Source organism: Xenorhabdus ishibashii, from assembly GCF_002632755.1.
GTDB classification, from domain to species: domain Bacteria; phylum Pseudomonadota; class Gammaproteobacteria; order Enterobacterales; family Enterobacteriaceae; genus Xenorhabdus; species Xenorhabdus ishibashii.
In genome coordinates this window covers 807,402-865,072 of record NZ_NJAK01000001.1, presented here as the reverse complement: position 1 = coordinate 865,072, position 57,671 = coordinate 807,402, and the positions used below count along the sequence as shown (strand labels likewise).

At 42.1% G+C, this 57,671-nt stretch carries 52 protein-coding genes and 6 pseudogenes (2 of these 58 cut by a window edge); 24 read left to right on the top strand and 34 right to left on the bottom strand.

What is annotated here, in order from left to right:
* Positions 1-421, top strand: partial view of an SLC13 family permease gene (locus Xish_RS04050; protein ID WP_099116828.1) — the final stretch only. It extends 965 nt beyond the left edge of the window; 421 of the gene's 1,386 nt are visible here — the last part of the coding sequence; its start codon lies off the left edge, out of view; its stop codon occupies positions 419-421.
* 71 nt (positions 422-492) lie between these two features.
* Here Xish_RS04050 and Xish_RS18870 read toward each other — a convergent pair.
* Positions 493-716: pseudogene (locus Xish_RS18870) on the bottom strand (IS4 family transposase); the annotation flags it as partial.
* Positions 717-1,260: 544 nt separating this feature from the next.
* On the opposite strand from Xish_RS18870, the gene Xish_RS19115 reads away from it, so the two are divergent.
* A complete protein-coding gene (locus Xish_RS19115; protein ID WP_258087083.1) occupies positions 1,261-1,392 on the top strand; it encodes a hypothetical protein in 132 nt (43 codons plus the stop codon).
* A gap of 107 nt (positions 1,393-1,499) precedes the next feature.
* Here Xish_RS19115 and Xish_RS18865 read toward each other — a convergent pair.
* The 6 genes and pseudogenes from Xish_RS18865 to Xish_RS04010 all read right to left on the bottom strand — a co-directional run.
* Positions 1,500-1,625, bottom strand: a pseudogene (locus Xish_RS18865) (ISAs1 family transposase); the annotation flags it as partial.
* A gap of 261 nt (positions 1,626-1,886) precedes the next feature.
* A complete protein-coding gene (locus Xish_RS04030) occupies positions 1,887-2,693 on the bottom strand; it encodes an SAM-dependent methyltransferase (protein WP_099116827.1) in 807 nt (268 codons plus the stop codon).
* A gap of 25 nt (positions 2,694-2,718) precedes the next feature.
* Positions 2,719-6,555 carry a non-ribosomal peptide synthetase gene (locus tag Xish_RS04025; protein WP_141553938.1) on the bottom strand — a complete coding sequence of 1,279 codons (3,837 nt, stop codon included), beginning with the start codon at positions 6,553-6,555 and terminating at the stop codon, positions 2,719-2,721.
* A 15-nt stretch (positions 6,556-6,570) separates the two neighbouring features.
* Positions 6,571-6,948 carry a YkgJ family cysteine cluster protein gene (locus tag Xish_RS04020; protein WP_099116825.1) on the bottom strand — a complete coding sequence of 126 codons (378 nt, stop codon included), beginning with the start codon at positions 6,946-6,948 and terminating at the stop codon, positions 6,571-6,573.
* Positions 6,949-6,979: 31 nt separating this feature from the next.
* A complete protein-coding gene (locus tag Xish_RS04015; protein WP_099116824.1) occupies positions 6,980-7,738 on the bottom strand; it encodes an ATP-grasp domain-containing protein in 759 nt (252 codons plus the stop codon).
* Positions 7,735-8,496, bottom strand: a complete 762-nt coding sequence (locus Xish_RS04010; protein ID WP_099116347.1) for an IS5 family transposase — start codon at positions 8,494-8,496, stop codon at positions 7,735-7,737. The genes Xish_RS04015 and Xish_RS04010 overlap by 4 nt, the downstream gene beginning before the upstream one ends.
* A gap of 321 nt (positions 8,497-8,817) precedes the next feature.
* Here Xish_RS04010 and Xish_RS04005 point away from each other — a divergent pair, with 321 nt between their 5' ends.
* Both Xish_RS04005 and Xish_RS04000 read left to right on the top strand, forming a co-directional pair.
* Entirely contained in the window at positions 8,818-9,141 is a 324-nt protein-coding gene (locus Xish_RS04005; RefSeq protein ID WP_099116405.1) for an IS630 transposase-related protein, read from the top strand.
* The gene (locus Xish_RS04000; RefSeq protein ID WP_341865763.1) at positions 9,110-9,655 is read left to right on the top strand and encodes an IS630 family transposase; all 546 of its coding nucleotides are present in this window, start codon (positions 9,110-9,112) and stop codon (positions 9,653-9,655) included. Before Xish_RS04005 ends, Xish_RS04000 begins: the two co-directional genes overlap by 32 nt.
* A gap of 8 nt (positions 9,656-9,663) precedes the next feature.
* Here the strand turns inward: Xish_RS04000 and Xish_RS19110 are convergent, their stop codons facing one another.
* From Xish_RS19110 to Xish_RS19305, 9 genes and pseudogenes are all read right to left on the bottom strand, one after another.
* Complete coding sequence (locus tag Xish_RS19110) at positions 9,664-9,798, bottom strand: hypothetical protein (protein ID WP_279625595.1); 135 nt, start codon at positions 9,796-9,798, stop codon at positions 9,664-9,666.
* Positions 9,799-9,813: 15 nt separating this feature from the next.
* On the bottom strand, positions 9,814-10,488 hold the full coding sequence (locus tag Xish_RS03995) for a hypothetical protein (protein ID WP_099116823.1): 675 nt from the start codon (positions 10,486-10,488) through the stop codon (positions 9,814-9,816).
* Positions 10,489-10,728 carry a hypothetical protein gene (locus Xish_RS03990; RefSeq protein WP_099116822.1) on the bottom strand — a complete coding sequence of 80 codons (240 nt, stop codon included), beginning with the start codon at positions 10,726-10,728 and terminating at the stop codon, positions 10,489-10,491.
* A 57-nt stretch (positions 10,729-10,785) separates the two neighbouring features.
* A complete protein-coding gene (locus Xish_RS03985; protein ID WP_099116821.1) occupies positions 10,786-12,186 on the bottom strand; it encodes an MATE family efflux transporter in 1,401 nt (466 codons plus the stop codon).
* A complete protein-coding gene (locus Xish_RS03980; RefSeq protein WP_099116820.1) occupies positions 12,183-13,049 on the bottom strand; it encodes a class-II aminoacyl-tRNA synthetase family protein in 867 nt (288 codons plus the stop codon). Before Xish_RS03980 ends, Xish_RS03985 begins: the two co-directional genes overlap by 4 nt.
* Positions 13,042-13,299, bottom strand: a complete 258-nt coding sequence (locus Xish_RS03975; protein WP_099116819.1) for a hypothetical protein — start codon at positions 13,297-13,299, stop codon at positions 13,042-13,044. The genes Xish_RS03980 and Xish_RS03975 overlap by 8 nt, the downstream gene beginning before the upstream one ends.
* Positions 13,287-15,038 (bottom strand): carbamoyltransferase family protein, encoded by a 1,752-nt coding sequence (locus Xish_RS03970; protein WP_099116818.1) that lies wholly within the window; start codon positions 15,036-15,038, stop codon positions 13,287-13,289. Before Xish_RS03970 ends, Xish_RS03975 begins: the two co-directional genes overlap by 13 nt.
* 27 nt (positions 15,039-15,065) lie before the next feature.
* Positions 15,066-16,046 (bottom strand): beta-ketoacyl synthase N-terminal-like domain-containing protein, encoded by a 981-nt coding sequence (locus Xish_RS03965; RefSeq protein WP_425275019.1) that lies wholly within the window; start codon positions 16,044-16,046, stop codon positions 15,066-15,068.
* A pseudogene (locus tag Xish_RS19305) lies at positions 16,044-16,505 on the bottom strand (transposase family protein); the annotation flags it as partial. The gene Xish_RS03965 and the pseudogene Xish_RS19305, both read right to left, overlap by 3 nt.
* 63 nt (positions 16,506-16,568) lie before the next feature.
* Here Xish_RS19305 and Xish_RS03960 point away from each other — a divergent pair.
* Positions 16,569-17,075: pseudogene (locus Xish_RS03960) on the top strand (helix-turn-helix domain-containing protein); the annotation flags it as partial.
* Positions 17,076-17,301: 226 nt separating this feature from the next.
* Here Xish_RS03960 and Xish_RS18335 read toward each other — a convergent pair.
* From Xish_RS18335 to Xish_RS03940, 5 genes and pseudogenes are all read right to left on the bottom strand, one after another.
* Positions 17,302-17,559 carry a hypothetical protein gene (locus Xish_RS18335; protein ID WP_141553936.1) on the bottom strand — a complete coding sequence of 86 codons (258 nt, stop codon included), beginning with the start codon at positions 17,557-17,559 and terminating at the stop codon, positions 17,302-17,304.
* A gap of 36 nt (positions 17,560-17,595) precedes the next feature.
* Positions 17,596-17,868, bottom strand: a pseudogene (locus tag Xish_RS03955) (transposase domain-containing protein); the annotation flags it as partial.
* 121 nt (positions 17,869-17,989) lie between these two features.
* Positions 17,990-19,474 (bottom strand): aldehyde dehydrogenase family protein, encoded by a 1,485-nt coding sequence (locus tag Xish_RS03950; protein ID WP_099116815.1) that lies wholly within the window; start codon positions 19,472-19,474, stop codon positions 17,990-17,992.
* 317 nt (positions 19,475-19,791) lie between these two features.
* Complete coding sequence (locus Xish_RS03945; protein ID WP_099116814.1) at positions 19,792-21,093, bottom strand: dicarboxylate/amino acid:cation symporter; 1,302 nt, start codon at positions 21,091-21,093, stop codon at positions 19,792-19,794.
* Positions 21,094-21,429: 336 nt separating this feature from the next.
* The gene (locus tag Xish_RS03940) at positions 21,430-22,566 is read right to left on the bottom strand and encodes an ABC transporter substrate-binding protein (RefSeq protein WP_099116813.1); all 1,137 of its coding nucleotides are present in this window, start codon (positions 22,564-22,566) and stop codon (positions 21,430-21,432) included.
* Positions 22,567-22,908: 342 nt separating this feature from the next.
* Between Xish_RS03940 and Xish_RS03935 the strand changes: the two genes are divergently transcribed.
* Positions 22,909-23,256, top strand: coding sequence for a DUF6694 family lipoprotein (locus Xish_RS03935; protein ID WP_099116812.1), 348 nt, complete (start codon positions 22,909-22,911; stop codon positions 23,254-23,256).
* A 169-nt stretch (positions 23,257-23,425) separates the two neighbouring features.
* Here Xish_RS03935 and metK read toward each other — a convergent pair whose 3' ends face one another.
* Complete coding sequence (gene metK, locus Xish_RS03930) at positions 23,426-24,580, bottom strand: methionine adenosyltransferase (protein WP_099116811.1); 1,155 nt, start codon at positions 24,578-24,580, stop codon at positions 23,426-23,428.
* A 676-nt stretch (positions 24,581-25,256) separates the two neighbouring features.
* Here metK and speA point away from each other — a divergent pair.
* Positions 25,257-27,161: a biosynthetic arginine decarboxylase gene (gene speA / locus Xish_RS03925; protein ID WP_099116810.1), complete on the top strand. Its 1,905-nt coding sequence runs from the start codon at positions 25,257-25,259 to the stop codon at positions 27,159-27,161.
* 228 nt (positions 27,162-27,389) lie between these two features.
* Complete coding sequence (gene speB / locus Xish_RS03920) at positions 27,390-28,316, top strand: agmatinase (protein ID WP_099116809.1); 927 nt, start codon at positions 27,390-27,392, stop codon at positions 28,314-28,316.
* A 102-nt stretch (positions 28,317-28,418) separates the two neighbouring features.
* Here speB and Xish_RS03915 read toward each other — a convergent pair whose 3' ends face one another.
* A complete protein-coding gene (locus Xish_RS03915; protein WP_244185911.1) occupies positions 28,419-29,174 on the bottom strand; it encodes a 4'-phosphopantetheinyl transferase family protein in 756 nt (251 codons plus the stop codon).
* A gap of 300 nt (positions 29,175-29,474) precedes the next feature.
* On the opposite strand from Xish_RS03915, the gene Xish_RS03910 reads away from it, so the two are divergent.
* The 3 genes from Xish_RS03910 (at position 29,475) to Xish_RS03900 (ending at position 35,044) form a co-directional block, all read left to right on the top strand.
* Entirely contained in the window at positions 29,475-30,509 is a 1,035-nt protein-coding gene (locus Xish_RS03910; RefSeq protein ID WP_099116808.1) for an IS110 family RNA-guided transposase, read from the top strand.
* Positions 30,510-31,136: 627 nt separating this feature from the next.
* The gene (locus Xish_RS03905; protein WP_099116807.1) at positions 31,137-32,546 is read left to right on the top strand and encodes an aminotransferase class I/II-fold pyridoxal phosphate-dependent enzyme; all 1,410 of its coding nucleotides are present in this window, start codon (positions 31,137-31,139) and stop codon (positions 32,544-32,546) included.
* Positions 32,546-35,044 (top strand): AMP-binding protein, encoded by a 2,499-nt coding sequence (locus Xish_RS03900; RefSeq protein WP_099116806.1) that lies wholly within the window; start codon positions 32,546-32,548, stop codon positions 35,042-35,044. The genes Xish_RS03905 and Xish_RS03900 overlap by 1 nt, the downstream gene beginning before the upstream one ends.
* 526 nt (positions 35,045-35,570) lie before the next feature.
* Here Xish_RS03900 and Xish_RS03890 read toward each other — a convergent pair.
* On the bottom strand, positions 35,571-36,425 hold the full coding sequence (locus Xish_RS03890) for a LysR family transcriptional regulator (protein WP_099116805.1): 855 nt from the start codon (positions 36,423-36,425) through the stop codon (positions 35,571-35,573).
* 191 nt (positions 36,426-36,616) lie between these two features.
* Between Xish_RS03890 and Xish_RS03885 the strand changes: the two genes are divergently transcribed.
* Positions 36,617-37,219 (top strand): cysteine hydrolase family protein, encoded by a 603-nt coding sequence (locus Xish_RS03885; RefSeq protein WP_099116804.1) that lies wholly within the window; start codon positions 36,617-36,619, stop codon positions 37,217-37,219.
* A 256-nt stretch (positions 37,220-37,475) separates the two neighbouring features.
* Here the strand turns inward: Xish_RS03885 and tssD are convergent, their stop codons facing one another.
* A complete protein-coding gene (gene tssD, locus Xish_RS03880) occupies positions 37,476-37,682 on the bottom strand; it encodes a type VI secretion system tube protein TssD (RefSeq protein WP_099116803.1) in 207 nt (68 codons plus the stop codon).
* A gap of 238 nt (positions 37,683-37,920) precedes the next feature.
* On the opposite strand from tssD, the gene galE reads away from it, so the two are divergent.
* The 4 genes from galE (at position 37,921) to Xish_RS03860 (ending at position 42,058) form a co-directional block, all read left to right on the top strand.
* Entirely contained in the window at positions 37,921-38,940 is a 1,020-nt protein-coding gene (gene galE, locus Xish_RS03875; protein WP_099116802.1) for a UDP-glucose 4-epimerase GalE, read from the top strand.
* A 64-nt stretch (positions 38,941-39,004) separates the two neighbouring features.
* Positions 39,005-40,084 carry a UDP-glucose--hexose-1-phosphate uridylyltransferase gene (locus tag Xish_RS03870; RefSeq protein ID WP_099116801.1) on the top strand — a complete coding sequence of 360 codons (1,080 nt, stop codon included), beginning with the start codon at positions 39,005-39,007 and terminating at the stop codon, positions 40,082-40,084.
* A 34-nt stretch (positions 40,085-40,118) separates the two neighbouring features.
* Positions 40,119-41,273, top strand: a complete 1,155-nt coding sequence (galK, locus tag Xish_RS03865) for a galactokinase (RefSeq protein WP_099116800.1) — start codon at positions 40,119-40,121, stop codon at positions 41,271-41,273.
* 83 nt (positions 41,274-41,356) lie between these two features.
* Positions 41,357-42,058, top strand: coding sequence for an O-methyltransferase (locus Xish_RS03860; RefSeq protein ID WP_244185909.1), 702 nt, complete (start codon positions 41,357-41,359; stop codon positions 42,056-42,058).
* Between the two features lie 83 nt (positions 42,059-42,141).
* On the opposite strand, the gene Xish_RS03855 is transcribed toward Xish_RS03860, so the two are convergent.
* Entirely contained in the window at positions 42,142-42,588 is a 447-nt protein-coding gene (locus tag Xish_RS03855) for a membrane-associated Zn-dependent protease 1 (RefSeq protein WP_099116798.1), read from the bottom strand.
* Positions 42,589-42,623: 35 nt separating this feature from the next.
* Positions 42,624-43,496, bottom strand: coding sequence for a lipase family protein (locus tag Xish_RS03850; protein ID WP_099118653.1), 873 nt, complete (start codon positions 43,494-43,496; stop codon positions 42,624-42,626).
* A gap of 381 nt (positions 43,497-43,877) precedes the next feature.
* On the opposite strand from Xish_RS03850, the gene Xish_RS03845 reads away from it, so the two are divergent.
* The 6 genes and pseudogenes from Xish_RS03845 to Xish_RS03825 all read left to right on the top strand — a co-directional run bounded on the left by Xish_RS03845 (position 43,878) and on the right by Xish_RS03825 (position 49,271).
* Entirely contained in the window at positions 43,878-45,248 is a 1,371-nt protein-coding gene (locus Xish_RS03845) for a pyridoxal-phosphate dependent enzyme (protein WP_099118652.1), read from the top strand.
* A 20-nt stretch (positions 45,249-45,268) separates the two neighbouring features.
* Positions 45,269-46,450 (top strand): trans-sulfuration enzyme family protein, encoded by a 1,182-nt coding sequence (locus tag Xish_RS03840; RefSeq protein WP_099116797.1) that lies wholly within the window; start codon positions 45,269-45,271, stop codon positions 46,448-46,450.
* 112 nt (positions 46,451-46,562) lie between these two features.
* Positions 46,563-47,324 (top strand): IS5 family transposase, encoded by a 762-nt coding sequence (locus Xish_RS03835; protein ID WP_099116796.1) that lies wholly within the window; start codon positions 46,563-46,565, stop codon positions 47,322-47,324.
* Between the two features lie 389 nt (positions 47,325-47,713).
* Positions 47,714-47,907, top strand: a pseudogene (locus Xish_RS18860) (IS3 family transposase); the annotation flags it as partial.
* Positions 47,897-48,289, top strand: a complete 393-nt coding sequence (locus Xish_RS03830) for an aldo/keto reductase (RefSeq protein ID WP_099116795.1) — start codon at positions 47,897-47,899, stop codon at positions 48,287-48,289. The pseudogene Xish_RS18860 and the gene Xish_RS03830, both read left to right, overlap by 11 nt.
* Positions 48,290-48,308: 19 nt before the next feature.
* Positions 48,309-49,271: an SDR family NAD(P)-dependent oxidoreductase gene (locus Xish_RS03825; protein ID WP_099116794.1), complete on the top strand. Its 963-nt coding sequence runs from the start codon at positions 48,309-48,311 to the stop codon at positions 49,269-49,271.
* Positions 49,272-49,638: 367 nt separating this feature from the next.
* On the opposite strand, the gene lysS is transcribed toward Xish_RS03825, so the two are convergent.
* From lysS to xerD, 5 genes are all read right to left on the bottom strand, one after another.
* On the bottom strand, positions 49,639-51,159 hold the full coding sequence (gene lysS, locus Xish_RS03820; RefSeq protein WP_099116793.1) for a lysine--tRNA ligase: 1,521 nt from the start codon (positions 51,157-51,159) through the stop codon (positions 49,639-49,641).
* A gap of 9 nt (positions 51,160-51,168) precedes the next feature.
* A protein-coding gene (prfB, locus tag Xish_RS03815) for a peptide chain release factor 2 (RefSeq protein WP_099116792.1) occupies positions 51,169-52,267 on the bottom strand; the annotation gives its coding sequence in 2 pieces (ribosomal slippage) (positions 51,169-52,191 and positions 52,193-52,267; 1,098 coding nt in all).
* A 135-nt stretch (positions 52,268-52,402) separates the two neighbouring features.
* Positions 52,403-54,136 carry a single-stranded-DNA-specific exonuclease RecJ gene (recJ, locus tag Xish_RS03810; RefSeq protein ID WP_099116791.1) on the bottom strand — a complete coding sequence of 578 codons (1,734 nt, stop codon included), beginning with the start codon at positions 54,134-54,136 and terminating at the stop codon, positions 52,403-52,405.
* Between the two features lie 6 nt (positions 54,137-54,142).
* Positions 54,143-54,844: a bifunctional protein-disulfide isomerase/oxidoreductase DsbC gene (gene dsbC, locus Xish_RS03805; protein WP_099116790.1), complete on the bottom strand. Its 702-nt coding sequence runs from the start codon at positions 54,842-54,844 to the stop codon at positions 54,143-54,145.
* Between the two features lie 32 nt (positions 54,845-54,876).
* Entirely contained in the window at positions 54,877-55,797 is a 921-nt protein-coding gene (gene xerD, locus Xish_RS03800) for a site-specific tyrosine recombinase XerD (RefSeq protein ID WP_244186095.1), read from the bottom strand.
* Positions 55,798-55,962: 165 nt separating this feature from the next.
* On the opposite strand from xerD, the gene fldB reads away from it, so the two are divergent.
* Entirely contained in the window at positions 55,963-56,481 is a 519-nt protein-coding gene (fldB, locus tag Xish_RS03795) for a flavodoxin FldB (RefSeq protein ID WP_099116788.1), read from the top strand.
* A gap of 6 nt (positions 56,482-56,487) precedes the next feature.
* On the opposite strand, the gene Xish_RS03790 is transcribed toward fldB, so the two are convergent.
* Together Xish_RS03790 and sdhE are read right to left on the bottom strand one after the other, a co-directional pair.
* Positions 56,488-56,928 (bottom strand): protein YgfX, encoded by a 441-nt coding sequence (locus tag Xish_RS03790; protein WP_099116787.1) that lies wholly within the window; start codon positions 56,926-56,928, stop codon positions 56,488-56,490.
* Positions 56,909-57,175 carry an FAD assembly factor SdhE gene (gene sdhE / locus Xish_RS03785; RefSeq protein WP_099116786.1) on the bottom strand — a complete coding sequence of 89 codons (267 nt, stop codon included), beginning with the start codon at positions 57,173-57,175 and terminating at the stop codon, positions 56,909-56,911. The genes Xish_RS03790 and sdhE overlap by 20 nt, the downstream gene beginning before the upstream one ends.
* A 249-nt stretch (positions 57,176-57,424) precedes the next feature.
* On the opposite strand from sdhE, the gene ygfZ reads away from it, so the two are divergent.
* On the top strand, positions 57,425-57,671 hold the beginning of the coding sequence (gene ygfZ, locus Xish_RS03780; protein ID WP_099116785.1) for a tRNA-modifying protein YgfZ. The gene runs 755 nt beyond the window's last position; only the first 247 of its 1,002 coding nucleotides appear in the window; it begins with the start codon at positions 57,425-57,427; its stop codon lies beyond the right edge, outside the window.

Sequence of the window (57,671 nt, the reverse complement as noted above, 5' to 3'; positions counted from 1 at the left end):
GATGCTGTTCGGTGGTGGCCTGACATTGAGTGCTGTTTTAAAAAATTCTGGTGCCAGTGAAGTTATGGCGAATGGCATGGCGGCGACTTTTGGCACTAGCCCTTGGTTTGTGATCATTATTGCGATTGCTGCGTTTATTATTTTCCTGACCGAATTCACAAGTAATACTGCTAGCGCAGCGCTACTTGTACCTATTTTTGCTACGGTTGCAGAAGCGCTGGGAATGCCGGTCGTGGTTTTGACCCTGATAATTGGTATTGGGGCATCCTGTGCATTTATGCTACCTGTAGCAACGCCACCTAATGCAATTGTTTATGGCTCTGGTTATATCAAACAAATTGAAATGGTTAGGGTAGGCATAGTGCTGAATTTGGTATGTATTGCTATTATTTCTGGGATTGCCTGGTTCTTCTGGCTGTAATTCCTTTCGGCTCTTCATACTTAAATAAGCCATGATCAAAATCGCCACCTGTAAAGGTTAACACCATTCAGTTAAGAATATTTTGATTGCATGGGATAGCGGGTTTTCGACAGACGAACGGTCCGACTTTTGGGCCGTTTTCTTCAGGCAAAATATATCGCTTAACTCTTTCCCTCAGTCTCAGTGCTCTGAGTTTTTTGGGAATAGTGCTGGGAGCTGCTATCGTACACCATAAAGCTTCATCTTGAATATCCCGCAACGCCATAATAAAACTGATACGGAGTGGCGAGACGTAGCCTCGGCGGCTACTCGTCGCCAGACTATCTTATTTTTACAGAAGAAGTGGTAAAGGGGACTGATTGAAATGTTTACATTAACCTGAATTCTGGATAAGGAATTGATGAAGTGCCTGTTCCAAGAGCAAAGTTTTGGTGCACACCAAAACTTTGCTCTTGGAACAGGTTATGGACAAGTTAGTTGAAATTTTCTGTGATGTCGTGGTGCACTGGGAAAAGCTGCACTGTTTCTTGCGGGTGAAAGCCCCGTCGTAGAAGATTAGCCAGATCACTACGTAGCGAGTCTTGCATCTCCGGCGGTAACAAAGAAGATGAAGCGTAGACAGCGAAACATTCGAGCCGAAACCAATAGGTGAACGTGATAACTCCGAAATTCGCTGATTGTGTTGTGCCGATGGTATCCGTCGAACCAGCAGGCAATAGTTTCTGAATGGACACACTGGTGATTTTTTTCCAGTCAGAAGCACACACCGGAGTCTCAGGCACCGGCGAGTTTGTAGAGAACAGTGCGGAACCCAGAAGATCCTGACACCTCTCAAGGGAATGAGTATATCGGGCACAAGTGCCAAAACACAAGGCCTGAGAGATGGGTATCAGGAAGTCGGAGTCAGCCATAGTAGTGATGAAACGAGTAATGATCGCGGAGCGAAGGGCTGGCAGACAGATCGAACGTGAGAGGGAAACAATGACCGTACACAGCAACGACGGACAACCATGGTTAACAAAACTTGAGCGTATAGGCAAGAAATCAGCCTGTAACAAACAGGGCAAACGGGTCTAAATTATACTGATGGAAAACCCACCGTAAGGACTTTCAACATATAACTATTATCCCAGCCGGCTTTATGCCGCTTGGTTTTGATGCTCACCTTAACCGTTTTCTCATTTTTCAGCAGGTTTAACGCGATTTTATTCATTAAAAGGCGGAGCTTGTACATCAATTTGTGTAATTGCCTGTATCGATTATGTTTAACTAATCAACTTGTAGTGGTAGGATAGGCATGACTCAGCCCTTCTTTTTGCTTTTTTGTTTGTGGGAAATCATCAAAATTCGCAAAATTGGACTGAGTTTCTCTGATACTCCTACCATTTTGAAAAGTCATATAGAATAGCAAGCTTGTGAGATGTCCGAATTACTTTTACCACTTCAGCGTTCATATATATCATGTTTATGAATGAGGCGAAACTTTTAAAGCCAGTAAATAATAAAACGCATTTTTATTCCATCCAAGATTAGCAAAGCGCAAATAAGTATATAGTTCCTTTTTTTCGTGAAAAGGTAAATCTGCAGCTAATAATCGTTTACTCCATTCCTTTCCAGTTATGAAATAACTTTCAGTTAAATCATAGCAGTATGTCAATTTCATGCCGACTTTCTCTATCATCTCAATAAACATTCCCAAATTAATAATTTCGCCCCAACCAAACATAGCATTTTGGATAGAATCCTTAAAACGACTTTTTTGTACTTCTATCATAATTTCTTGTGAAATGAAAAAAGTATCTTCAATGATTAGTACTCCGGTTGGGGATAGTAACTTTAAAAGGCGCTTTAGTTGTTCAGGTTTATTTTTTAAATGGCAAAATGTTCCACAAAGAAAGATAGTGTCATAAACTTCATTAAGATTGACTGTTTCAAAACTGGTAATGTGAATAACAGCTTTATCATCAACATGACGAAATACATAGTCGCTTTGTTCTTTGGAGGTACTTATTCCAGTATAATCTACATATTCAAAACGTTCTCTGATACGTTTCAATAGACATCCCCATCCAGTACCGACTTCAAGAATTTTAGTACCATCGGTGACATTTCCTTTCTCAATCAACTTATCAAGCATGTTCTTAACACTCTGTTCCAAAGTCACCGTATTATGTAAAAATAGTCCAGTAGAGAACTTCATATAAGGTTCTAAAAACGATTGAAATATGTGTAGATCTTTATCATATTGAGTTTGAATAATTACATTTTTCATCTGAAATATCTCCTTCTAAAAATATTTAGATGGCTGGAATAACAAATGTCTTTATATGGGACGAAAGACGGTTGGCGTGTTCGGCACTAACCAAACTCATATGTTCTCCTGAAGATACAAGCACATTCAATTCAGGGAAAAAATCCTTATAGTACAGCTCATGTTTCGGCTGAAGTTGACGGTAGATCTCTCCCTCTGCTCCGAGAATAACTAGAGTGTCACTATCAAAGCAGCCTTCTGGCTGATACAGACAAAATAGTGATACATGATGTTGATAGAGTGCATCAGACTCACTTGTCATATGCCTGAGTGCTTCGTGGAAACTTTCACTGCTAAAGAAATCGCTCATCACTACGCCATTTTGCTCTGACGAAGATTGAGGCGACTTACTGCTTCCGAAAAACTGCTCAGGAGATGTCAATGTCCCATCGATGACAATGAGCCTAACGGACAGTCCCGCATTCTCAAAATAACGTCCCACTTCAAAAGCGATTGTTGCGCCAAAAGAGTGCCCGGCCAGAATAATTTCCCGGCTGCCTGAAAATGTCTCAATCTGATGGCAAAAATATGCCTGTAACGCTTCTATACTAGCGGATTCAACAGCATCATGTTCCGGATATTCCAGAATCCTCAGCTCGCATTCTGGTGCGAATGACTCGGCCAGATGTCGGTAAGCTGTGCTTCTTAATCCCGCTGCCGGGAAAAACCAGATCACTGGGCCAGATGAAGGAAACCAGATTTTATAAGGTGGAGACTCATCCAACCGATTTTCAGTAATGAAAGATGCCAGTTCATCAATAGTTTGATAATGTGCAATTGCGGTCCCAGGAAGCGTAAGCCCCAGCTTTTGGTTAATCCTTGCCAGGCAAACAATAGCCAGCAAGGAATGCCCTCCACACTGGAAAAAATTGTCATTAACACTCAACCGATTCAGGCCCAGTTCTTGCTGCCAGATGTCTGCAATTAGTTTTGTAAGCGTCCCGGAAGGTAAAACCTCTAGTTCATTGTTGTCTCTGTTCTCCTCCGGTACGGTCAGTCTGAGCCTGTCTGTTTTTCCGTTAGGAGAGACAGGCATCGCATCAAGCCTTACCCAAGTATCGGGGATCATATGCGCCGGAAGTATCTGTTTGAGGCAACCCGCAATTTCTGCACGGGTCGTATTTTTGCCCTTTGCTGAAACAAACCAAGCTACCAGTTTTTGTCCATTTCCATGAGCACTACATGCCTGGACACAAACCTGATCCACCAGTTCTGTAGACTGAATGGCCGACTCAATTTCACTAGGCTCAATACGGAATCCGCGCAATTTGATCTGCCCGTCGCGGCGACCCGTGAATTCTATGACACCATCAGACCGGTAGCGACCCCTGTCCCCGGTCCGGTACATACGGCCACCACCATCAAATGGATTCCGAATAAATTTTTCCTGTGTCATATCATCACGGTTCAGATAACCTAATCCGACCCCCACACCACCGATATAGATTTCCCCATCTATACCCTGAGGTACTGGGTTAAGGAAATCATCCAAGATATAAATTCGACAACCGGGTATGGGGCATCCCAGAGGGATCGTCCCTATCGGTAATGGCGAATCTGGTAAATATTCTGACCAAATAGCGATATCTGCACACTCGGTAGGACCATAAGAATTAATCAGCACTTTACCACTGTTGAGGATAGTTTCCGCGAGCGCTGGTTCGATAACCTCTCCACCCAAAACGATCTTTTTCAGTGACTGACATCGTGACGATCCGGCAAATGCTCTGTAAGCCGAAGGTGCACAGCAAAGATAATCAGGCTGGAAAGCACTTAGAGCGCGTAAAAACCCTATAGCGTCCGCAGGGCTGCTGTCAGGGATAATCACCGAGCCACCACAGCTCAATGGTCCGAAGATGTTTTTCTGCGTCAGGTCAAAACTGAATGAACTTGCTATGATAACTTTCTCACCCGGTGACATTTTGAGAGCTTCGTGAACATACCAGTAGACCAAATTTGCTATGCTTCGGTGGGTATTCAAGGCTCCTTTTGGTTCTCCGGTTGAACCAGACGTATAAATGCAATAGATAACATCATCTAGGCTTGGTTGTCCGACTGGATTGGTCTTCGGTTGATCACGGAGAATATCAATCAAATTGCACAATTCAAAGACAGGTACACCAGCATCAATTCTATTCTCGCCATAAATCCCTGATGCGATGAGTGCAACGGCTCCAGAATTCTCCAGCAAAAACTGTTTACGATCCTCTGGATAATCCGGGTCGATAGGAACATAAGTAGCTCCTGTCTTCAGTATTCCGTATATCGCAACGATAAAATCTGGGTTTCGTGGAAGACTAACAGCCACGCGCTGCCCTGCTGTTATATTTTGACTTTTCAGGTAATGAGCAAGTTGATTAGCTTTGCGATTTAATTCCTCATATCTCATCTCCCCACCTCGATAACAGAGTGCAACTGACAGTGGTTGCTCTGCTGCCTGACGTTCAAACAGGCTAAGTACACTAGTCTCTGCTCGACCGTCTTTCACGGATGGGTTCCAACAATTAAGTATCACCTCACGTTCTGCTTGGCTCATCATGTTCACAGAAGCAAGTGTGCATGAAAGGTTTCTCGTTATCTCATCCAGCAATGTGCAGTAATGTCGAAGCATGCTACTGATCGTTTCTTCGTCAAAACAACCTTTCCTGTATTCCAGAATGATTTTCAGGCTGTCATCATGCTCAGCCAAAATAAAATCAAGCTCAAAAGCCGCAACCGCGTTAGGGATGGGAACTGCTCGTACGCTTTCAGAAGTAAGTTCTCTTTCACTGACACGAGCATAGTTCACACATACCTGAAAAAATGGGTTTCTGAAGCTGGTACGTTCGGGGTGTAATTCTCTGACCAATTGATGAAAAGTGACGTTTCGGTGCATCATAGTTCTGACAAGCCTGTTACGAATCTGTCCGAGCATTGTGCTTGCTGTTGTGTCTGCTTGTGCAATAAGCCGCAACGGGAGCACATTGACAAATAGCCCCGCCACAAGAGTTGAAGCCTTATCGTTTCTGATGGAAATTGGTACCCCCAGTACAATGTCCTGGCTCTGACTGTAGCGCATCAATAAGAAGGTGCAAGCTACAGTATGAAGCATAAAAGGTGTGACAGAATAAGCTTGGCACAGCGAAGTAATACGCTCGCTGATGTCGTGAGCAATATGTTTAATAACCGTTCCAGCTTGCCGAGTATCCGTTTCGCCTCTACCAGAAAAAGGCAATAACATTTCAGAGGGGGCATCAGCTAGCATTTTTCGCCAGTATTCCATCGAGCGTTCTGAAGGAGACTCGGAAAATAGCATCTCGAGATATGTCTGTGCTGCTATATCATGTGCCTGGACCAAAGAACTTTGCTCCTTAGACCAGAGTCTGATGAAATCCTGTGAAAACACAGCGGCAGACTGACCATCAAAAATAATATGATGAATAACAAAAAGCAGAGTGGCAGCCCCCTTGGTGTGTTCGAAAAGCGTGATGCGATACAATGCGTCGTCTCTGAGGGCGAAAGGTATTGCGGTCTCCTCCTCCAAACGCAGTACAAGATACTCCTCATTGCTCTCTTTTAGCGCAACAATCCTGAGCTTGACCGGTGATGGTGTCTGCATGTACTGCCGCGGTAAACCTGATCCATCTTCAGTAATACGAGTATGAAAACAATAATGCGCATTGATGAGCGTATTTATTACAGTCTGAAGGTGTGCATGGTCTGGCCTTGTCGTAAAATCAAAACGTATGGGAACATTATGAGAGCGGCGTGAACCATACAGTTTCTCCTGATACCATATTCCTTCCTGTAGTTCAGACAATCGGTACATTTGTTTTTCTGTCACAGAGAACCTCCCAATTCAGAGACTGACAACGGGAATATCGCTACCATCTCCTGTGTAATTCACCATTCTTGCCTTACGCAGAAAATCAGCAATATCTTCATCAAGCATTAATAATTCCCCCATCCACTGCGCCTGCGACTTATATTTCACCAACGGCAAATTATGTCTGATGGCGGGGCACGATTTCCCCTCAATGATTTCAAGCTTTTCTCCGTTCAATTGAAACCAGAAAGGAAAGACACGGCAGTCGATCGGCTTGTAAGCATTCTTACTCTGCCGAGGTGACACGCAGCATCCCATATCCGCAGGCACGACTTTCATCCCCTGGTGGTAATCGTTATCGATAATATGGTAATGGCTGAAGCTGTAACCGAGCGCATTGGCACTCTCCATTTCCCCCGGCAGAAGCAAAATGTAAGAGTTGCTATAGGTGCAGCAATCCCAATTGCATCCCCCTTGTGACACTAGTAAGTATTCCATTGCGCGAGGAGCAAAAATCATACTCTAGCCCGATGCCTCTAGGTTTATATGAAAGGACTTTTCCATCATTTAAATGATGCAGGGTTTCATAGCCATCGATATGACAACAAATATCCAGCATTATCTGCCCCGTCACGCCTATACCTGAAAGCCTTGGGCCTATTTCCAGTAGATAAATTTTGCCTCTCGGAGTGATACGAAACTCAGCATGGAAAGGAGACATATCCAGTCCAGATAACGTTATGACGTCTTCGAGTATTCGCGAAAAAACGCTACCTTTTGCAGAACAAAACGGTGAGGTTATATAGGCTGTTTCATGAAAATATGGCCCAGTTAAATCAGGGTATTTCATGTGAAAAAGAAGAGAATAAATTTTACCATCTTTCACAAAACCATCAATGGCACATTCCTTTCCTTCAATATATTCCTCAATAATAATCTCTGAATGGCCGTGAAGCTTTTTGAAGAGCCTACAGGCCCGTTTAGTCTGCGCCCAGGCATGAGCAAATGATGCTGCACCACATATTTTAGTGACACCCGTGCTGTAAAATCCGTTGGAGGGTTTGATAACTACAGGGTACCCTAGCATCTCCTCAGTGCGAAGCTGGGCTGCATAGCTGTCTTTACAGTTTTCACCTGAATACCAGCGAGCAATAAATTCCGTATGACTAGGGTCTGTTGATGTTTTAAGGTCATAATTCATTCAACCCACATGGGCAACCAGACAATGATAAACGCCAGAGCCAACATACTGGCGTAATTCCGTTCAAGCTTATCGTATCTTGTTGCTATTGCACGAAAATGTTTAACCCTAGCGAACGCATTCTCCACCAAATGACGATAACGATATAAACATTTATCAATCTGTTTATCCGATTTTCGGCTATTTTTCCGGTAGGGAATAATCGGTGTTGCTCCTTGCTGTTCAATATGATTTCTGAAAGCCTGACTGTCGTACCCTTTGTCAGCTATCACAAAGTCCGAAGGGGGCGATTGTTCGACTAAACTTTCAGCATGAACAATGTCATGCACTTGTCCCCCGGACAATTCAAAATGAACAGGCAAGCCATAACTATCGACGGCCAAATGAATTTTGGTTGAACGTCCACCACAACTTTTGCCAATCGCCTCATCATCATCTGAAGCCGCTCCGGCACTGTGCTGATGAGCACGGACGATACTCCCATCAATAAACAACCATTCCCTATCAGCAAACCCAGATAACCACTTGAAAATGAGCTGTAAAACCCCTTTCTTTGACCACGCATTGAAACGTTGAAAGACACTATTCCATTTGCCGAATTCTGGCGGTAAATCGCGCCAGGGAACGCTCGTTCTCATTCGGTAAAGAATGCCTTCAACGGTCAAACGGTGTTCAGGTTTGTGATAAATCCAACCCGCATGTTGCATTAACGCAGATAGCTTATTCCATTGGAGATCTGTTAACATAGTTCGCGGCATGATGGTGAGGTCTGGTTGTTTTTTGGCGAAAGTAATTATACCAAATCATCATGCTATCTAATAATCCCTCACAAAACATCAACACGCCCTAAGAAGACGTTTAAATTTAATTTTATCTGTCAGTATCGCGATAGATTCGGGGTTACGATGAGTAAGACCAGCCGACATCTTGAGTATATCAATGGCTATCTGGCTGGCATCACTGAATGAAACAATATCATCATACCCATGAATATCATGATTGCTCATAACGGAACGTATAGCTAAATCATATCAATATGACATAATATCTAAACCTAAGATGACAAGGCATAAAATGAGATGGGTTACAGCTTAGATTTTCGAAAGAGAGTATTGGCATACAAAGACAAGCATTCGTTGACTTTTGAACAAACGAGTGCCCATTTTGAAGTCTCCATGCGCACCTTGTTCCGGTGGTGCAATCAGATAGAACCTTGCATGACCCGCAATAAACCTGCCACGAAAATCCCTGATGCAGTGCTCATGGCGGATGTCCAACACTTTCCCGATGACTATCAATGGGAAAGAGCAAAACGTTTAGGTGTCTCACAATCGGCTATTCATTATGCCTTGAAACGGCTTCGGATCACCCATAAAAAAAACGTTAAAACACCCTCGCGCTGATCTTCAGGCTCGTCAGGTATTTATCGAGCGCATCAGCGACTATGAGCGGGCTGGCAGGCCGATTGTGTATTTGGATGAAAGTGGTTTTGCTCAGTCGATGCCACGTCAACATGGCTATTCGGAAAAAGGGTTACGCTGTTTTGGTTCGCATGACTGGCACGCAAAAGGCCGTATCAACGTCATTGGTGCCATTCTCGAAAATACCTTCGTCACCTTAAGCTTGTTTACCGAGAATATTAATGCCGATGTTTTTTATGCGTGGATGACACAAGATTTGCTGCCAAAGCTTCCACACGGCACCGTGATAGTGATGGACAATGCGCCTTTCCATAAACGGAATGACACGGCACAAGCGATAGCAGACAGCAGATGTCAACTGGAATGGCTTCCCGCTTATAGTTCGGATTTGAACCCAATAGAACACAAATGGGGCGGAGCAAAAGCGATCAGGAGGCAAAAAAGATGTTCGGTTGATGAGTTGTTTACGGAGCATATTGAATATGTCAGGTTATGATGATTCCGCTATATCCATTCATTCCACACATCTGAATGAAAAGGTGGATGCTCGACAAAGTCAATAATGAACCCTTTGCTCTGGGCATAGGTGAGGTAGTGACGGGCATGTTCGCTCCGTCCGATATATAATATCTTTTTCATATTATTAACTCTTAATCAATGTGCTGCTATTTTTCCCCACAGTAATTTTGTCTGATTATTGATTTCATCAAATCGGACCAACATTCTCTCCAATATCGACACAGAAAAAGTGGCTTCATATTTTAGCGCCATTATAGAAAGTGCATGCCACGCTCGTCTGAGTGACTGTACGCTGTCGCGGGTATCCACATCAAAGTTCTCCAGTTCAAGTGAATTCTCGAGCAATTTCAGGCCAGGTAAAATGTAGAGCACTGAAATATGATCGAATATTCTCCTTGCTGCCTTTGCAGCCATTGCGTCTTTTCTGATAAGCAAGACAATATTATCTTCCTTGTATTGTTTTACCGCTTCATAATAACGAGTGTGCGATAAAAACTGCTTTGCCTGCCTGATAAGCGCGTCTTTCGTGCCCGGTTCGGGAAGGTCACCGGTGAGCCGCAGTATCCAGAAAACCCCCATGTGATCGTGTGTTTCACTACGTACTCGCTCTGATATGGCTTTCTCGAATGCATGGGCCTGCAACCAGGCGTTACAAGCCCACGGAGTGCGATCAACAATCAGTGAGTCAACCACATGAACAGCAGAGCCATCATTACGAATACCTGTAATCAGTAAAGCGTGAAGGTACCCGGTGCGCTGATTATAGACTTGTGCGTAATCAAGCCAGCGGGAGTTTACCCATACAATCACTCAGCCTTCCTGACTGAGAAGCGATGCAAGCTGTCCGCGCCAGTGACTCGTATCAATGCTCATTTTTAGTGGAGTGCCTCCATACTTGCTGGCGCCTTTCAGACCAACCTGCTCAACAGAAAACGTTATCTCTGGCATTCCCCATTCATCCACTCCAGCCTCAAACAGATATCCACCACTCTGCGCTAAAAGCTCACTTTCAGTGACCTTCTGTCCCTTTAAATCGAATAATTTTTCCATACTCCCGTAAAGCAATTAATCGATGGAGAGGGTTGGTTTCCGAGCCTATACATGTAATTACTCCTTGATGCTGTAGTTTTTCTGTGCCAACTGGTTTTCCTGGTGGCGAATAGCGTGAAATATTCTTAAGAAATACAGCGTGCCGATCAGCAATTCAAAAACAGAACCGATAATCCAGATAGTGACCAATGCATCAGGATTTTCACGATGATTGTTCGCCGTGTAATAAATAAGAGGTACACTGATAAACCACATAATGATGACACGACCCCAGAACATAAATCGGGTCATTCCAAGGCACTCCAGTACAGCAGCACCAGTCATGGAGAAAACAAATGTGAGAGAATAGGTCCACAGGACTCTTTCCGTACTGATGGCAAGATCGTAGACCTGGGTGTTGCCGTCAAACTGACCAAAGAGGCTGAGCAGTAATTCAGGAAAGCCCACCTGAACAATTGATACCGTAGCAACGTAGCACATTTCAATGCATATCGTCACCAGCAGGATCCGCTGAATATGGTGATAACGACCAGCACCAACAGCATTTCCACACAAAATACTGCACCCAATCCCCAGACCAATTATGGGAATAATAGCCATATAGTTGATGGTCAAGTTGACATTATTTGCCGCAAGAGCAACTGGCCCCATGACACCCGCAATCCAGACAAAAGCTGTATTGCCCATTTCATCAATACCGTTAGTCAACCCGGACACAGAACCCCGGCGCAAGCGGAACAGTAACAACGAAGTCAAATGCGTGACACGGCCTGACAGTATCTTACCTGTCTCCGCGTAAACTTCTCGCGGTAAAAGGCTTAGATAAATGCCTGACATGGTTATACTTGCAATCAGGGTGCCCAGAGCAGCCCCTTTCATACCCATTTCAGGCAAGCCGAAATAGCCAAAGGTCAAACCGACAGTGAAAATGACATCACAAATCTGTCCCACCAGCCCCACTACAAATGTTATACGGGTTCGGCCCGTACCATTAAACCAGGAGGCTAGAGACACATTGAATACCATGAAGGCACCAAAATAGGTGGCGATAAACAGGTACTGCGACTCAAGGGCAATACTGCCTAGCGTACGGTTACTGAGTTCTGGAATGGCTGAGATTAGCGGTGAAAGCAAAGCGAGCACCAGCCCAGCCAACACACCTGTTACCATGCCAGCGGCTCCCTCGAAGCGAGCCGCTTTCTCCCCCTCTCGCCCCCATGCTTGTGCGACAAATGCACGATATATGGCAACGGTAGAACTAAAAAAGGCAATGATTGTCATTGCCGTGAAAATAGCCGGCCCTGACGCTTCCAGTGTCTCCTCTGAATAACGGGCAAGACACATACGGTCAATGACCATCATCAGCAAATTTCCCGTCATACTACCCATCAATGGAAGCGAGACGCTGATTATTTTGCTGCAAATGCGTGCATATGAGTCTTCATTATGTTCTTTCATGCCCGCTCCTCTTCAACGCACAGAGAGGCTTCATTGATCCGTTCATAAAGTAATGTGTTATTAAATTCCGGAATTTTGCTGATGAGACTGAGTAACAGTCTTTCCATACCAAATGCCACACAGGAGGAATGCAGTTCTTCGTTAGGCGAATGGGTATGGATATTAAATTTTTCCGTAAACAAGTTACGGTGATAATTACGCGATCCGACGCTAAGTGCATTCCCAATATGGCAGGAAGTGATCACTTCCTTTTTTACACCTAATGCCCGCTGAATTTTTTGGGTCACAACGCTATTTTCACCGTAAAACACATCGTTTGCAGTCTCTTGCCTGAAATTGTCATCAATGTAGTTAAGAAAACGTAAAATACGTTCGAATATTCTGTCGCAAAAGTGAATGACATCAGTCGGCGGGCCGATGAGGATGAATTCTCGCATTGTAAAATTCACAAGCCGCCCAAGAGCATTAACATCAGGTTCAAAGCGATGACACTCACCTTTAGCGGTGTAAAGGGTAGGAGCATTTTGATGAATCTTGTTTTCCAGTGCAGCAAACGTGTGGTAGCACGTAGAGGGGCTTAGCACTAATTTGCTTCCGGGTTGTGTAGGTGGAATGTGGGGCAATGCAAACATAGGGTTGGCAGGAAGTTTGTCAAAAAAGCCGATACGATCCAATACCTCGGTTGGTAGCAGTGTGTTGCAGCTGTGCGGAATTAATACCCCTTCCATGCCCGCAAGGGATATCAACATCTTGTCCAGAAGTTGGTATGTCTCATACAGCTCACCATGAAAACGATAGCCAATCAGCCTTTCCGAACTCCCATTTAATGACAACCAATTGCGGTCGATAAGTGTATTAATCATTATTTATCACCACAGAAGCAGGAAGTACCTTCTTAATAGCCTCTGTCAGTGCATCCAGAGAATCAAACTGCAGAAGTTCATCACCCAGATCATCAAGGAAAACGCCCATTCTTTCTTCCAGCGTAACTATAAACCGCATATACGCCAGTGAGTCATGAATAATATCTCCAACTGATAACGCCAGATCAGTTTTATCTTCAGGTATCATTTCTTTCAGAATACTGGCGATTGTCTGTTTCAGCGTTTGCATACTATAAATCCTTGCAGATAAAGTTTATCTAATGAGGTATTCATGAACGTCTCAAGTGCAGTACGAGGATCAAGAATCAGAGGCTGCCCTTTCACATTGAAAGAGGTATTTACGACGCATCCATAACCGGTCTTTTTACTCACTTCTTGAAGGAGGCGGTAGAAAACTGGGTTGAAACGCCCACTAACAACTTGCGTACGCGCTGTCCCGTCTGTATGTATAACTCCGCTGACTGCACCAACCATGCCTTCTCTGACGTTTGTGGTGCTGAGCATGTAATAATATGGGGTAAGATGTTTGACATCGAAAATCTGCTCTAAGCATTCATCGGTGACTGCTGGTGCAAAGGGTCTGAATCCTTCCCGAAATTTCACTGTCCGGTTAATACGTTCTTTGATGTTTTTTCCTGATGGCAGCGCGAGAATTGATCGGTTGCCCAGGGCACGAGGGCCAAACTCCATTCGTCCATTAAACCATGCGATGATTAGGTCATCCTTTATGGCTTGAGCTGCCGACTCGAAATACTGGTTGCTCAACCCTGTATGGGAAACACTGAGGTCTTTATACTTTAGTTCTTTCAGAATGGCGGTAATATCTTCATCGGTATATGACGGGCCAAGATAGGGTGAAAATAGCCGTTCTCCCTTATAGTCATATTTCAGGCAGGCAAGTGCAGCTCCTAGTGCGCTACCATCATCACCGGATGCAGGCTGAATAAACATATCGCTAACCGCTGGCAGCGTCGAAATCTGCTGGTTCACCCGGCAATTGAGAAAAACCCCACCGGCAAGACAAAGATGCGTATGACCGGTTTTACTGAGCCACCAGCTTGTAAGATGACAAAATATTTCAGCAAAGCGCTTTTGCAATGCAGCTGCAAAATCAGTGTGGCTGTTGCTGAGTTCATCAGATGACGTGCATGGTGTCAGCCCTGTCGATGTCTGCAGCCAGGCCATTGCATGAGGATACCCTTCTGCCGCTGATTTCAGTGCTCCCTGCGGCCAGCGGATAACAATCTGCCCGTTGTTATCATCGAAACAGATAAATTTTTCAAAAAACGCACTATACTTTTCAGGATTACCATAGGCAGCAAGGCCCATGACTTTATATTCATCACTGTTAAACATGAACCCCAGAAAGCGCGTACAAATTGAATAACAGATCCCCGGAGAAGACGATATAGATTGCGAACTCAGACGCTCAAGCTTATCATCATGGCAGTTGAAAATACTGACGGACTCAGTTTCCCCCATACCATCAGCAACGATGCACAATGCTGAGTTAAAACCCGATGGGAAAAAGGCAGATGCAGCATGAGCCAGATGGTGGTCAACCGGCCGAAAGCGCTTTTTGACAGATGTCCATCCATCTTGTTCCAACATACTGATAACTGTTTCTGAGCGATATACCGCATCAAACATGGTTTTGTCTGCGGGGGAGATAAAAAAACGACGGTAGGCATTATAATTAAATCCATGAGCGATAATATCGACCTCATCCTTTGTTACCCCAGCGCTTTGCAAACAATAGGCAATCGCTTCTTGGGGGAATTGGCCTGTGCCTTTAATTCCAGTAAATCGCTCCTCCGCTGCAGCAGCAATAATCTTGCCATCTACAACGATGCAAGCTGCACTATCTAGCCCCTGACAAATACGGGTATCAAGAGGATTGATGTTCGGATAGCTATCGGTAAGCCATTTCTGAGCTTGTGGTAATCCACTTAATCCAAGAACAATCATATTTTTTCCTTAATTCACATTAACCCTTCAGGGTAACCGAAAGAGTGAAATGGCATTATTCCCGCCAAAGCCAAACGAATTATTCTGTACATACCTGATCCGTTTGAACGGGGGGGAAACTTCCGTGACCAGATTGAAATCAAATTCGGGTGTGATGGTTTGGGTAGGTGGTACCTGTTGTGTTTTTAGGGTTAGGCAACTCGCAACGGCACCTATGGCACCTGCGGTGCCCATCATGTGCCCAACAGTACCCTTGATTGCAGTCACCTGAGCGCGAGGATAATCTTGTGCAAATATAGCTGCCTCCACTACATCATTCGCTCGCGTCCCTGTGCCATGTGCGTATATTACATCTACATCATCTGCGCTGATGCCTGCGGTAATAAGCAGTTGTTTGTGACATACGTGAACACTCTCGCTGTCCGGATTAGTGGGATGTTTCGCATCATTATTACTGAAGACAGCCACCAGCTCTGCAATAGGTATTTGATGCGGCAGCAAACTATCCTCACGCTGCAGAATAAGAAACGCAGCACCTTCCGAAATAGTAATAAAACGACGATGAGATGAAAAAGGAAGGCATCGTTGTTCACCTAGGGCATTAAGCATATAAAACCCAGACCAAACCTTAAGGGAAAAGGCATCTGCAGCACCGACAACAGCTGTATTTATCACGCCAGATTGTAATGCCTGTAGTGCAGTTTCCATGGCCACATTAGCTGACGCACAGGTGTTATGGACGGTCATTATAGGCCCTTTTGCGCGAAGGCTTTTACGGACATCTGCAGCAACTTGGTAACCGCTGTAACCATACTGGATCCAGCGCGAATCATTACCTTCAACACGTTCATCCAAAATGTCAGCCTGAGCCTCATTGTTGCCAGCAAATACCGCAGCCTCCCTCAGTACCTCATCCCCCGATTCAAGGCCCGCGTCCAAAACGGCTTCATGAGCTGCGGTAAGTGCATATAAAGATGAATCGGGTAAATCACCATAACGATTTCTCAGTTGTCCTTTAAAGCCGTAGTACGTTTCACTCTTGGCGGCGCAGAAGCCATAATCGGCTTGTCCTTTAAAACGTGCACAACCTTTCGCGCGTTTAAAGAGGCAAACGGGCAGAGGAAATCCATCAATAATATGCACCGGCCGGTCGAACGCACCCAATAATATCGCCAGTTCCTCTTGCAGTGGTTGTTTAACAAACCAAAGATTCGAAATCTGTTTAGCAAAATTGGCGCGTGAACCCAGCCTCGGAAACCACTCGCGCCAGTGGCTATTAAAGTATGTCCAAATGCCTTTATCTGTTGAAAATCCTAAAAATTCACCCACGACTTCCATCGTGATGGCTTCGGCATCGCTGAGTTTAGGCGGAAAGCCTCGGCTTCTGAATCGTGTACCTTGCTGTAATTCTGCTAAATTTTCATCTACCCAACAAAATACCCAAATGATAAAATCTTGCTGTGACATAGCCTTTTGTTCCTTTATTTCTTTTGGTTTGGTCACTTAAAGTTATAAAGGACGGGCTATGTCATTTCAACTCTCCTCGAAAGTCGAGCATCGCGTAACAACCCTATTATTAAACACAAAGTCGGTTTACTTAATTTAGCGGAAGAACTCGGCAACGTTTCTAAAGCTTGCAAAGTGATGGGTGTATCACGCGATACGTTTTATCGTTATCAAGAACTTGCCCAAGAAGGCGGTATTGATAATCTTATCAACCAAAGCCGTCGTGTTCCTAATTTTAAAAATAGAGCGGATGAGGCGACTGAGCGTGCCGTTGTTGAACATGCGGTAGAGTTCCCTGCTCACGGGCAACATCGAACCAGTAATGAGTTACGACAAAAAGGCATTTTCATCTCAGGGAGTGGTGTACGCTCTATCTGGCTCAGGAACCACCTTGAGAACTTTGCAAAACGGCTCAAAGCCCTTGAAGCTAAAGTTGCTGAAGAAGGTATTACGCTCAATGACGCTCAAATCGCCGCCCTTGAGAAGAAAGCCCATGATGACGAAGCTTGTGGTGATGTTGTGGTCGAACACCAATGGAAACATTACTAGATGGAAAACGACTCTGGGCAGAAAAAAATCTGAACCAGATTTAACCTGACAGACACCTGTATAAATAACCGGTAACTGTCAGGTCAAGTCTGAGCTAGTACGGCTTATTCGACCTGTACCAAACTGTAAGCTAGGAGAATCCCCTATTTCCTGAATAACGCCTTCAACTGACTACGCAGCAAAATGCTGTCTTCTAACATCTAGTGCTTTATTTCGCCGTAGCTGTTTTCGATTTCCCATCGCTCAAAATAAACATCCAAAATAGCTTGGGCTGGATACGTTTCCGCTTCGGTGAGTGAACACAGTACACCGAGGAGATGATCCTTACCTGTCGGTGTTGGTGTCGGTAGAGCAAGAGTCTGGCTGTCCAACGTTCCGGCAGGCTGGCATCAAGCTTACGGGCATGCGAAGAGACGGCCATTTCGACCAAAAAATCATTCTCACCGAGGGCCCTTAAGACGTGCATTTCGTGTTGTGCTTAATCGGGGTCATCCTGCGGCTGTATTGCGCTGGGGGCGACGGTTCCACCCGCGCTATTTTGCACACTTAAGTCCAACTTAGTGACCACTTCGGAGATTGAACGATCGCGAAAAAATCCCATAGTGACCACTAACCAAACCACGAGTTCAGCCGGTAATTTGCGTCGACGAATGCTGAATTTTTGTGTTGATTCAAGGGATTGCTCAACCCACTCAAGCGGTATGGATTGCTGAAACGTCGATAATGACTCAGGCGCAGCAAATGTCTCTGTATCAAGTAACCCATGATTAAGCAAAAAATACCCTCATGACCTAATAGTGATGAGGGTATTTTGAACCAACCTTAGGCTCGGTCAACCGAACTGGAGAAAATAATTTCTTAACTGAATGGTGTTACCTGTAAAGGTGGCGATTGGGTTAATCCTCTTTGGTACTAATATAGATATTTTTTACTTCGGTGTAAGCATCTAACATCATTTTGTGGGTTTCACGTCCAAGCCCTGATTTTTTATAGCCACCGAAAGGCGCATGGGCGGGCAATTCGTGATAGGTATTAATCCACATGCGGCCTGTTTTTATTGCCTTGGCGATGCGTAGGGCACGGTTAATATCCTGCGTCCATACGGCACCTGCCAGGCCATATTCGGAATCATTGGCCATTTCGATGACTTCTTCTTCATTGCTGAATGGAATAACGCATAGCACAGGCCCGAAAATTTCTTCCTGTGCCACTCGCATCTTATTAGTGACATTAGTAAGGATTGTCGGTTGGATAAAGAATCCATCATCATATCCTGTTCCGGTTATGCGTTTTCCACCAGTCAAAATGGTTGCACCTTCCTGTTTTGCCAGAACGATGTAACCTAAAATAGTGTTCATCTGTTCTTCGCTGACTTGGCAACCCATTTCTGTTTCTGCCAACATAGGATCGCCCACTTTGATGGATTCAAACACGGTTTTCAGTGAATTCAGGAATTCATCATGAATATCTTTATGCAGGAACAGGCGGGCACCGGATTCACAGGCTTGCCCTTGGTTCAGCAAAATTGCATTGGCTGCATATTTGATTGCCTTTTTCATATTGGCATCAGGGAAAACAATGTTGGCCGATTTACCTCCTAATTCCAAAGTTGCTGGAATGAGCCTTTTCGCCGCTGCTGCGGCAACGTTGTAACCGACTTCTGTCGAGCCGGTAAAGGCTACCTTGTCAATACCGTTATGGTCGAGGATCGCTTGGCCTACAACTGAACCACGTCCTGTAACAATATTGACAACGCCGGCAGGCAGAACCTGATTCATAATACGCCCCAGCTCAAGCAGAGTGATTGGGGTCAGACTTGCAGGATTGATAACAATAGTATTACCGGCAGCAAGGGCGGGCGCGAGTTTCCAGGCAGCCATCAATAACGGGAAATTCCACGGAATAATCTGTCCGATTACACCAATTGGTTCTCTGATGACTAAGCTCAGTGTGTCATTATCGAGGACATCAGTAGTATCAGAATGAGCTCGGATAACGCCGGCAAAGTAGCGGAAATGATCAACAGAAAAAGGAATATCGAAATGACGACATAGAGCCTGAGTTTTACCACCATCCAATGTTTCAAGGACAATAAAGCGTTCAGCTTCAGTTTCCAGTAGGTCGGCGATTTTCAGTAATAAAGATTGTCTTTCAGCCGCAGATGTTTTGCTCCAGGCTGGCAGCGCTTTTTTGGCAGCCTTGACGGCAAGCTCAACATCTTCGGCATTTCCTGCTGCATATTCTGTCAGCAATTCACCTGTTGCAGGGCTGTAGCTTTGCATTGTATTTTTTGAAACGCTATCAACCCACTTACCATTAATCAGCATCTTATAAGATTTACAAGGTAAAAATTCTTTTTCGATATCATGTAATTTTTTCATTATATTCTCCGGGTACTTTGGTTTTTGGTATGTTAGGACATATATTCCTAATTTATTATTAGACTAATTCTTAATTTTTATCAAAATTGCATTGAAATATAAAGGATCTCTATCAATAAACATGAGCATTAATGGTTAATAAATAACGCGAAAAATTGCTTTGTTGCATATGATTTCTTTTTCTGATGGAATATCTGCCCTGAAATTAATAACGTTATGTTATGTGTTGCTATTTTTTTATTTTTGGATGATGGTATATCCCCCCATTTATAGCAGGGGGGGTATAAAATTTTATTATTTACTGTAGGTGATGTAACTTATTTATTTGATATTTTTTCTACTGAATTTTGCATATCACTATTTAATATTTGATTCATTCTTTCTTTATCCAAAGCATTTTCCCAGCGGGCTACAACAATGCTGGCACAAGCATTGCCAACTAAATTTGTCAATGCACGGCATTCAGACATAAATCTGTCAATGCCCAAAATAAGAGCCATGCCTGCTACTGGTACGCTAGGAACAACAGATAAGGTCGCGGCCAGCGTAATAAAACCTGCTCCCGTCACACCTGCCGCACCTTTTGAACTTATCATAGCAACTAATAATAAAGAGATTTGCTCATATAGACTTAATTCAATGTTAGTTGCTTGAGCAATAAATAATGCAGCCATCGTCATGTAAATATTAGTACCATCAAGGTTAAATGAATAACCTGTTGGAATAACTAAACCAACAACCGATTTTTCACAACCCAGATTTTCCATTTTTTTCATTAGTCCAGGTAATGCTGCCTCTGAGGATGAGGTTCCTAAAACTAACAATAGTTCGTCTTTTATATATTTTATTAATTTAATGATAGAGAATCCATTATATTTGGCAACCGATCCTAGTATAATAAGAACAAAAAGCAATGATGTAATGTAAAAAGTTACAATTAACATCATCAAATTCCCGATCGATGAAATACCATATTTACCTATGGTAAAGGCCATTGCTCCAAATGCACCAATTGGTGCTAGTTTCATTAAAATCCCTACCATTTTAAAGATAGGTTCTGAGAGGTGTTGTAAAAACTCTAAAACAGGTTCCCCTTTTTTCCCTATAGCGGCTAAAGAGATACCAAAAATAACTGAAATAAATAAAACCTGGAGAATATTGCCATTCACAAGCGGGCTGACAACAGTATCAGGGATGATATTCATGAAAAAGTCAACAATGGATGATTCATGGGCTTTTTCCACATAACCAATAACCTTGCTGCTGTCTAACGAATTAGGAGATATATTTAGACCATCGCCGGGACGGACAATATTGGCGATAATTAATCCAATAACTAATGCAATCGTTGAAAATGTTAAAAAATATAACATTGATTTTGCTGCAACATTTCCAACCTTTTTTATATTATTCATTCCAGCTATCCCTGTGACTACCGTCAAAAAGATAACAGGTGCAATAATCATTTTCACAATTTTAATGAATGCATCACCTAATGGTTTTAACGATGCTCCAATATCAGGATAAAAATGACCAAGGGCGATACCCAGAAAAATGGCAAATATGACTTGAATATAGAGTATCTGGTATAAAGGTTTCTTTTTTAAAGTTGTAGACATAGGATTCCTGTTTCTTATCCATAATGTTAATATTGATATTGATGGTTTGTTTTTTATTAATTAATTTAACGTTTCCTTTTGTTTAGAAATTAGTAATACCTTCCATAATAATGAGAATCCATATCATTATTATGGAAGGTATTATTGGTGCGATAAGATTAATGTTAAAATTACTCTGGATTTTTGTTGCGGGAAAGTAGTAAAAACATAAAATCAATCATTGTTTATTAAATAGATAAACATTATATAAGAAACCAGTATAAAACTATATTGTTTTATAATTTTACGGTAAGAGATCCCCACTCGAAGGCGAGTGGGGTTGATCCAGAAGAGGAGTTATTTTGCGGTTATCCAGAAGACACCATTACCATCTAATGCTGTAAAGGTTTGGTGAACATAAATATTGTCTGCGTGAGGATCAATATCTTTGAAAAGATTGGGATGTAACCATTTTGCAATGGCTTCTACAGCAATAATATTGAATGGAGTATCATAGTATTGATGATAAATCGCCATCACACGTTTTTCACGATACGATTTTAGAATCTTTAGTTTGGGGCGAGAGAGCAGCTTTTGAAAACGTTTCTGCGATGTAGTCAGTTCTCCGGTATAACCTAAAGGGACAGATTGACTGTTTGAGTGAACTGTGTCCCAATCTGCCGTTGTCATCAGATAATAATCGGGATTGGTAGCCAATAATTGTTCTTCATTAATTTTGCCTCCCATACCAGAAAACCATTTGCTCCCCATATTCTCGCCACCTGCGGCAGTAACAAACTCTCCGAAGCTATTGGTGGCAAAGGTATTGCAACAATCTTCAGCACCTAACATGCCTGCATGACGCTCAATAAAAACGTTGGGAATTTGCTTGGCAGATAATACCGCGATACGTTTATTAATTATGGACAGACGATTTTCATAAAATTGAATGAATTTATTAGCGTTTTCTTCTTGTTTGAAAACCTTCCCTAATAATCTCATGCTGGGAACTGTATTAGATAGAGGATGTTGGCGGAAATCGATGAAAATGACAGGAACTCCTATTTTTTCCAACAAGTTAATCGTATTACTGCTATCCAATTTGGATTTCAGACCAATATCTAAAATAACCAGATCAGCCTTATACATTATAGCTTTTTCAACATTGAAATCACTGGTATAGGGATTAGGGAAAACCGGTATTTTTCTTAGTTGAGGGTATTTCTTTTCATAGGCTACCGCAAGATCAGGAGATTTTTTCTCCAATGCATGATCCCACGCAACAATATCTTTTAATGGTTCAGAGGGATGCAGGATATTCAGGGCAATAACTATTCGGCTATCTGCCAGCATAGCGCGTTTAACAGGTACGTTGATTGTTACTTCACGTCCCATAATATCTTTGACGGTAATTTTTTCTGCTTGAGCATATATGGGAAGTAATATGAATAATGCGGACAGAAAACATTTTATGGGATAATTCATATTAAACATTATTTCTCCTTATTATTTTGAGTTATATAAGAGATGTCAATATATAGGCATGGTTAAATTACTTATTATCTTGACTAAAAATAGATAATAATAGTTATTATTTAAATCAATCAACCGTTTTTACACTTTTACTGAGATAAAAACGTTTTTTTATAATTTTTTACTTGAATAACAATCCATTAAGACAAAACCACCGTTGAATCTTTTCAGTTGCTGGCATAAACTTCTGGTGAAGTGGTTTTTATAAACATTTCTGATTTAATAATAAAAATTTTCCTTAAAATAATTTATATGTTCCCATTCTTGCTATTATTACTTTATTGGTAATAAGCGGAGTTGATCATGAAAAAATTGTTAATTATTTGTTTGTTGGGATTTGCATTGGCTGGATGTGATAATCAACTCAAAATTGATGGAAAAAATGAAATCGCTGTAAAAACATCCATTGAGAAGATCAGAGATACTTTACCAGAAGATAAAAGATTACAATTTGATGACTCATTAAATATTGTCATGAGCAATAGTATCGACTTTGATGATCTGTTTAAGGATAACAAGAATGGAAATATCAAACATGCAGATATACAAAAGTTGGAACAGAAATTTTTTCAATCCCTTCATGGAAAAACTGCTGATCAACTTATTGAAGAAGCAGAAAAAATTAAAGCGGCCAGCATGAACAAAAAATGAGGATATATCTCATTTCCATGATAAAGCGCCACTTTTTTCCATGCGGGAGATTTCCCAATCTTGTTGTCGGAAAAAAGGAACTCTAACGGATTTCATTACGGCTTAATAGGGTATTTTTGATCATAAAAAAACCCGCAGTATTTGCGGGCTTCGTAGGCTAACAAAGAATTTATTTCAATCCTGCCGCAGAGCGCAGAATTTCCGCTTTATCTGTTGCTTCCCACGGGAATTGTTCACGACCGAAATGACCGTAAGCCGCGGTATCGCGATAAATGGGTTGTAACAGATTCAGCATTTTAATCAGGCCATAAGGGCGCAGATCAAAAAATTCACGTACTAGTTGGATCAATGTGGAAGTTGGAACTTTCTCTGTACCGAACGTTTCCACCATGATAGATGTTGGCTCTGCAACACCGATGGCGTAAGAAACTTGGATTTCACAACGATCAGCCAGGCCTGCCGCGACGATGTTTTTGGCAACGTAACGTGCTGCATAGGCTGCCGAACGGTCAACTTTGGATGGATCTTTACCAGAAAATGCTCCACCACCGTGACGGGCCATACCACCATAGGTATCAACAATGATTTTACGGCCAGTCAGCCCACAGTCACCCATTGGTCCACCGATCACAAAGCGACCTGTTGGGTTGATGAAATATTTGGTCATCGGAGTAAGCCATTCGGTAGGCAATACAGGTTTGATGATCTCATCCATCACGGCTTCATGCAGGGCTTTTTGATCGATATCTTCGCTGTGCTGAGTTGAAAGGACAACGGCATCAATACCAACAATCTTGCTGTTCTCATACTGGAAAGTGACCTGACTTTTTGCATCAGGGCGCAACCACGGCAGGGTGCCATTTTTACGAACTTCAGCCTGACGCTCAACCAAACGGTGTGCATAAGTGATAGGTGCTGGCATGAGGACATCAGTTTCGTTAGTCGCATAACCAAACATCAGACCCTGATCTCCTGCGCCTTGTTCCAGAGGATCTGTACGATCAACACCTTGGTTGATATCAGGGGATTGTTTACCAATGGCACTGATAACTGCACATGAATTGGCATCAAACCCCATATCTGAGCTGGTATAGCCGATTTCACGTACGGTACTGCGAGTAATTTCTTCTATATCAACCCAAGCGCTGGTAGTGATTTCACCACCAACCATGACCATGCCTGTTTTAACATAAGTTTCGCAGGCTACGCGAGCTTTAGGATCCTGTTTTAAAATTGCATCAAGGACGGCATCGGAAATCTGATCAGCAATTTTGTCTGGATGTCCTTCTGAAACGGATTCAGAAGTAAAAAGATGTGTAGTCATTATATTTTATTACCTTAAATATAATCTTGGTTTAAGGGCGGATTGGGATGTATTACCGTCTAGACGGCTATTTTAAGTCACTCTTGCTAAGGTTACCAGTTTTTTTAATTTTAATTACCTTTCAGTGTGTAACATTTTAGTTTTCATACCTAAAAAGTATATGGAGGTGTTCATCTCCGTGGTTTCATCCTCGTTTAGATAAATTTCGTTTTGCAATTTTTCTGGATTACAGGTATAAACTGCGCGCGTAACACAAGTCATTTTTTGCACTTGGAGCTACAGGCGTTTGCAGGAGATGTACATGTTCCTGCTTCTCAACTGAGAAACGGCTTGCAGTAAGTAAGCCATGTGGGGGTGAATGGGGTTATGAACCATTATCTGCTGAGTGTTAACGGCCAACAGCTACATTATGCCATTAATGTATCCACATCTTATTCCTTCCTTTTATGTATGCAGTTATTTCGATGTTACCCGCGCAACTAAGCCGCAGATAAATTGGGTTCTTATATAGCCACACCGTAAATATGTTGTTTAGTACTCTCTAAACATTCCTATAATCTAAGAGCATGCTGTTCCCTGACATTTTTTAATGCGCAAGATACGCACGATAAAATAGTGTCTTGGGTTATTGACTTTACAGGCGAAGGCAAACCTCGACTCCATGAAGGAGACTGCCATGAATGATAATATCGCTCGCAAAATGCGACAGACCTATAACATCGCATACTGGGGTGGCGGCTATTACTATGTCAATGATCTGGGTAATGTCAGTGCTTGCCCAAACCCTGACTTACCGGGAGCTCAAATTGAACTCGCCGCTCTGGTGAAGAAAGTTCAGGATGAAAAAGAACAATTGCGTTTGCCGGCATTGTTTTGTTTTCCCCAGATTTTGCAACATCGATTGCGTTCGATTAATGCAGCATTTAAACGTGCACGTGAATCTTATGGGTATAAAGGAGATTACTTCCTTGTTTACCCGATTAAGGTTAATCAGCATCGCCGCGTTATTGAGACATTGGCAAATGCTGATGAACCGATTGGATTGGAGGCCGGTTCCAAAGCGGAATTGATGGCAGTGCTGGCCCATGCAGGCATGACGGGTACTGTGATTGTTTGTAATGGTTATAAGGATCGCGAATACGTCCGTCTGGCATTGATCGGTGAAAAGCTGGGACACAAGGTGTATCTGGTTATCGAGAAAATGTCTGAAATTGAGATGGTACTGGAAGAAGCCAGACGCCTGAATGTTATCCCGCGTTTGGGAGTTCGAGCCCGTTTGGCATCTCAAGGTTCTGGCAAATGGCAGGCTAGTGGCGGTGAAAAATCTAAGTTCGGTTTAGCTGCTGCGCAGGTATTGCAATTAGTTGAAAGGTTGCGTTCAGCAGGGCAGCTAGATAGCTTGCAATTGCTGCATTTCCATTTGGGTTCCCAATTGGCAAATATCCGTGATGTGGCTACGGGAGTGCGTGAATCTGCCCGTTTTTATGTCGAGTTGTCCAAACTCGGTGTCAAGATCCAGTGCTTTGATGTTGGTGGCGGTTTAGGTGTCGATTATGAAGGGACTCGCTCTCAGTCGGAATGCTCGGTTAACTACGGTTTAAATGAATACGCGAATAACGTTATTTGGGGCATTGGTGATGCGTGTGAAGAACACGGTCTGCCTCACCCAACCGTGATTACGGAATCTGGTCGTGCATTGACCGCCCATCATACGGTTTTGGTCTCCAATGTGATTGGGGTAGAGCGCAATGAATTTACTGAAACAACACCACCGGCAGAAGGTGCAACGCGTCCCTTGACTAGTTTGTGGGAAACCTGGCAGGAGATGCAATCCGACAGTAGCCGCCGCTCTCTGCGTGAATGGCTGCATGATAGCCAGTTTGATCTGCATGACGTCCATACCCAGTATGCTCATGGTATGTTGGATCTGTCAGAACGTGCATGGGCGGAAGAACTGTATTTAAATATCTGTCGCCACATTCAGCAAGATCTTGATCCAAGCAACCGTGCTCATCGTCCGATTATTGATGAGTTACAGGAACGTATGGCAGATAAATTCTATGTCAATTTCTCATTGTTCCAGTCAATGCCGGATGCGTGGGGGATTGATCAACTTTTCCCTGTTTTGCCGATTGAAGGTTTGGATAAGCCGTTGGATCGTCGTGCTGTTTTGTTAGATATCACCTGTGATTCTGACGGTACAATTGATCACTATATTGATGGCGATGGTGTGGCGACAACGATGCCAATGCCAGCTTATGATCCAGAAAACCCGCCATTGATTGGTTTCTTTATGGTCGGAGCTTATCAGGAAATTTTGGGTAACATGCATAACTTGTTTGGTGATACGGCTGCCATTGATGTTTATGTCTCAGAAAATGGCGCAGTAACTTACAAACAGAGCGAGGAAGGTGATTCGGTCGCCAATATGCTTCAATATGTCAAACTGGAGCCGCAGGTATTATTGACCCGTTTCCGTGATCAAGTGAAATCGACCGATCTGGATGAAAATTTGCAGGAACAATTCTTGCAAGAGTTTGAGAGTGGCCTGTATGGCTACACTTATTTGGAAGATGAATAATTCTGACTTCTCAAAGTAGTGGTAAGCAGAAAACATGTCTAATACCATATGCTCATTTTATGAGTAGTTGTTGGGTATTTTTCTTGTGCGTATACAAATGTGTACGCATTTGTTTTGATAGCGTATTTGGAAAATTAATCTTCTAGTGTAAATAAGCCCCTGTGTTACTTGTTACTGCCAATATTGGAGACGGGTGATAAGCCTGCATGGGATCTTTGAGGATATATCATGAGTATTAGCTCCTTAGGAAACCAAATTGATAACTCTTTGGTTTCAAATGCCTTCGGTTTCCTGCGTTTTCCATTGAATTTTCAGCCTTATTCCAGTGATGCGGAATGGGTAATTACCGGTGTTCCTTTTGATATGGCAACATCGGGACGTGCGGGCAGTCGCCACGGGCCAGCCGCTATTCGTCAGGTATCGACGAATCTGGCATGGGAAAGCTGCCGTTGGCCGTGGAACTTTAGCTTACGCAAGCACCTAAATGTGGTGGATTGCGGGGATCTGGTATTTAATTTCGGTGATGCTCAGGATATGAGTGATAAGTTGCAGGCACATGCTGAAAAGGTGCTGGCATCGGGTAAACGTATGCTGTCTTTTGGTGGTGATCACTTTGTTACTTTGCCACTGTTACGTGCCCACGCAAAACACTTTGGCAAAATGGCGCTGATCCATTTTGATGCCCATACGGATACTTATGCAAATGGCAGTCAATTTGATCATGGTACGATGTTTTACCATGCGCCAAATGAAGGGCTGATAGATCCTCACCATTCAGTACAGATAGGTATCCGCACAGAACACGATACGAATAATGGTTTTACTGTGCTGGATGCTGCCCAAGTTAACGATCGCGGTGTTGATGATATTGTTGAGCAGATTAAAACCGTGGTTGGTGATTTGCCGATTTATCTGACATTCGATATTGATTGCCTTGATCCGGCATTTGCACCAGGCACAGGAACGCCAGTGATTGGTGGATTGACGTCAGATCGTGCCTTGAAAATAGTGCGCGCCTTACAACCATTGAATATCGTTGGCATGGATGTGGTGGAAGTGGCACCGGCTTATGACCAATCTGAAATTACGGCATTGGCCGCCGCAACAATTGGACTGGAGTTGCTGTATTTGCAGGCATCAAAGAAAGATCTGTAATGCATTAATCTTGTAAGTTGTTTTTAAAGGCTCATCTAAAGGTGAGCCTGTAATTCAATCTGTTTTTATGCTCTTTCTTTCATAAAATAGCTCAATGTTCCATCACTGCACAATGTACGTCAATACTTGCTGCTGCGGCATTAAGGCAAAATTTCCGTGGAATTGCGAGCCAGCTCGATACTCATCAGATAATGTTTGCAGTAGTTTTATGCTTATAGCGTAATCTCTGCAATCAATTGACGTAATTTCAGCCGCATGGAAATCAAAGAAGCGTTTTACATGGGGATAAAGCGCCTTAAACAGACTCTCCTTGATAGAGAACGCAAGAGTAAATACCTGTGCAAAAGGTAATGGGCATTCTGTCAGTAATTTCACTTCATTGTCATTGATGATGCTAGATGAAACACTTTTGATGGTATCTGGTTTAATCTCTTGCTCAATATCTGCGCCTATCATGCGGTATTTACTGCCAGAAGCCGCAAAGGCAATGGCACAGTTGGTTGAATGAGAAATCGAGCCACAAATATTGTCAGGCCAGATTGGGGAGCGATCTTGGGCATTGATTACCTGAAAACCAGGGTAACCTAAACGATTTAAAGCTTGTTGAGTGCAATAACGGGCGGCCAGATATTCCGCACGCCGTTTATTAACCGCATTTTGTAACTGGTTTGGGTAGGTAATGCCACATTCGTTAAATAGTGCATCCCGATAGCAAGACGGATCAAAATACGTTTTTATAATTTGCAGATCGGAATGTTCTGACAGTGTACCTGTTTGTATATCTGTAAAAAAAGGATCATTTATGGTAGCGGTTTGAGCAGAGGTAAGGATAGAAGTAAAAGTCATTTGTTTCATCATGGTTTTTTATTATCGGCTGCGATTATTAGAGAGCGGATGGATTAATAACAAAAATATAACTAATTTTTATTAAATAAATAAACCTCATTTTTGACGAGGTTGTTGCTGAATTAACATATTAAGTGCAATCGACGGGATATTAAAAGGAGTGAGTCAACTGTGATACATTTCATAGCTCTCACACCCGCAATCATGGCCTGTTATGCATTGTAGTTGTAGTGATGTGATGGACTCCCCCTTTTTCAGCAGCAAATAGTGCCATCTTTTTTTCCGATGCACTGAATTTCGGGAGAACATCTCATGAATGCGATTAAAGTCATTGGCATTGACCTCGCCAAAAACGTTTTTCAAGTCTGTGTCTGGATGGCGGACGGTTCTGTCGCCTCGAACCGAAAAATTTCACGGCAAAAATTGCTTGATACTGTGCGCACTTTTTCGCCAGGAACCCTCATTGCTATGGAGGCCTGTGCAACTTCTCACTATTGGGGCAGAACCCTTCAGGCGATGGGATTTATCATCAGGCTTGTGCCGACCCAGCATGTTAACGCTTTCAGCCATCATCAAAAAAATGATGCCAATGATGCACTGGCTATCTGCGAAACGGCCTGCCGACCCGGTCTCCATTTTGTTCCGGTCAAGACGGTGGAACAGCAAGATATCAAGGCACTGCGCAGTGCCCGACAACTCATGGTGGAACAACGTACCGCACTCGCCAACCAGATTCGGGCTTTCCTCGCAGAGGAGGGGGTGATCGTTCCTGCTGGTCTTCAGAAACTGCAACAGTACCTGCCTGAGATTCTAGAAGAGGAGAGCCATGAGCTGTCCTCTGTACGACGACGTTTGCTTCATACTTTGGGGGAAGACCTACGGGATCTGAACATTCGCATTCATGAAATGGATAATGAAATAGCGGCACTTTCTCGTCAGCAAAGTGGTTATCACCATCTGCTCACGATCCCCGGCGTCGGTCCTCTTATTGCAGCCGCCTTCGTGAGTGAAGTCAGTGCGCCCCAATTTGCCAATGGCCGGCAACTTTCTGCCTGGTGTGGCCTGGTTCCCCGACAACACAGTTCAGGTGGAAAAAACCGGCTGTCTTCCCTGAGCAAAAATGGAAACCGTCATCTCCGAACGTTAATTATCCACGGTGCTCGTGCCGTGATGCGCTGTGTCCAAAATCGTGATGATTGTCTGGGAGAATGGTTGAGAAAACTGATTGCCCGATGCGGGTTTATGAAAGCCACGATCGCTTTAGCCAACAAACTGACCCGGATTATCTGGCGTGTTCTGCGGGATGAAGTGGATTTTAATATGCAAAAAGCTTTTACTATTAATTAATTGAGCAACAAAAATAGACGCATTATCGAGTTTGCAAACACTGATGAGAAAACGGCTACCGTCCCTGTCATAGCCTGAGTTATACCAAGGTAGTGATATACCGGTGTAGTGATAAGGAAACAGGGTGCGGATGACATCATGGCGCGGATATTATAATTACACTCGCCCCCATAGTTTTAATGGGGGCATTTCTCCCGTTGAATACGAAAAGCAATGGGAGCAGGCTAAAATGGTGTCCGGAAGTTCTTGACCGCTACACTAACGTTATAGGGTGTTAAAGTCGAGCATCGCGTTAAATTTAGCTTAAATACTGATCCACCTAATATTTAATAATATAATTATTATTCAAATAACTATAGATTTCTACATGAGCATCTCTTCATCCATTATTGTTATTCAAGTTAAACATTTCATTATCAATAACTAACTAATTTTTAGTACACTGCATAAAAAATGCATGTTTGATAAGCAAAAATTAATATTTTAATTTTTTTTAAAATAAAATAATGTACCTGTCAACTCAAAAGCATTAGCATATTGTATTGAGTTTATGTGTTAATAGAAATCCAATTAAAAACTGGGAAGGTTTTTCTCTTAACTTATTTTTATGTTATAAATGGTAACGTTATGGATAGTTTTGACCAGCTATACTTCTTTAATGATCTAAGAAAAATCTCTAATTTAAATAAATCCTCTTTCCATGTTCTTCCTATACAGAACATAGAGTCTTTAGATAAATCGAAATTCAAATGGCACTATCATTATTTACTGAATAACTTCGTTAAATTTGAAAAAACAATTACACAGCCATTTTTTGATTCTCTTGTTTGCCCAACAAAACAACTAAAAATGTCGATGGAAATGGCTAAAAACGTATTTGGTACGGATGCAACTTTATATGTAACGTGTGGCTCTAGTCTTTCTAATCAAATTGCTGTAAGTTCATTATGCAATAAAAAATCTAAAGTTTTAGCACAAAAAGGCATACATCAGTCTTTACATTTTTATCTCCCTCTAATTACAAAGGATATAACATACATAGAAGATGTTGAAATATGCAGAGAACGACAGGTTACAAAATTAGATTTAAATAATTTTATTACAACACTAAAAGATGCAGAGAATGTAGGAAAACCTTATGATACAGTCATCATTAACAGTCAAACCTATGAAGGTTTAATAACCAAAATAGATGAGGTTTTGAAACAAATAATCACTTCATCTAAATCAATAAAAAATATTTTGATAGATGAAGCATGGGGTGCCTGGACCTCTTTTGATGAAGAATTAAAAAAACATACTGCAATTTATAATGCCAGAAATTTTTCAAGAAAATACAATGTTAATATTCTTGTAACTCACTCCGCCCATAAATCTCTATTTTCTCTCAGGCAAAGTAGTTTACTTCATGCATTTGGGAATGAAGAATGTATTAAGCGTTTGTATGACACACACTTTAAATTACATACAACTTCACCAAGTTACCCAATAATTAGCAGTACAGAATTATCTATTCTACATGCTGATAAAGAAGGTAATAGTTATTCATCTAACGCTGCAATTTACGCCTGCGAATTAAAAAACTTTGTTAATAAAAAATTAAAGCTATTTAGCCTTTACAATGACAAAAAAAATGACCCAACTACTATTTGGGACCCAACCAAGGTTTGGATAAGAATAAATGATAATGTATTTAATGGAAGTAATGTCAGAAATATCTTATTCGATGAATATGGCATCTATTTAAGTAGATTCAGTAAAACCTCCATATTATTTAATTTCCATTATGGTATAACAGAAAAATGCACCAAAGAATTAATGAGTGCCCTAGAATCGATTGAACGGAAATATTTAACCTCAACTTTTCAAATAAGTTCAGATGGAAAAAATAAATATAACGGATTCGTAATACCTTATCCACCGGGAATTCCATTATTAATACCTGGGCAAGAAATATCTGAATCTATTCTGGATAAAATTAATCTTGCCAAGATTAATTCAACATCATTGATTTTTATAAAAGAGGAGGAGCTATAATGATCCCATTAAGTAAAATCAAGGAGATTTCCTCTGCTCGTGGCGATAGACAAGCCATAGTTTTCAAAGAAAAAACTACAACATGGAATGAATATGAATCTATTGTGGAAAATTTATCAAAAAATCTAGCTAACTCTATCGACATTTCTAATATTTTATCTGTTTGCTATATTTCACCAAACCGACCAGAATTAATTTACTTAGCTTCGGCAGCAGCAACTTTAAAGCTATCATGCATTGGAATTGACTACACTCAAGATCCTAATAAAATTGTAGAAATGATAAAAATTGCGGGGTGCGGTATAATAATCGTATCTTCATCCTATTGCATTGCAAATAATATTGATTTAAAGATGTTAGCATCAGTAGCAACAATATTAGATATCGATAGCTCTTTAAATCATGGATTGCGATACGATAATCTACAAAAACTTTGTTTAGAGTCAATAAAAAATGACCTTTCCAATAGGCCATTTAGAGGAGTTTCATTTACATCAGGTACATCAGGAATACCAAAAGCAGTTATTCGAACCAAATCATTTGACGCTAGACGTTTTTCCTATTTTACTGCCCGATATGGGTTTAATTCCGAAGATAGACATCTCATGGCTATGCCCATGTATCATGCTGCTGGTAATGGTTGGGCCAGACTTTTCTTGCAACTTGGTGCAACAATAGTTATTGCCACTCCACATGATACAAAAGAAATGAGCCGTCTTTTAAGAACCGAGTGGATAAGTACCAGCGCTATGACACCACCATTGCTTAGTGACATTTTACAAAAATATCAAGGATTAAGAGTTGAATCAAAGGAAAATAATCTAAAATTTATCATAGTTGGAGGAAAGCATTTCCCTCCACAAACCAAACTATCAGCTATTAATACATTTGGCCCCATAATTTATGAATATTATGGGACTACAGAAACTGGTGTAAATGCACTTGCAGAACCTAGTGATATTATTTCAAATCCTTCTAGTGTTGGTAAAGCTTATCACGGTAATAATATCATTGTCGTTGACTCAAAAGGCATTCCATTGCCTTTTGGGCAGCAAGGACGCATTGCAATATCTAGTTATATGAACATGGATTATTATGAAAATGCACAGGCGGAACCTATATTAGTTGATGGAAAAGAATATTTAGTAACTGCTGAAACTGGTCATATTGATGAAAATGGATCTCTTTATCTTATGAATCGTTCACAAGGAGAAAATGAAGTAAATGTATATGAATTAGAAAATGAAATTGGATATCTTAACGAAATTCAAGATGTGGCTGTTATCGTAAATGATACATCATCAAACCAAGTTGAATGCGGTATCGTCATAGCTCCTGGTTATGAAGATGAATTTGATATCATTCAATCTAAGGTTAAATCCATAATGAAAAATCAGAAGGTGAAAGGGAAGAAAATATGTATGTTACCTTACATCCCTTATTCACCATCAGGAAAGGTACTTGCACCTAAATTAATTGAAATGATTTCAACTGCTAATAGCAAAACACAAAATCATAATGAAAATAAAAAATCTCAAAAAAGTTCTATTAATAACAAAAGCATAATGTCATTTTTGATAGGAATCTTATGCTTAATTAGTACAGCAATTGCTTGGGGAGGAATGTTTCCTATCGCCAAGAACGCACTGGATACCATGGATGCTGTGCATATAAGTTTAATTCGTTATGGAATTGCTTCACTGATATTCCTCGTAATTCTTGCATTAAAAGAGGGTAGTGGAGCTTTAAATCCAGGGAAGCATGTTCTTAAGCTATGGTTCTTTGGTACTTTAGGTTTTGCTGGATTCAGTATATTAGCTTTTGCAGGACTTGCATATACAAAAGCACAGCATGGTGCAATTATTATGTCATTAATGCCTCTCATCTCAGTCGTAATGATGTGGTTGATGAAAGGTATTAAACCGGAAAAATTTACACTTGTATCTATTATTTTTGCATTATTGGGTGTTATTTTAGTCGTGACTAAAGGCGATATTACAGCCTTAACAGGAGGGAATTTACTGCCATCCTTAGTCATTTTATCTGGAGCATTTTGCTGGGTAGCTTATACTATAGGAGCCAGCTACGTACCTGAATTTTCGACCTTGCGTTATACCGCTCACTCTGCGTTTTTAGGTGCATTAAGTATTGTAGCAATAGCTTGGTTAACTAATAGTATTAGCCTTACAGCCATTCCTTCAATAAATCAAATTCTTTCAATAGGATGGGAGTTGTTTTATTTGATTACTATTGCAGGTGTAATAGCTGTCTTCTCTTGGAACACAGGGATACAAAGATTAGGGCCTGTAAACGGCATATTATTCATTAATTTAGTACCAGTTACTGCTTTTACAATTGGTATTATGACGGATAAACCATTTACTAATGCAGAAGTGGTAGGTGCATTAATAACAATATTATCTCTAATTATAAATAATATTTACAGCCGAGGTTGGTTTAGAAGATCTAGTAAAAAAATAGTAACTAATCATCGCTAATAAAAATCCCCCTTCGTAGGAGGGTGTCGTAAAAGGGTGGGGTCATTTTTTCAATGCGTTAAGTTGAGACCCTCTCCCATTTTTCAGTGCCTGTTATTTGGACAAATAACAGGCTGAAAATCCCCCATAATATCAGAGTCACTGCTCTTGATAAGTTATAGGCCATCGCATGCAGGGTAAATTCCAGCTTGACCGCTACACCCCAAGGGAAAGAGAGCCATCCAATACAGGTAAATGCTGCGCTTTGACAAATTGACGTTGGGTGTGAACAGACGGTTCCAGTTTTCGGGTGAATAAGGTCATAAAAGATCGATGCCTAAAGGAAGAGCGCCAATCTTAATGGATAACATGAGCTTTTACGACACCCTCGTAGAAGGGGGGATTGATTTATCCCTATGAGAAAGCATAAAATTTGCAAATTATTCCATATTCGATCTCTAAACCTATTAACAAACAGAACAATAAAAAAATTGACATTTTTACAAAAACTTTTTTGATTTAATACAAAAAAGAGAATGAAAAAAACTCATTTCATCCCATCAAAAATTCTTTTCAATTCATCAGAAACTAATCTACCCGCTGTCATTTGCATTGTATGCTTAGATGTCAACATCCATATTGAGCGTATTATAGGCTCATCTAATTCTACAGAAATTAATGGACTATCTTTAATGGCCAATGATGGAAGCAAGGCTACTCCATATCCATTTTCAGCAGCAATACGTTGAGTAGTAACTGAATTTGATTGGAAACGAATGGATTTATTTCCAAACCGTCTAATTAAATATTGAGATTCGGGTAAATGGCTAAAGTCACTGTTAAAAGTGATAATACTAACACTTTCTTCATTTTTTATTTTTTTTATAATTTCTGGAATAGCACAAAGTTTATAAGTAATCTCACCTACTTTTTTGCTTAAATACTCTCCTTTTTCCGGAAGTTCTAAACGAAATGCTATATCAGCTTCTTTTCTAGGGATACTGACGTTACGATTTGACACGTCTATTTCCAGCCGAATTTCTGGATATTTTTTGATAAAATTACTTAGTTTGGGGATTAAGCAATATTCTGCCATTGATGAAACCATTGAAATAACTACACTTTTCTTGAACTTTCCCCCAAGACTAAAATACTCTTCTAAACTTTCAACATTTTCTCTCACCAGAGATGTTTTTTTATATAAGATTAATCCTTCCACTGTTGGAACATAACCTTCCTGAGTCCTATCAAAAAGACGTTGTCTCAAAGTATGTTCCAAGCGTTCTATTCGTCTTGATACTGTTGCATAGTTCACATTTAATCTTTTTGAGGCAGCAGAAACAGTGCGGCATTCTACCAACGCTGTAAAAAACCTTAAATCATCCCAGTTTACACTATCCATATATACATTCTGTAATCAATAAAACATAAATTGTAACAGTTATAAATTAAATTTAACAGTTGTTGTGTGTTGGTGACGAACTGATTAATAAAAACTTTTTTGCACATACTATATGCAATATTTCACAATTACTTTTGGTATGGCATTTCGTAACCTAGGATACGCTTAATTAACAAATAAAGGATAAGATAATGAATTCACCAAAAACGTTACTAGAAATTTCTGGAGCACCAAAAAAGAATCTTGATTGGAATAAAGCAGCGCTCGTATTAATTGATTTTCAGAGAGAATATTCCGATGGTGTTTTGCAATTGGGCGAACAAGGCCAAGAAGCTATTACAAACGCAGCTAAACTATTAGCGTATGCCAGAAAAAACAATGTTCCTATTTTTCATGTTGTACATCATGCCAAACCTGGCTCTGTGGTGTTTGATCCCAACACCAATAATACAAATTTGATTAAGGATGTCGAAGCAAATAACGAGGAAGAGGTTATCACAAAATCATTACCTAGCTCATTTTACAACACAGAATTGTGTGACCTATTGTCACTAACAAGCCGTAAGCAGCTAGTGTTAGCTGGTTTTATGAGTCATATGTGTGTCACCGCTACCGCCATAAAAGCGTTAGAGTTAGGATACGAAAACTTTGTCTGCGCTGATGCTTGTGCTAGCCGTGACTTGAAATATATTGATGGCTCTCTGGTTAAAGCAGAATCAGTGCATAAAGCTGCAATGGCTGCTTTGAACGATAGATATGCAACCTTGATCAATTGTTCTGATGTGATCGACTAACTATTCTTATAGATCATCAGAGCCAAAAGGATTATTCCTTCCCTCAAATAATCTGATGAGGCGATATATAGAATAGCTCAATCACACTCCTTCAACCACAACACATAGACAATAGTGTGCCTGTTATGCTACGTGATTTAAAAAGAGTGACAGCTAAATAGCTTTTCAAAATAGCAGGCGAATCAAAGAAACTCAGTCCTATTTTTGTGAACTTTTTAATCGCAAAACCAAAAAAATACAAAAAGGAAGGACTGAGTTATAGCCATCGTACCTCGTTTCCGTCAATCGCCATTGCTAATAATGGCGAGGATTTATGAATAGGCTTGGTAAAGCTGACAGGGTGATGATGTGCATTCTGGTCATGACTTACTGAATGGCTGACACTCAATACCTGTATTTCATCTTCCCAGTCTGCTTGATATCGGTTTCCAATTGATTCGGGCGTTGAATATCCGGCTGAAATTAAATCAGAATATTACATTTTTTAATTTCTTGTAATACCAAATCAGATTGATATCTTATTTTACTGCCTCTGATTTATCGGGTTTTTGTTTACCTACCTGGGATAACTTCTTGATTAGTAAAGAACAGATCAATTAAAAATGTTTATGGTCTGATTTTGCCATACCTTAATTTTAATTCACTAATGTACTAACTCTTTTTATACTCGTCGTTGTTATCATTTTTGAAAAGAGGTTATTGTGGAAATATTAGTGACGGGTGGGATGGGATATATCGGTAGCCATACTTGTGTTCAAATGATTGAAGCTGGAATGACGCCGATCATCATCGATAACTTGTGTAATGCCAATCGTGAAGTGCTGGCTCGCATTGAGGCATTAACGGGGATACAGCCACTGTTTTATGAAGGAGATATTCGTGATGAATCCTTCCTTGATGCTATTTTTTCCCGTCATCAAATTCAGGCAGTGATTCATTTTGCAGGTTTGAAAGCGGTTGGTGAATCTGTCGCTAAACCTATCGAATATTATGACAATAATGTCAATGGAACGCTGGTGCTGGTGCGTAGCATGCGTAAAGCGGGTGTAAAAAGCATTATTTTCAGCTCATCTGCGACGGTATATGGTGATCCGGACGTTGTGCCTATTACTGAACAGTCTGCGGTAGGTAATACCACTAACCCTTATGGCACCAGTAAGTATATGGTTGAACGCTGTCTGTCGGATCTCCAGCATGCAGAAAATGATTGGTCTGTGGTGCTATTGCGCTATTTTAATCCAGTTGGTGCTCACCCTTCTGGCACGATGGGGGAAGATCCTCAGGGAGTTCCCAACAATTTGATGCCTTATATTGCCCAGGTTGCGGTAGGTCGTCGGGAAAAATTGTCTGTGTATGGAAATGATTATCCAACAACCGACGGTACTGGCGTACGTGATTATATCCATGTTATGGATTTGGCTGACGGGCATGTCGCTGCCTTAAATGCCGTTGGTAAGAAAGCGGGACTGCATATTTACAATTTGGGTACAGGTAAGGGCACCAGCGTACTGGAAATGGTAGAAGCTTTCAGTCATGCTTGCGGCAAACCAGTGCCTTATGAAATTTGTCCACGTCGTCCGGGAGATATTGCAGAATGTTGGTCAAGCCCGGCGAAAGCCGAGCGAGAACTAGGCTGGAAAGCAAACCGAACTATCGTAGAAATGACCGCTGATGCCTGGCGTTGGCAGTCTCAAAATCCCAATGGCTACAAAGCGAAGTAAGAAACAGCAAAAAATGTTTGGCTTTCTGTAAGGGGGGTGTGGTGAAAGTAAGGGGGTATCCAAGATGTCAAAGATGCGATTCAATTCTGCTGATTGTCCACATAGACGATATAACCCTTTGACGGGTAAGTGGATTATTGTTTCACCACACCGAACTGAACGACCGTGGAGTGGCATTGATGAAAAACCACTTCACGTTGCCTTGCCAAGTTACGATGAACACTGTTTTTTATGCCCGAATAATACCCGTGCTTCAGGTAATAGTAATCCAGATTATCAGGACGTTTATATATTCCAGAATGATTATTCTGCCTTGCTACCGGAGCGCTTTGATATTAGTCCTACCGATAACCCATTATTTAAAATTGAGCCAGTGAGTGGCGTTTGTCGGGTTCTCTGTTTTTCTCCTGATCACAGCAAGACATTGCCGGAGCTGCCATTGGAGCAAATCCGTCATGTGATTGATGCATGGAATGCGCAGATTGAGGAGTTGAGCCAGCGTTATATTTGGATTCAGGTTTTTGAGAATAAAGGAGAAATGATGGGATGTTCTCAACCCCATCCTCATGGACAGATTTGGGCCAGTGATTTCCTGCCTGATGAGCTGGCACGTAAAGATGAACTATTGCGGCAATATTATTGTCAGCAAGGAACTAGTTTATTGGTGGATTATCTTGAAGCTGAGTGCAAAGATGGCGCACGTACGGTAGTGGAAACCGAATATTGGCTTGCGGTTGTACCTTATTGGGCGGTATGGCCGTTTGAAACGATGCTATTGCCGAAAAATCCTATCCGCCGCATGAGTGAACTGACGGAAGCACAACGTGATGACCTGGCAGTGGCGATGAAAAAATTGACCAGTCGCTATGATAATCTGTTTCAGTGTGCTTTTCCCTATTCAATGGGCTGGCATTTTGCTCCTTTCTTCGAGCATCAATGCGATGACAATGCCATATCACACAAACACAATATTGATCACTGGCAATTACATGCACTGTTTTACCCGCCGTTATTACGTTCATCCAGCGTCCGTAAGTTTATGGTGGGTTATGAGATGTTGGCGGCAGCTCAGCGTGATTTAACGCCAGAACAGGCCGCCCAACGGTTACGGGATGTCAGCGACATTCATTTTAAGCTACGCTGATTTTCGCGAGGAAACGTTTCTGGAGGAAAAAGAGATGAAAACTTTAATCCAAAACGTCACTGAATCTTTTGAGGCGTGCTTTAATTATTCTCCAACGCATTTTTTTCAGGCGCCGGGGCGGGTGAATCTTATCGGTGAGCATACGGATTACAACAGTGGTTTTGTCTTGCCTTGTGCGATTAATTTCCAGACAGTAGTTGCCGCCGCTAAGCGTGGGGATATGCGTGTCAGAGTGATAGCTGTTGATTATCATAATCAGTGTGATGAATTTGATCTTTGCCAACCCATTCTCTTTCAGCCAGAAAAAATATGGGCGAATTACATCCGTGGTGTGGTGAACTCTTTGGTGGAGAGTGGTTATGCATTTGGTGGTATGGATCTCGTCATTAGTGGCAATATTCCACAAGGTGCGGGTTTGAGTTCATCTGCGTCATTGGAAGTCGTGGTTGGGCAAACCATTAAGTCGCTTTATCAACTCGATATTAGCCCCAAAATGATTGCATTGAGCGGGCAGCAAGCAGAAAACCAATTTGTCGGTTGCAATTCTGGCATTATGGATCAGTTAATCTCTGCTTGTGGCGAAGAGGATCACGCTTTGTTGATCGATTGCCTCACGTTGACAACACGATCTATACGTATGCCTGATCAAGTGGTTGTGATGATAATCAATTCTAATAAACAGCGTGGCCTGGTGGATAGCGAATACAACCTACGCAGACAGCAATGTGAAGAAGCCGCTCATTTGTTGGGAGTGAAAACATTGCGTGATATCACTCTTGAGGATTTCAATGCTAATCAAACGTTACTCGATACATTGCTCGCCAAACGGGCTCGCCATGTGATCAGTGAAAATTTGCGGACTAAATTGGCGGCTGATGCTTTAAATGCTGGTGATTTATTTCTCCTTGGTCAGCTTATGGCTGCATCTCATATTTCCATGCGTGATGATTTTGACATTACTGTCCGTGAAATAGATGTGCTGGTGGCGATTGTTAAAGATGTGATTGGCGATCACGGCGGTGTCCGTATGACAGGGGGTGGTTTTGGTGGTTGTGTGGTGGCGTTGGTTCTTCCTGATTTGGTGAAAAGTGTCGAAAGGGCGATTGAGCAACAATACAAGGCTAAAACAGGTTTAAAAGCGGATATCTATCTTTGTCAGGCCACAAAAGGTGCAAGCCAACTGGAATAAGCAAAAGATAGCGCGTCGAAAAAGTTTTTCCTAAATGGTATGTTCTCTCAATACCTAACGTTAACAATGAAGGGAGTATGATCGTGAGTTACAACGCACAGCTAACAACGCTCCAGCCACAGTGGACAGAAGTTGACGATTACCTTAAACAAGCCTTGTTACCTAAATCTCTGCACCTTGAACAAACTCTTGAATATATGGTCACTCAAGGCTTACCAGCCATTAATGTCTCTGCGCTGCAAGGGCAGTTTTTGATGATGATGGTACAAATTAGTGGCGCAAAGCGTATTCTCGAAATTGGCACATTGGGAGGATATAGCGCCCAATACATGGCAAAGGGATTGCCTGATGATGGGATCCTATTCACATTGGAAAAAGATCCCCGCGTAGCCGAAGTAGCCCAGTACAATATTGAAAGAGCGCAGCTTGCCCACAAAATCAAAATTATCGTGGGAGAAGCCAGCGAAACCTTGCAGACGCTAAGTTCTGAGGTTCCCTTTGATTTGATTTTTATTGATGCTGATAAACAAAACAGTCCATTGTATCTGGATTGGGCTGTCAAGTTGGGTCGTCCGGGAAGCATTATCATCATGGATAATATGATCCGCGAAGGCGAAATTGTACATGAGCAGCGGAGTGAGTCGGTCGAAGGTGTGCGTCAGGCATTGGATAAAATGTCCAATTACCCTGAACTGACTGTTACGGCTTTACAGACTGTGGGGGAAAAAGGTTGGGATGGGTTTGCATTATTACGGATCAATACGGATGGAAAAATCACGCAATAAATTTTTATGAGAAATAATGGGTTATAAAAAGGATGGTTTATCAAAAATAAACCATCCTAATATTACAATCTTTGGGTTGTAGGCTAATTGGCTGATGTTAGTGTTCGGGCTGATTGACATGCTTTGCGCTCACTGGGTTCACGCTCTTGAATGATTTTTGCTGTTTCATCTATGGCGGGAAGAGGAAAGCCCATATCATCATAGGCACCAAAACCAATCAAATGATAACTACTTAGTGGGATATTTATCGGGATACGAAATTCTTTCTTTTCCCCTGACGCCAATGGTTCAAATGAGTACACTGTCAGTGTATCTGGCTCACATTTAGCATTAAGAGGTAAAATGGCCAGATACCCCCCCGCCACAGGCTGGTCGCCTTTATTTTGCAGTGTACCACCCACAAAGAATTTACCGCTGGCTCCCAATCCCATGTGGAATAACAAATGCGCTTCCCCTTTTGCCCATAATGCAGGGGAAAATAGGCTGCTTGCCATTAATATTACACTGTATGTGTAACCACGCCATTTCATCTTTATGCTCCCGTTTGTTGATGATGAGTTCATGACTATAAATTAATACAGGAATCAACATCACCGTATTTTGTGACTCTTTTGAACACATCTAAATCTAATCTGGCAATGTAGTCGATTAAATAGTGGCTACATAACGGCCCATCTGAAATATCTACATTGGTTTGAGGTTTAAACTCGTTGATATAGTCCAATGAGGCATATCCCAAGATTTTAGGGGGCAGATGAGGTATGACATCATCGAGATAGTTGAACACCGCAAAATTGCTAAAGTTTTGGGTAACGTGTTTGGAGAATTCTCTGTTTCCTGGTCTTGGGCAGGCAAATAAGCAGGCTGAGTGATTGAGGGTTATAGGGCCAATTTCATACATCAAATAGGATGCAATTGCTGCGCCAACACTGTGACCGACGATAGTGAATTGATTATTTATCCCTATAAATTGAGCAATCGCTTCAGCTAATTTGAGATTGCTGTAATCACGGTGAGATTCAGATTCAATGGTAATCAGCTTCATGGAGTCGTAGACGCTAAAAAACCCCTGGCTGACTTCTATCCTGGGGAAGCGGATCCACGGTGATATAAAATTAATCAGTCCATCATGGACATCTTCTAGCAAAATGGTGGGATCGGTTCCACGTATGGCAATAATATGTTCTTCTGGAAAATGGTTTTTTTCGGTCACTTTTTTTGCCACATAGCCATAACAGACATGATCGGGCAATTCGCTTTTTCTGGGCGTTACTGAGAAAGACAGATCATTGGCTGAGAGATAGGCTATAACTTTCCATCCGTTTTCTTCAATGCGCGGATCGGCTGGAGGAGTTGGATTATTGTAGTACTGTTCATTCATTTTCGCTGCATATAACACGAATGCCGCAAAATTGGCGGCCTCTCTGTATGTATACATAGATGCCTCTTTTGTTTGTTCTTTGTTGTTGAGGTGATTGGTTATTGAAATGTTTATTTTATGTAATTTAGCTGTAGCCATCTTACCGAATTTTCTGGATTAAGGAATATACAGATTGATTGATATTTTGTTTAGATTGCAATGAAACTATTATTATGAGGATTTTATTTCCATAAAATTCCTGTTATTAGAATTAATTTATTATTAAATGATAAATTAATAAGTTGGGAGCAGAATTTAATTTATCAATATTGAATTAATTAATTCCCTTTTGTTATATGTAGTTTTCTTTTGTTCTTTCAAATTGATTGCTATGCAGCGTTATTCTTTCCCAATCTGAAAGTTTTATTTGCAAATTTTACTGATTATCAAGAGGCAAATATGGCAGCACCACGTTCGGTTCTTGAACTGATAGGGAATACACCGCTACTGGAATTGACTCATCTGGATACAGGATCGTGCCAGCTATTCATTAAGTTAGAGAATCAGAATCCGGGCGGATCGATTAAGGATCGTGTTGCACTTTCAATGATTGAACAGGCAGAAAAACAGGGATTGTTAAAATCAGGGGGCACTATTATTGAAGCCACGGCAGGTAATACGGGAATTGGATTGGCGTTGGTTGCCGCCATGAAGGGTTATAAACTCATTTTGGTTGTACCTGATAAGATGAGCAGGGAAAAAATTTATCACCTGCGAGCACTGGGAATCGATGTCCGCCTGACACGCTCTGATGTCGGAAAAGGGCATCCAGAATATTATCAAGACTATGCTCTGCGCCTGTCGAAAGAGATCAGCGGAGCTTATTATATTGATCAATTCAATAATTCTGCAAACTCAGCCGCGCATCTTACTACCACGGGGCCGGAGATTTGGCAGCAGATGGAGCAGAATGTCGATGCTGTGGTAGTGGGGGTCGGTTCTGGCGGGACTCTTGGTGGCTTGAGCCAGTATTTTAAGAAAGTTTCCCCTCATACGGAATTTGTTCTCGCAGATCCTAAAGGTTCTATTCTTGCCGATTATGTTGAGCATGGTCACTATGACGAAGCGGGCAGTTGGTTTGTGGAAGGTATCGGAGAGGATTTTGTCCCGCCTCTTGGCGATTTTTCTCAGGTTCACCATGCTTATCGTATTACCGATGCAGAAGCGTTTACCTGCGCCCGTGATTTACTACTGACAGAAGGGATCTTGGCTGGCTCTTCTTCAGGAACATTGTTAGCGGCGGCGCTACGTTATTGTCGTGCACAAACAATGCCGAAACGTGTAGTGACGTTAGCTTGTGACAGTGGAAACAAATATCTGTCGAAGATGTTTAATGATTACTGGCTATTGGAACAAGGGCTATGTTCACAACCACAAGAAAATAATTTGAGCGATTATATTACTTATCGTTATAAGGATGGTGCAACGGTCTCAGTTTCCCCGCAAGATACCTTGCAGATCGCTTATAGCCGCATGCGCCTGTATGACATTTCACAGTTACCGGTGATTGAGAACGATCAAGTTGTCGGACTCATTGATGAATGGGATCTCATGCATACCATTCAGGCCGATTCACGAAATTTCTCGTTGCCTGTTACTGAAGCGATGACCAATCAGGTTCATACGCTCAATAAAAAAGCGTCACTGGAGCAGTTAATTGCTACTTTTGATGCTGGTCATGTGGCCCTGATTGTTGATGATGACAATCATTTCTTGGGTCTTGTTACTCGTACCGATGTACTGAACGCATGGCGTCAACAACTCAATTAATCTCTTTCAGGAATAAATTAATGGCTAAGTTTGATAGGACTAAGAATAAGATTAAATTTGATACACAAAGCGTTCATGCAGGCTATGTACCTGATCACACTGGTGCAGTGATGCCCGCAATCTATGCCACATCCACTTATGCTCAGCCTGCACCTGGCCAGCATACTGGATATGAATATTCCCGTAGCGGGAATCCGACGCGTGATGCTTTAGAGCGTGCGATTGCTGAATTGGAGAATGGCACACGTGGTTATGCTTTTGGCTCTGGTCTGGCCGCCAGTTCGACCATCCTGGAGCTACTTGATAAAGACAGTCACATCATTGCGGTAGACGATCTTTATGGTGGGACTTACCGACTGTTGGAAAAAGTGCGTCGCCGGACGGCAGGTCTGAGAGTCACTTATATTGAAGCGGGGGATACTGCGGCGTTGGAAGCGGCAATTCAGCCTGATACTAAAATGATTTGGGTGGAAACTCCCACTAACCCACTGCTGAAATTGGCTGACTTAACGGCGATTGCCCAGATTGCTAAGCGGCATAATATTATCAGCGTGGCAGATAACACGTTTGCTTCCCCTTATATTCAGCGTCCGCTTGATTTGGGTTTTGATATTGTTGTGCACTCTGCAACTAAGTACCTGAATGGTCATTCTGATGTTGTCGCTGGCCTTGCGGTGGTGGGAAATAACGCAGAGTTAGCCGAGCAAGTTGCTTTCCTGCAAAATTCCATTGGTGGCATTCTTGATCCGTTCAGTAGTTTCCTTGTTCTGCGTGGTATCCGGACATTAGCGCTGCGCATGGAGCGCCATATTGACAGTGCAGAGAAGATTGCACGTTGGCTTGAACAGCAGCCACAAATTGAGAAAGTGTATTACCCTGGCCTTGCTTCTCATCCTCAGCATGAATTGGCAAAGCGTCAGATGCGAGGTTTTGGTGGCATGATCTCTATCGTACTGAAAGGAGATGAAGATTATACGTGTCGTATTATTAAAGCACTGCAACTGTTCACATTGGCGGAAAGTTTAGGAGGAGTGGAGAGCTTAATTGGTCAGCCATTTACTATGACCCATGCTTCTATTCCGCTGGAAAAGCGTCTGGCTGCCGGAATTACGCCACAACTGCTTCGTATCTCTGTCGGTATTGAAAATGCAGATGATCTGATAGCTGATTTGTCTCAGGCATTTGAAAATGCGAGTTTATAACGAAAAATAAACCAAGAAAATTAGGGCGTGTTGATGTTTTGTGAGGGATTATTAAACAGCATGATGATTTGGTATAATTACTTTCGCCAAAAAACAACCAGACCTCACCATCATGCCGCGAACTATGTTAACAGATCTCCAATGGAATAAGCTATCTGCGTTAATGCAACATGCGGGTTGGATTTATCACAAACCTGAACACCGTTTGACCGTTGAAGGCATTCTTTACCGAATGAGAACGAGCGTTCCCTGGCGCGATTTACCGCCAGAATTCGGCAAATGGAATAGTGTCTTTCAACGTTTCAATGCGTGGTCAAAGAAAGGGGTTTTACAGCTCATTTTCAAGTGGTTATCTGGGTTTGCTGATAGGGAATGGTTGTTTATTGATGGGAGTATCGTCCGTGCTCATCAGCACAGTGCCGGAGCGGCTTCAGATGATGATGAGGCGATTGGCAAAAGTTGTGGTGGACGTTCAACCAAAATTCATTTGGCCGTCGATAGTTATGGCTTGCCTGTTCATTTTGAATTGTCCGGGGGACAAGTGCATGACATTGTTCATGCTGAAAGTTTAGTCGAACAATCGCCCCCTTCGGACTTTGTGATAGCTGACAAAGGGTACGACAGTCAGGCTTTCAGAAATCATATTGAACAGCAAGGAGCAACGCCGATTATTCCCTACCGGAAAAATAGCCGAAAATCGGATAAACAGATTGATAAATGTTTATATCGTTATCGTCATTTGGTGGAGAATGCGTTCGCTAGGGTTAAACATTTTCGTGCAATAGCAACAAGATACGATAAGCTTGAACGGAATTACGCCAGTATATTGGCTCTGGCGTTTATCATTGTCTGGTTGCCCATGTGGGTTGAATGAATTATGACCTTAAAACATCAACAGACCCTACTATCAGGTAAGGCAGTGCAGTCTACTAGTGCATAGTATATAAAAATAAAAGATCCTAGTAATGATAATCATAAGAGAGCATTAGAATGACTGCGTAAAAGTTTATACTCAATACTATAAGATATTAATTCTATAAAATCCTCAACGTAAAGGATCATTGGGAGTCCTGTTTACGATTTTGTGTAATAAACATTTCATCTTATTAAATATGACTGTTTAAGGTGTATTAGCTCAAACTCGATCTGACAGTTATCGGTTATTTATACTGGTGTCTGTCAGGTTAAATCTGGTTCAGATTTTTTCTGCTCAGAGTCGTTTTCCATCAAGTAATGTTTCCATTGATGTTCGACCACAGCATTTTCAGGAGCTTGAAAAGTGAATGGGTTCCTGAAGAAGGATATTCAGATTTTAGAGCAGACTTTCATTCCATCACGAATTATATAATCGGTTATTATAGCCAGCTTCGGCTCCATTGGTATAACAATAGATTGCCCCCAACGAATCAGAACGATTATTTTGGGAAAACGCTAAGTCAGTGACCAATTTTTATTGACCACTTCACTTATTTTATTTCCGAAGGAATTGGGGTTACACCATGGAGTCCATTGGCCAGAGGTAAACTTGCAAAGAAGACTGATACTACTCGTACACAATCTGACAAGGTATTGTCATGGCTATATGAGCCCGCAAAGCAGAGTGATGAAAAAATAATTTCTGTTCTACATGACCTCGCAGCAAGTAAAGCATGTAAGCCTGCACATGTAGCTTTAGCTTGGTTGTTATCTAAACCATCAATCGCTTCACCAATTGTTGGTGTGACATCAGTAGAGCAACTTATAGACAATACTTGTTGTATGAATGCATCTCTTAGTAATGATGAAATTGCTGCACTGGAGGAGTTCTATACTCCGCATATGAGAGCCGAGTTATCCTAAAATAGTTATTGGGGGATTTATGCGAGTCCAAAAACCGATCAATTCAGGATTTAGCGCGTCATCAACAGCCTCGGATGTACTTAAAGGTATTGATATTAAAGGTAAGACCGCTTTTATCACAGGTGGACATTCTGGATTGGGATATGAGGCTACTAAAGCGCTATCAGAAGCAGGTGCTCATGTGGTAGTGGGGGCAAGGGATATGAAGAGTGCATCTAATGCTTTAAGTGAGTTAACCAATATTACCATTCTTCCACTTGATCTTTCGGACATAAATTCTGTCAGGACATTGGCGGCTTATGTCAATGCGAATAGATATATCTTTGATTATGTGATTTGTAATGCTGGCATCATGGCTTCTCCAGAAAAACGGGTTGGTCCAGGATGGGAATCGCAGTTTGCTACAAATCATATTGGCCATTATGTACTGGTGAATCTTATATGGAACAATATCCGATCTGGAGGGAGAGTTGTATGCGTTTCATCTGCTGGGCATCATAATTCTCCAATCAGATGGGACGATATCCAGTTCACTAGTGGTTATGACAAGTGGGTGGCATATGCACAGTCTAAAACTGCTAATGTGCTTTTTGCATTGCAACTGGATACGTATGGAAAAAACAAGAACATCAGAGCATTTTCTTTGCATCCGGGTAAAATATTTACCCCACTCCAACGGCATTTGTCTTATGAAGAAATGGCGAATGAGGGATGGATGGATAAGGAGGGTAATCCGATTGATCCAACTTTTAAATCTCCTGCGCAAGGGGCTGCAACTGAGGTATGGGCAGCAACAAGCCCTGTCTTGAACGGACTAGGTGGACTTTATTGTGAAGATTGTGACATTACCGGACTTGCATCAGATTATGAAGAACCCTTTGTTGGTGTTTGTGAATATGCCGTTGATCCGGTAGAAGCCTTAAGATTGTGGAATTTCACAGCTAATCTTACAGGTGTAAATGTATTTGCAGCTATTAACTAAATCGCAAGTAGTCTCGTGACAACCTAAGATCCCAGGCAGCATACTATTTTTTATGATATTAGGAATCCTAATTCATTGTATTTTCTTCCTTTGTAGGAGGATTGAAGCAGAAATGGAGAAGATCATATACAAAGCTCAGGCCTATGTAGCCCATCTTCATTTTATCCTTTGTCATTTGAATCCAGATATTATGTCAGATTAATATGATTTTGCTATATACCTCTTACTGAATCTCAACAAGTCGTATATTGTTAATATTTGTCTATATTTCAGTCAGTTGTTTAAGTTTTTGTGATGTATGTAAAAAAACGCCCTATCCGATTAACCGGACAGAGCATTTAACTGGTTGGTTTTAATCAAAAAATGATTATTTATGCGTATGTGGACGCATTGCCGGGAACAGGATAACGTCGCGGATGGTATGGCTGTCAGTAAACAACATTATCATACGGTCGATACCAATGCCCAAACCTGCTGTTGGCGGCAAACCATGCTCCAACGCAGTAATATAGTCTTCATCGTAGAACATCGCTTCGTCATCACCCTGATCTTTCTGGCGAACCTGCTCTGCAAAGCGTTCTGCCTGATCTTCCGCATCATTCAGCTCCGAGAAGCCGTTACCAATTTCACGGCCACCGATGAAGAATTCAAAACGATCGGTAATGAATGGGTTGTCATCGTTACGGCGCGCCAGCGGAGAAACTTCTGCCGGATATTCTGTAATGAATGTCGGCTGAATCAGGTGGCTTTCTGCGGTTTCTTCAAATATTTCACACTGAACACGGCCTAAGCCCCAACCCTTTTCAACATCAATGCCCAAGGATTTCGCGATAGCAACCGCTTTGTCCATATCATCCAAATCTGCCATATTGGTCTCTGGACGATATTTGCAGATCGCTTCTTTCATGGTCATCTTGGCAAAAGGCTGACCAAAATCGAATTCTTGTTCGCCGTATTTCACCAATGTTGTACCCAGTACTTCTTGAGTCAAGGTACGGAACAGTTCTTCGGTCAGTACGATTAGATCCTGATAATCCGCGTATGCCATGTAGAGTTCCATCATGGTGAACTCTGGGTTGTGGCGCGGAGAGACGCCTTCATTACGGAAGTTACGGTTGATTTCGAAAACCCGCTCAAAACCACCTACCACTAAACGTTTCAGGTACAGTTCCGGCGCAATACGCAGGTACATGTCGATATCCAGAGCGTTATGGTGCGTAATGAATGGACGTGCACTTGCACCGCCAGGGATCGCCTGCATCATTGGCGTTTCAACTTCCATGAAACCTTTTTGGATCATGAAGCTGCGTAATGCCGACATTACGTGGGAACGTATCTGGAATGCCTTGCGCGATTCATCATTCGAAATCAGATCTAAATAACGCTGGCGGTAGCGAGTTTCCTGATCCGCCAAACCGTGGAATTTATCTGGCAGAGGGCGCAATGCCTTAGTCAGCAGGCGCAACTCAGTACAATGGATAGAAAGTTCACCAGTTTGAGTTTTGAACAGCTTACCGCGTGCGCCTAAAATGTCACCCAAATCCCATTTCTTGAACTGAGTGTTGTAAATACCTTCCGGCAGGTCATCACGGGAAACATAGATTTGAATGCGACCACCCATGTCTTGCAGAGTTGCAAAAGAAGCCTTACCCATGATACGACGTGTCATCATGCGGCCGGCAATGGTCACTTCGATGTCAAGCTCTTCCAATTCTTCCTTAGTCTTGTCATCGTATTTCACATGCAAATCTGCGGAAATATTTTCGCGACGAAAATCATTTGGGAAAGCAATGCCGTCATTGCGCAAAGCAGCCAGTTTTTCTCGGCGGGTTTTCAGTTCGTTATTTAAGTCAGGAGCCTGTTCAGCTCCCTGCTGTTGTTGTGACATTTTAGTTCCTCATAGGCCAGCTTTTAAGCTTGCTTCAATGAATTTATCCAAATCCCCATCCAGCACTGATTGTGTATTGCGGGTTTCTACACCAGTACGCAAATCCTTAATGCGGGAATCATCCAAAACGTAAGAGCGAATCTGACTGCCCCAACCGATGTCCGATTTGTTTTCTTCCATTGCTTGTTTATCTGCATTCTTCTTCTGCATTTCCAGTTCGTACAGTTTTGCTTTCAACTGTTTCATCGCCTGGTCTTTGTTTTTATGCTGAGAACGATCTGTCTGGCATTGGGTTACAAGCCCCGTCGGTACGTGGGTGATACGTACTGCAGATTCGGTTTTGTTAACGTGCTGACCACCAGCACCAGAGGCGCGGTATACATCTATACGTAAATCAGCCGGATTGATTTCGATATCAATATCATCATCCACTTCTGGATAGATGAAAGCAGAACTGAATGATGTATGACGACGACCACCTGAGTCAAAAGGACTTTTACGTACCAAGCGATGGACGCCCGTTTCTGTACGCAGCCAACCGTAAGCATATTCACCCATGATCTTGATAGTGGCCGATTTCAACCCAGCAACTTCACCATCAGACTCTTCAATGATTTCGGTCTTAAAGCCCCTGGATTCCGCCCAACGCAAATACATGCGCATCAACATGCTGGCCCAATCTTGTGCTTCTGTACCACCAGATCCCGCCTGAAGATCCAGATAGCAGTTTGCACTATCATATTGACCAGAAAACATACGCCGGAATTCAAGTTGACCCAGTTTTTCTTCTAGCTGTTCCAATTCAGCGACTGCTTCATTGAAGGTTTCTTCGTCATCAGCTTCAACAGCCAATTCCAGCAGACCGTTCACATCTTCCAATCCCTGAGTAAGCTGAACGATGGTTTCTACGATGCTTTCAAGTGATGAACGTTCTTTACCTAACGCCTGTGCCCGTTCCGGCTCATTCCAGACATCAGGCTGTTCGAGTTCAGCATTGACTTCTTCTAAACGTTCTTTCTTGGCATCATAGTCAAAGATACCCCCTCAGAACTACTGTCCGTTCAGACAGGTCCTGAATGTGATTTTTTACCGGATTAATTTCAAACATATTTTGTGTCTTATACGCTGTGTATTATGAATAAACGATGGCCGCATGGATATTTTCGAACCGTGTATTGTAACGGATCTATCAGGGGGTTTATACCCTTCATCTTTTAAATGCAGTTCGAAAATCTCAGTTCATTCAATAGGGCCAAATATGCTGGATCAAAAGCTGAACATCACGATTACCACGAAATTCATTAATATCCAGTTTATAAGCCAATTCTACCGTTTTGACACTATTATCCGGCCAGCGACTGACATCAATATTAAATGCGATACCATCTAACATTGGCCCACCATTTAATGGCTCAAGCATCACTTTTAGGTGCTTTTCACCCACAAGGCGTTGTTGCAATAGTTTGAATTTGCCGTCAAAAACCGGTTCTGCAAATGCCTGCCCCCACGGCCCCCCCTCACGCAGAATTTCAGCAACTTCCAGCGATAATTCCCCCAAAGCTAACTCACCGTCACTCCAGATAACACCTTCAAGTTGGGTAATATCCAACCAGTCTGCCAGCAGTTCGGAAAAATAGCGCTGAAAGAGGTCAAATTTGTCTTGTTCAATCGACAATCCCGCTGCCATAGCATGACCGCCAAATTTCAACATCAATCCTGGATGCAGCGTATCAAGACGCTCAAGTGCATCTCGCATATGCAAGCCATTTACAGAACGTCCTGAGCCTTTCAAAGTGCCATCGCCTGCCGGAGCAAAAGCAATCACCGGACGGTGAAAACGCTCTTTAATGCGTGATGCCAAAATGCCCACAACGCCCTGATGCCATTCGGGATGGTAAATTGTCAATCCGTAAGGTAGCTGAGTATGATTTCGTTCGATTTTATCGCAAATCTGCAAAGCTTCTTGCTGCATTCCCTGCTCGATTTCCCGACGAGTTTGGTTCAGGCCATCCAGTTCACAAGCAATCTGGCGGGCTTGCACCATGTCATCAGTCAATAGCAACGCGACCCCAACAGACATATCATCCAGACGTCCGGCTGCATTTAATCGTGGCCCCAACGCAAATCCCAAATCACTGGCTACCAATTTTGTCGATTCCCGTTTAGAAACTTCGAGCAGCGCCCGTATTCCTGCACAGCAACGTCCTGCTCGAATGCGATTGAGTCCTTGATAGACCAAAATTCGGTTATTGGTATCGAGGGGAACCACATCTGCCACCGTACCCAATGCCACTAAATCCAGCAGCTCCGCTAAATTAGGCAAGGGAATGCCTTGTTGCTCAAACCATGTCAATTTGCGCAATTCAGCCCTGAGTGCAGACATCAGATAAAATGCAACACCAACCCCTGCCAACGCCTTAGAAGGAAAGGAACAGTCAACTAAATTGGGATTAATAATGGCATCTGCGGCTGGCAGTGTTTCGCCCGGTAAATGGTGATCAGTGACGATCACTTTGATGCCATGTTGATGTGCTGCGGCTACACCATCATGGGATGAGATCCCGTTATCCACGGTGATAATCAGATCTGCGCTTCTTTTGATAACTTCATCAACCACCTGAATGCTTAATCCATAACCATCCTCAAAACGGTTTGGAACAAGATAGTCAAGGTTACGATATCCCATTGCACGCAGGGCGCGGATGCTCAGTGCGGTACTGGTTGCTCCATCAGCATCAAAATCACCAACAATCACAATGCGCCAATGTTCATGTAATGCAGTGACCAGCAAGGCAACTGCCTGCTCAATGCCATTGAGGGATTGGTAATTGAGAAGTCCCTTTGCACTACGCTCCAGTTCATTGGCTTGACGTATGCCACGCATAGCGTATAAACGGCGCAATAACGGATGAATATCGTTGGGAAGATGGTCAGGATCCGCCACCGGACGGCGGCGGAGTTGTGTTTCTCTGCTCACAGTTTTTTATTCACCATTACGTTCCAACTCAGCTAGCAAATCTTTCGGTGACAAATAACCACCGAGTACACTGCCATCTTTTAGAACAATCGCCGGTGTACCTTGGATACCAAACTGCAAGCCTAGCTGATATTGTTTCGCAATATCTGTCTTGCAGTCCTGAATTGGAGAGACTTTTTCACCTTTGAAAACCGAGTTCAGTGATTTGTTCGGTGTCGCACTGCACCAAATGGATTGCATATCTTTAGCTGATTGATGTTGCAAACCATGACGAGGGAACGCCAGATAACGGACAGTAATCCCTAAGTCGTTATATTCTTTCATACTCTCATGCAATTTACGGCAATAACCACAGGTAATATCAGTAAAAACGGTAACAGAATGTTTTTCTTTTGGTGCTTTGTAAATAATCATTTGCTTTTTCAAAGCTTCCAGTTTTTTAACCAGAATCTGGTTGCTGATATTTTTGGGTATTTTTCCACTAATATCATAAAGTGTCCCTTGTAACAGGTACTTACCATCATCAGATATGTAAATAATGCCATGTTCAGTTAGAATTGAACTCACACCTGGCAGTAGTGATGGGGTGATGTTTTCTGCCTTAATTCCCATTTTAGACAGGGTGTTATTGATGGTGCTCTCATCAGCAAAGGCATTGCTGACAACAGCAGTCAACAGTAATGAAAAGCAAAACGCGATCTTCTTCATTATTTGTTCCTTTATTTTCACCTAATCCGCAGTTACCCACGGGGATGATGTTGTTGATGCAGCACTTTAAGACGTTCGGTTGCTACATGAGTGTAAATCTGAGTTGTGGAGAGGTCACTATGACCTAATAACATCTGCACAACACGTAAATCTGCACCATGATTGAGTAGATGCGTTGCAAAAGCATGGCGCAAGACATGGGGTGATAAGCGTTCAGTATCAATGCCTGCCAATACGGCATAGTGTTTGATCCGATGCCAGAATGTCTGGCGTGTCATCTGTGTTCCCCGCTTACTGGGGAAAAATACATCAGATACAGAACCATTCAATAACCACGGCCGTCCATATTCCAGGTATTTTTCCAGCCAATAAACAGCCTCTTCTCCCAAAGGAACCAATCTTTCCTTATCTCCCTTACCCACAATTCTGACCACCCCCTGACGTAAGCTCACATCAGATAAGGTCAGGCCAACCAGTTCTGAAACTCGCAATCCGCAAGCATAAAGCACTTCCAGCATAGCCTTATCTCGCAATTCGATTGGCTGGTCAACCAAAGGTGTGTTAAGCAAATCTTCAACCTGTTTTTCACTTAAGTCCTTAGGCAGACGTTTAGGTAATTTAGGCGCCGATAATAGTGCTGTTGGATCATCTTCCCGCATTCTTTCACGATATAGATACTGAAACAACCGCCGCATTGCGCTCAGCAATCGGGCTGAACTACTGGCTTTATAACCGCCATCTACTCGCTCAGCTAAAAATGATTGTAATTCTATCGACTGCACTGAGAGTAAATCATGACCATAATGTACTAACCAATTATTCAAAGCTTGTAAATCAAGCCGATAAGAAGTCAAGGTATTTTCGGCCAGACCTTTTTCCAGCCAGATGGTATCAAGAAATTGCTCTATCAGGGGATTTGCCGATGGATGTGGTTCCGTTGGATGCTGTTTAATTTCATCATTTTCCAATGAATGGTTATCTGATAGGTGATATTTTCTTGGCACAACTCCTCCTTTCTGTCTACCTATCTACGCCTTCCAATCGGCTATTATGCCTGAAAAAGCAATTATTCTGGTACAATACCGATCCTGATATTCGAAATTCCCTGATAAATAATGATGAAAATTGGTCTCTTTTACGGCTCCAGTACATGCTATACAGAAATGGTAGCAGAAAAAATACGCGATATACTCGGTGAAGATCTGATCGACCTGCATGATGTCAAGGATTGTGATCCCCATTTGATGGAAGAATATTCCATCCTGATCCTCGGTATTCCCACCTGGGATTTCGGTGAATTACAAGAAGATTGGTTGTCTATTTGGGATCAACTTCCCTCGTTAGATCTGGCAGGAAAAATCGTTGCTATGTATGGAATGGGTGATCAAATCGATTATGGTGAATGGTTTCTGGATGCATTGGGAATGCTGTATCACCATCTGCTACCAACGGGTGCACAGTTTATTGGGTTTTGGCCAACAGACGGTTATGAATTTACCAGCCCGAAACCGCTATCCGAAGATGGTAAACATTTTGTCGGGCTGGCACTGGACGATGTGAACCAATTCGAACAAACAGACGAACGTTTAAGCGAATGGTGTATGCAAATATTAGCTGAAATGGAAGCACTATTTTAGCCGTCGTCACTGTTCAGGATATTGGCGCATCAATTGATTCAAATGACGCCAGGCAGCGGGCGACATACTATCTGATGCTATCCATAATCGAATTGGCGGTTGGTAACATATATTTTCTGCCCGACTAAATGCATGGAGCATAACGACCATTCCATAGTGATGGAACCACGGTGGCTGAGAAATGCTCCAGGCAGCTTTTTTCCAATGCACTTTGTTGCCTTTGAACAGTACCAACCGGCCTTGACATTGCTGGATATTTTTCTGGCTCCATGCCCAACTGCTTATAATAATGGCAAACAGTAGAAACCAGAAAAATGGAAGCCAAAAACCAGCACTGTTAATCGGCCAGGGTGCCAGCAAAGCAGCAATTGCAACTGCACCATGCACACCCGTAGAAAACAGGCGAGTATGGCGAGATTCCCTTAATTTATTGTTCCACAGGACCACGGGCTTGGTTTCTGCTCTGGATCAATTTCACCATATGATACAGCTCATCATCTTCGGGGCGTCCATGATTCATGAGCCAATTGAAAAGGTCGGGGTCTGGGCACTCCAATAAACTAACGAAAATTCGTTTGTCATCATCACTCAATGAATCATATTCATATTCAAAAAATGGCATGATAGAAATATCCAGTTCACGCATTCCACGACGACATGCCCAGTGAATACGTGCTTTATTATCAATATCCATGTTTAAAAAGCCTCTTTATCATTTTCATTCGTGCCATTAAGACGGCAATAAGATTATCAACGATTCTGGCCTGTTTTTCATCATCCGCATCGGTGAAATCATTCGATATATCGACAAGATGCGAAGCCTATCGCAACAGATTGACAATGCATGTCTTATCTATAAATAACAGAATAACTCCTTTGCATTAAACCGCTTCTCTTTTACCATTAGTGTTATTTCTTAGTTAGTTTACTGGCAGGAGCTGTTATGACTTACCAAATTCCGTTTTCTGCACAATATCCATCTTCTTCTGCAACACTACCACTGACTTTAATGTCCCTTGATGATTGGGGAATAGTGACAGCGATTGGCGCTGATGCGAAAAAGTATCTGCAAGGTCAGATTACAGCCGATCTTATTTCCCTGAATGATAACCAGCATGTGTTAACGGCTCATTGTGATGCCAAGGGCAAAATGTGGAGTAACTTACGACTGTTTCAGCGTGGTGAAGGTT

Excerpts from the sequence above, each read along its gene's own strand:
- speA (WP_099116810.1), top strand. The coding sequence starts at position 25,257 with ATGAATGATAATATCGCTCGCAAAATGCGACAGACCTATAACATCGCA.
- Xish_RS04005 (WP_099116405.1), top strand. The coding sequence starts at position 8,818 with ATGGGTTACAGCTTAGATTTTCGAAAGAGAGTATTGGCATACAAAGAC.
- Xish_RS03910 (WP_099116808.1), top strand. The coding sequence starts at position 29,475 with ATGAATGCGATTAAAGTCATTGGCATTGACCTCGCCAAAAACGTTTTT.
- Xish_RS03855 (WP_099116798.1), bottom strand. The coding sequence starts at position 42,588 with ATGAAATGGCGTGGTTACACATACAGTGTAATATTAATGGCAAGCAGC.
- dsbC (WP_099116790.1), bottom strand. The coding sequence starts at position 54,844 with ATGAAGAAGATCGCGTTTTGCTTTTCATTACTGTTGACTGCTGTTGTC.
- Xish_RS03850 (WP_099118653.1), bottom strand. The coding sequence starts at position 43,496 with ATGTATACATACAGAGAGGCCGCCAATTTTGCGGCATTCGTGTTATAT.
- Xish_RS19115 (WP_258087083.1), top strand. The coding sequence starts at position 1,261 with ATGAGTATATCGGGCACAAGTGCCAAAACACAAGGCCTGAGAGATGGG.
- Xish_RS03950 (WP_099116815.1), bottom strand. The coding sequence starts at position 19,474 with ATGAAAAAATTACATGATATCGAAAAAGAATTTTTACCTTGTAAATCT.
- Xish_RS03845 (WP_099118652.1), top strand. The coding sequence starts at position 43,878 with ATGGCAGCACCACGTTCGGTTCTTGAACTGATAGGGAATACACCGCTA.
- speB (WP_099116809.1), top strand. The coding sequence starts at position 27,390 with ATGAGTATTAGCTCCTTAGGAAACCAAATTGATAACTCTTTGGTTTCA.
- Xish_RS04030 (WP_099116827.1), bottom strand. The coding sequence starts at position 2,693 with ATGAAAAATGTAATTATTCAAACTCAATATGATAAAGATCTACACATA.
- Xish_RS03905 (WP_099116807.1), top strand. The coding sequence starts at position 31,137 with ATGGATAGTTTTGACCAGCTATACTTCTTTAATGATCTAAGAAAAATC.
- sdhE (WP_099116786.1), bottom strand. The coding sequence starts at position 57,175 with ATGGATATTGATAATAAAGCACGTATTCACTGGGCATGTCGTCGTGGA.
- Xish_RS03980 (WP_099116820.1), bottom strand. The coding sequence starts at position 13,049 with ATGATTAATACACTTATCGACCGCAATTGGTTGTCATTAAATGGGAGT.
- Xish_RS03940 (WP_099116813.1), bottom strand. The coding sequence starts at position 22,566 with ATGTTTAATATGAATTATCCCATAAAATGTTTTCTGTCCGCATTATTC.
- Xish_RS03945 (WP_099116814.1), bottom strand. The coding sequence starts at position 21,093 with ATGTCTACAACTTTAAAAAAGAAACCTTTATACCAGATACTCTATATT.
- Xish_RS03970 (WP_099116818.1), bottom strand. The coding sequence starts at position 15,038 with ATGATTGTTCTTGGATTAAGTGGATTACCACAAGCTCAGAAATGGCTT.
- Xish_RS04020 (WP_099116825.1), bottom strand. The coding sequence starts at position 6,948 with ATGGAGAGTGCCAATGCGCTCGGTTACAGCTTCAGCCATTACCATATT.
- Xish_RS03840 (WP_099116797.1), top strand. The coding sequence starts at position 45,269 with ATGGCTAAGTTTGATAGGACTAAGAATAAGATTAAATTTGATACACAA.
- fldB (WP_099116788.1), top strand. The coding sequence starts at position 55,963 with ATGAAAATTGGTCTCTTTTACGGCTCCAGTACATGCTATACAGAAATG.
- Xish_RS03915 (WP_244185911.1), bottom strand. The coding sequence starts at position 29,174 with ATGATGAAACAAATGACTTTTACTTCTATCCTTACCTCTGCTCAAACC.
- Xish_RS04015 (WP_099116824.1), bottom strand. The coding sequence starts at position 7,738 with ATGAATTATGACCTTAAAACATCAACAGACCCTAGTCATACGGAATTT.
- Xish_RS03825 (WP_099116794.1), top strand. The coding sequence starts at position 48,309 with ATGCGAGTCCAAAAACCGATCAATTCAGGATTTAGCGCGTCATCAACA.
- Xish_RS19110 (WP_279625595.1), bottom strand. The coding sequence starts at position 9,798 with ATGAAAAAGATATTATATATCGGACGGAGCGAACATGCCCGTCACTAC.
- Xish_RS03985 (WP_099116821.1), bottom strand. The coding sequence starts at position 12,186 with ATGAAAGAACATAATGAAGACTCATATGCACGCATTTGCAGCAAAATA.
- Xish_RS03935 (WP_099116812.1), top strand. The coding sequence starts at position 22,909 with ATGAAAAAATTGTTAATTATTTGTTTGTTGGGATTTGCATTGGCTGGA.
- Xish_RS03870 (WP_099116801.1), top strand. The coding sequence starts at position 39,005 with ATGTCAAAGATGCGATTCAATTCTGCTGATTGTCCACATAGACGATAT.
- Xish_RS03835 (WP_099116796.1), top strand. The coding sequence starts at position 46,563 with ATGCCGCGAACTATGTTAACAGATCTCCAATGGAATAAGCTATCTGCG.
- lysS (WP_099116793.1), bottom strand. The coding sequence starts at position 51,159 with ATGTCACAACAACAGCAGGGAGCTGAACAGGCTCCTGACTTAAATAAC.
- Xish_RS03990 (WP_099116822.1), bottom strand. The coding sequence starts at position 10,728 with ATGGAAAAATTATTCGATTTAAAGGGACAGAAGGTCACTGAAAGTGAG.
- Xish_RS03975 (WP_099116819.1), bottom strand. The coding sequence starts at position 13,299 with ATGCAAACGCTGAAACAGACAATCGCCAGTATTCTGAAAGAAATGATA.
- Xish_RS03890 (WP_099116805.1), bottom strand. The coding sequence starts at position 36,425 with ATGGATAGTGTAAACTGGGATGATTTAAGGTTTTTTACAGCGTTGGTA.
- Xish_RS04010 (WP_099116347.1), bottom strand. The coding sequence starts at position 8,496 with ATGCCGCGAACTATGTTAACAGATCTCCAATGGAATAAGCTATCTGCG.
- metK (WP_099116811.1), bottom strand. The coding sequence starts at position 24,580 with ATGACTACACATCTTTTTACTTCTGAATCCGTTTCAGAAGGACATCCA.
- galK (WP_099116800.1), top strand. The coding sequence starts at position 40,119 with ATGAAAACTTTAATCCAAAACGTCACTGAATCTTTTGAGGCGTGCTTT.
- Xish_RS03885 (WP_099116804.1), top strand. The coding sequence starts at position 36,617 with ATGAATTCACCAAAAACGTTACTAGAAATTTCTGGAGCACCAAAAAAG.
- Xish_RS03900 (WP_099116806.1), top strand. The coding sequence starts at position 32,546 with ATGATCCCATTAAGTAAAATCAAGGAGATTTCCTCTGCTCGTGGCGAT.
- Xish_RS18335 (WP_141553936.1), bottom strand. The coding sequence starts at position 17,559 with ATGCACGTCTTAAGGGCCCTCGGTGAGAATGATTTTTTGGTCGAAATG.